This is a genomic window from Pseudomonas sp. NPDC089406 (assembly GCF_044900265.1).
Classification (GTDB): Bacteria; Pseudomonadota; Gammaproteobacteria; order Pseudomonadales; family Pseudomonadaceae; genus Aquipseudomonas; species Aquipseudomonas fakonensis.
This window is the reverse complement of sequence record NZ_JBJDNC010000013.1, coordinates 56131-110691: the sequence shown is the minus strand read 5'-3', so window position 1 is coordinate 110691 and position 54561 is coordinate 56131. Positions and strand designations below refer to the sequence as shown.

At 64.7% G+C, this 54561-nt stretch carries 57 protein-coding genes (2 of these 57 cut by a window edge); 20 read left to right on the top strand and 37 right to left on the bottom strand.

Going from position 1 to position 54561, the window contains the following annotated elements:
- From ACI2KK_RS11890 to ACI2KK_RS11865, 6 genes are all read right to left on the bottom strand, one after another.
- Nucleotides 1-1169: the 5' portion of a nucleoside recognition domain-containing protein gene (locus ACI2KK_RS11890; RefSeq protein ID WP_404669049.1), read on the bottom strand. It extends 61 nt beyond the left edge of the window; only the first 1169 of its 1230 coding nucleotides appear in the window; it begins with the start codon at nucleotides 1167-1169; the stop codon falls past the left edge of the window.
- 242 nt (nucleotides 1170-1411) lie between these two features.
- Complete coding sequence (gene gltP, locus ACI2KK_RS11885; protein ID WP_217841165.1) at nucleotides 1412-2746, bottom strand: glutamate/aspartate:proton symporter GltP; 1335 nt, start codon at nucleotides 2744-2746, stop codon at nucleotides 1412-1414.
- Nucleotides 2747-3471: 725 nt separating this feature from the next.
- Complete coding sequence (locus ACI2KK_RS11880; protein ID WP_404669048.1) at nucleotides 3472-3930, bottom strand: inhibitor of vertebrate lysozyme family protein; 459 nt, start codon at nucleotides 3928-3930, stop codon at nucleotides 3472-3474.
- 3 nt (nucleotides 3931-3933) lie between these two features.
- Nucleotides 3934-4095 (bottom strand): DUF1328 domain-containing protein, encoded by a 162-nt coding sequence (locus ACI2KK_RS11875; protein WP_003252966.1) that lies wholly within the window; start codon nucleotides 4093-4095, stop codon nucleotides 3934-3936.
- Nucleotides 4096-4142: 47 nt separating this feature from the next.
- A complete protein-coding gene (locus ACI2KK_RS11870) occupies nucleotides 4143-4433 on the bottom strand; it encodes a hypothetical protein (RefSeq protein WP_217841163.1) in 291 nt (96 codons plus the stop codon).
- 174 nt (nucleotides 4434-4607) lie between these two features.
- Nucleotides 4608-5423 (bottom strand): BON domain-containing protein, encoded by an 816-nt coding sequence (locus ACI2KK_RS11865; protein ID WP_404669047.1) that lies wholly within the window; start codon nucleotides 5421-5423, stop codon nucleotides 4608-4610.
- 210 nt (nucleotides 5424-5633) lie between these two features.
- On the opposite strand from ACI2KK_RS11865, the gene algB reads away from it, so the two are divergent.
- Nucleotides 5634-6980 carry a sigma-54-dependent response regulator transcription factor AlgB gene (gene algB / locus ACI2KK_RS11860; protein ID WP_404669046.1) on the top strand — a complete coding sequence of 449 codons (1347 nt, stop codon included), beginning with the start codon at nucleotides 5634-5636 and terminating at the stop codon, nucleotides 6978-6980.
- A gap of 8 nt (nucleotides 6981-6988) precedes the next feature.
- On the top strand, nucleotides 6989-8755 hold the full coding sequence (locus ACI2KK_RS11855) for a KinB sensor domain-containing domain (protein ID WP_404669045.1): 1767 nt from the start codon (nucleotides 6989-6991) through the stop codon (nucleotides 8753-8755).
- Nucleotides 8756-9003: 248 nt separating this feature from the next.
- On the opposite strand, the gene ACI2KK_RS11850 is transcribed toward ACI2KK_RS11855, so the two are convergent.
- The 8 genes from ACI2KK_RS11850 to ACI2KK_RS11815 form a co-directional block, all read right to left on the bottom strand.
- Nucleotides 9004-10620 (bottom strand): EAL domain-containing protein, encoded by a 1617-nt coding sequence (locus tag ACI2KK_RS11850; RefSeq protein WP_404669044.1) that lies wholly within the window; start codon nucleotides 10618-10620, stop codon nucleotides 9004-9006.
- 192 nt (nucleotides 10621-10812) lie between these two features.
- Nucleotides 10813-11589, bottom strand: a complete 777-nt coding sequence (locus ACI2KK_RS11845; protein ID WP_404669043.1) for an N-acetylmuramoyl-L-alanine amidase — start codon at nucleotides 11587-11589, stop codon at nucleotides 10813-10815.
- Between the two features lie 81 nt (nucleotides 11590-11670).
- A complete protein-coding gene (locus tag ACI2KK_RS11840) occupies nucleotides 11671-12066 on the bottom strand; it encodes a hypothetical protein (protein ID WP_404669042.1) in 396 nt (131 codons plus the stop codon).
- Nucleotides 12067-12167: 101 nt separating this feature from the next.
- Complete coding sequence (locus ACI2KK_RS11835; protein WP_404669041.1) at nucleotides 12168-14246, bottom strand: diguanylate cyclase; 2079 nt, start codon at nucleotides 14244-14246, stop codon at nucleotides 12168-12170.
- Nucleotides 14247-14330: 84 nt separating this feature from the next.
- On the bottom strand, nucleotides 14331-15185 hold the full coding sequence (locus ACI2KK_RS11830; protein ID WP_404669040.1) for an endonuclease/exonuclease/phosphatase family protein: 855 nt from the start codon (nucleotides 15183-15185) through the stop codon (nucleotides 14331-14333).
- 11 nt (nucleotides 15186-15196) lie between these two features.
- Nucleotides 15197-15832: a thiol:disulfide interchange protein DsbA gene (gene dsbA / locus ACI2KK_RS11825; RefSeq protein WP_404669039.1), complete on the bottom strand. Its 636-nt coding sequence runs from the start codon at nucleotides 15830-15832 to the stop codon at nucleotides 15197-15199.
- Nucleotides 15833-16081: 249 nt separating this feature from the next.
- Nucleotides 16082-16699, bottom strand: a complete 618-nt coding sequence (locus ACI2KK_RS11820; RefSeq protein ID WP_404669038.1) for a c-type cytochrome — start codon at nucleotides 16697-16699, stop codon at nucleotides 16082-16084.
- 31 nt (nucleotides 16700-16730) lie between these two features.
- Nucleotides 16731-17033 carry a cytochrome c5 family protein gene (locus tag ACI2KK_RS11815; protein ID WP_217841153.1) on the bottom strand — a complete coding sequence of 101 codons (303 nt, stop codon included), beginning with the start codon at nucleotides 17031-17033 and terminating at the stop codon, nucleotides 16731-16733.
- Nucleotides 17034-17226: 193 nt separating this feature from the next.
- Between ACI2KK_RS11815 and yihA the strand changes: the two genes are divergently transcribed.
- On the top strand, nucleotides 17227-17859 hold the full coding sequence (gene yihA, locus ACI2KK_RS11810) for a ribosome biogenesis GTP-binding protein YihA/YsxC (protein ID WP_404669037.1): 633 nt from the start codon (nucleotides 17227-17229) through the stop codon (nucleotides 17857-17859).
- Nucleotides 17860-18263: 404 nt separating this feature from the next.
- Here yihA and polA read toward each other — a convergent pair whose 3' ends face one another.
- Nucleotides 18264-21035 carry a DNA polymerase I gene (gene polA / locus ACI2KK_RS11805; protein WP_404669036.1) on the bottom strand — a complete coding sequence of 924 codons (2772 nt, stop codon included), beginning with the start codon at nucleotides 21033-21035 and terminating at the stop codon, nucleotides 18264-18266.
- Between the two features lie 74 nt (nucleotides 21036-21109).
- Here polA and ACI2KK_RS11800 point away from each other — a divergent pair, with 74 nt between their 5' ends.
- Entirely contained in the window at nucleotides 21110-21400 is a 291-nt protein-coding gene (locus tag ACI2KK_RS11800; protein WP_217841150.1) for a DUF2782 domain-containing protein, read from the top strand.
- Nucleotides 21401-21467: 67 nt separating this feature from the next.
- Nucleotides 21468-22418: a homoserine kinase gene (locus ACI2KK_RS11795; protein WP_404669035.1), complete on the top strand. Its 951-nt coding sequence runs from the start codon at nucleotides 21468-21470 to the stop codon at nucleotides 22416-22418.
- 93 nt (nucleotides 22419-22511) lie between these two features.
- Here the strand turns inward: ACI2KK_RS11795 and ACI2KK_RS11790 are convergent, their stop codons facing one another.
- Entirely contained in the window at nucleotides 22512-23471 is a 960-nt protein-coding gene (locus ACI2KK_RS11790; protein WP_404669034.1) for a zinc ABC transporter substrate-binding protein, read from the bottom strand.
- An 18-nt stretch (nucleotides 23472-23489) separates the two neighbouring features.
- Between ACI2KK_RS11790 and zur the strand changes: the two genes are divergently transcribed.
- The 4 genes from zur to ACI2KK_RS11770 all read left to right on the top strand — a co-directional run bounded on the left by zur (nucleotide 23490) and on the right by ACI2KK_RS11770 (nucleotide 26343).
- On the top strand, nucleotides 23490-23975 hold the full coding sequence (gene zur / locus ACI2KK_RS11785) for a zinc uptake transcriptional repressor Zur (protein ID WP_369988964.1): 486 nt from the start codon (nucleotides 23490-23492) through the stop codon (nucleotides 23973-23975).
- Nucleotides 23972-24745 carry a zinc ABC transporter ATP-binding protein ZnuC gene (gene znuC, locus ACI2KK_RS11780; RefSeq protein ID WP_217886881.1) on the top strand — a complete coding sequence of 258 codons (774 nt, stop codon included), beginning with the start codon at nucleotides 23972-23974 and terminating at the stop codon, nucleotides 24743-24745. Before zur ends, znuC begins: the two co-directional genes overlap by 4 nt.
- The gene (znuB, locus tag ACI2KK_RS11775; RefSeq protein ID WP_217841145.1) at nucleotides 24738-25520 is read left to right on the top strand and encodes a zinc ABC transporter permease subunit ZnuB; all 783 of its coding nucleotides are present in this window, start codon (nucleotides 24738-24740) and stop codon (nucleotides 25518-25520) included. The genes znuC and znuB overlap by 8 nt, the downstream gene beginning before the upstream one ends.
- A gap of 115 nt (nucleotides 25521-25635) precedes the next feature.
- Nucleotides 25636-26343 carry a PA5502 family lipoprotein gene (locus ACI2KK_RS11770; RefSeq protein ID WP_404669033.1) on the top strand — a complete coding sequence of 236 codons (708 nt, stop codon included), beginning with the start codon at nucleotides 25636-25638 and terminating at the stop codon, nucleotides 26341-26343.
- Nucleotides 26344-26425: 82 nt separating this feature from the next.
- Here ACI2KK_RS11770 and katE read toward each other — a convergent pair whose 3' ends face one another.
- Complete coding sequence (gene katE / locus ACI2KK_RS11765) at nucleotides 26426-28570, bottom strand: catalase HPII (RefSeq protein ID WP_404669032.1); 2145 nt, start codon at nucleotides 28568-28570, stop codon at nucleotides 26426-26428.
- Nucleotides 28571-28796: 226 nt separating this feature from the next.
- Between katE and ACI2KK_RS11760 the strand changes: the two genes are divergently transcribed.
- The 3 genes from ACI2KK_RS11760 (at nucleotide 28797) to ACI2KK_RS11750 (ending at nucleotide 31310) form a co-directional block, all read left to right on the top strand.
- Complete coding sequence (locus ACI2KK_RS11760; protein ID WP_404669031.1) at nucleotides 28797-29804, top strand: methionine ABC transporter ATP-binding protein; 1008 nt, start codon at nucleotides 28797-28799, stop codon at nucleotides 29802-29804.
- Entirely contained in the window at nucleotides 29804-30475 is a 672-nt protein-coding gene (locus ACI2KK_RS11755; protein WP_217886885.1) for a methionine ABC transporter permease, read from the top strand. Before ACI2KK_RS11760 ends, ACI2KK_RS11755 begins: the two co-directional genes overlap by 1 nt.
- Nucleotides 30476-30539: 64 nt before the next feature.
- Nucleotides 30540-31310: a MetQ/NlpA family ABC transporter substrate-binding protein gene (locus tag ACI2KK_RS11750; protein ID WP_404669030.1), complete on the top strand. Its 771-nt coding sequence runs from the start codon at nucleotides 30540-30542 to the stop codon at nucleotides 31308-31310.
- A gap of 101 nt (nucleotides 31311-31411) precedes the next feature.
- Here the strand turns inward: ACI2KK_RS11750 and ACI2KK_RS11745 are convergent, their stop codons facing one another.
- From ACI2KK_RS11745 to ACI2KK_RS11725, 5 genes are all read right to left on the bottom strand, one after another.
- The gene (locus tag ACI2KK_RS11745; RefSeq protein ID WP_404669029.1) at nucleotides 31412-32044 is read right to left on the bottom strand and encodes an SCO family protein; all 633 of its coding nucleotides are present in this window, start codon (nucleotides 32042-32044) and stop codon (nucleotides 31412-31414) included.
- Complete coding sequence (cyoE, locus tag ACI2KK_RS11740) at nucleotides 32041-32940, bottom strand: heme o synthase (protein WP_404669028.1); 900 nt, start codon at nucleotides 32938-32940, stop codon at nucleotides 32041-32043. Before cyoE ends, ACI2KK_RS11745 begins: the two co-directional genes overlap by 4 nt.
- Nucleotides 32925-33998 carry a heme A synthase gene (locus ACI2KK_RS11735; protein ID WP_404669027.1) on the bottom strand — a complete coding sequence of 358 codons (1074 nt, stop codon included), beginning with the start codon at nucleotides 33996-33998 and terminating at the stop codon, nucleotides 32925-32927. The genes cyoE and ACI2KK_RS11735 overlap by 16 nt, the downstream gene beginning before the upstream one ends.
- Before the next feature lie 98 nt (nucleotides 33999-34096).
- Complete coding sequence (locus ACI2KK_RS11730; RefSeq protein ID WP_404669026.1) at nucleotides 34097-34675, bottom strand: hypothetical protein; 579 nt, start codon at nucleotides 34673-34675, stop codon at nucleotides 34097-34099.
- The gene (locus ACI2KK_RS11725; protein ID WP_404669025.1) at nucleotides 34641-35384 is read right to left on the bottom strand and encodes an SURF1 family protein; all 744 of its coding nucleotides are present in this window, start codon (nucleotides 35382-35384) and stop codon (nucleotides 34641-34643) included. Before ACI2KK_RS11725 ends, ACI2KK_RS11730 begins: the two co-directional genes overlap by 35 nt.
- Nucleotides 35385-35435: 51 nt before the next feature.
- Between ACI2KK_RS11725 and ACI2KK_RS11720 the strand changes: the two genes are divergently transcribed.
- Entirely contained in the window at nucleotides 35436-35639 is a 204-nt protein-coding gene (locus ACI2KK_RS11720; protein WP_019098091.1) for a twin transmembrane helix small protein, read from the top strand.
- 165 nt (nucleotides 35640-35804) lie between these two features.
- On the opposite strand, the gene ACI2KK_RS11715 is transcribed toward ACI2KK_RS11720, so the two are convergent.
- The 4 genes from ACI2KK_RS11715 to coxB are packed head-to-tail and all read right to left on the bottom strand — an operon-like array spanning nucleotide 35805 to nucleotide 40007.
- Complete coding sequence (locus ACI2KK_RS11715; RefSeq protein ID WP_404669024.1) at nucleotides 35805-36692, bottom strand: cytochrome c oxidase subunit 3; 888 nt, start codon at nucleotides 36690-36692, stop codon at nucleotides 35805-35807.
- A gap of 16 nt (nucleotides 36693-36708) precedes the next feature.
- On the bottom strand, nucleotides 36709-37257 hold the full coding sequence (locus tag ACI2KK_RS11710) for a cytochrome c oxidase assembly protein (RefSeq protein WP_404669023.1): 549 nt from the start codon (nucleotides 37255-37257) through the stop codon (nucleotides 36709-36711).
- A 10-nt stretch (nucleotides 37258-37267) separates the two neighbouring features.
- Nucleotides 37268-38851: a cytochrome c oxidase subunit I gene (gene ctaD / locus ACI2KK_RS11705; RefSeq protein ID WP_404669022.1), complete on the bottom strand. Its 1584-nt coding sequence runs from the start codon at nucleotides 38849-38851 to the stop codon at nucleotides 37268-37270.
- 28 nt (nucleotides 38852-38879) lie between these two features.
- Complete coding sequence (gene coxB / locus ACI2KK_RS11700; RefSeq protein ID WP_369988946.1) at nucleotides 38880-40007, bottom strand: cytochrome c oxidase subunit II; 1128 nt, start codon at nucleotides 40005-40007, stop codon at nucleotides 38880-38882.
- A gap of 381 nt (nucleotides 40008-40388) precedes the next feature.
- Here coxB and ACI2KK_RS11695 point away from each other — a divergent pair, with 381 nt between their 5' ends.
- A complete protein-coding gene (locus ACI2KK_RS11695; protein WP_404669021.1) occupies nucleotides 40389-41030 on the top strand; it encodes a hypothetical protein in 642 nt (213 codons plus the stop codon).
- 50 nt (nucleotides 41031-41080) lie between these two features.
- Here the strand turns inward: ACI2KK_RS11695 and ACI2KK_RS11690 are convergent, their stop codons facing one another.
- The 5 genes from ACI2KK_RS11690 to prlC form a co-directional block, all read right to left on the bottom strand.
- Entirely contained in the window at nucleotides 41081-42616 is a 1536-nt protein-coding gene (locus ACI2KK_RS11690) for a SulP family inorganic anion transporter (RefSeq protein WP_404669020.1), read from the bottom strand.
- Between the two features lie 188 nt (nucleotides 42617-42804).
- Nucleotides 42805-43524: a carbonic anhydrase gene (locus tag ACI2KK_RS11685; protein WP_217841127.1), complete on the bottom strand. Its 720-nt coding sequence runs from the start codon at nucleotides 43522-43524 to the stop codon at nucleotides 42805-42807.
- A 432-nt stretch (nucleotides 43525-43956) separates the two neighbouring features.
- On the bottom strand, nucleotides 43957-45006 hold the full coding sequence (locus ACI2KK_RS11680; protein ID WP_369988941.1) for a PA0069 family radical SAM protein: 1050 nt from the start codon (nucleotides 45004-45006) through the stop codon (nucleotides 43957-43959).
- Nucleotides 45007-45200: 194 nt separating this feature from the next.
- Nucleotides 45201-45470, bottom strand: a complete 270-nt coding sequence (locus tag ACI2KK_RS11675) for a YheV family putative zinc ribbon protein (RefSeq protein WP_404669019.1) — start codon at nucleotides 45468-45470, stop codon at nucleotides 45201-45203.
- A complete protein-coding gene (gene prlC / locus ACI2KK_RS11670) occupies nucleotides 45467-47554 on the bottom strand; it encodes an oligopeptidase A (RefSeq protein ID WP_404669018.1) in 2088 nt (695 codons plus the stop codon). The genes ACI2KK_RS11675 and prlC overlap by 4 nt, the downstream gene beginning before the upstream one ends.
- A 66-nt stretch (nucleotides 47555-47620) precedes the next feature.
- On the opposite strand from prlC, the gene ACI2KK_RS11665 reads away from it, so the two are divergent.
- On the top strand, nucleotides 47621-48169 hold the full coding sequence (locus ACI2KK_RS11665) for a gamma carbonic anhydrase family protein (RefSeq protein WP_217886902.1): 549 nt from the start codon (nucleotides 47621-47623) through the stop codon (nucleotides 48167-48169).
- Between the two features lie 103 nt (nucleotides 48170-48272).
- Nucleotides 48273-48920, top strand: a complete 648-nt coding sequence (locus tag ACI2KK_RS11660) for an HAD family hydrolase (protein WP_404669017.1) — start codon at nucleotides 48273-48275, stop codon at nucleotides 48918-48920.
- 130 nt (nucleotides 48921-49050) lie between these two features.
- Here ACI2KK_RS11660 and ACI2KK_RS11655 read toward each other — a convergent pair whose 3' ends face one another.
- Complete coding sequence (locus tag ACI2KK_RS11655; RefSeq protein WP_404669016.1) at nucleotides 49051-50142, bottom strand: aminopeptidase; 1092 nt, start codon at nucleotides 50140-50142, stop codon at nucleotides 49051-49053.
- Nucleotides 50143-50209: 67 nt separating this feature from the next.
- Between ACI2KK_RS11655 and ACI2KK_RS11650 the strand changes: the two genes are divergently transcribed.
- Both ACI2KK_RS11650 and ACI2KK_RS11645 read left to right on the top strand, forming a co-directional pair.
- Complete coding sequence (locus ACI2KK_RS11650; protein WP_217886905.1) at nucleotides 50210-50623, top strand: hypothetical protein; 414 nt, start codon at nucleotides 50210-50212, stop codon at nucleotides 50621-50623.
- A gap of 46 nt (nucleotides 50624-50669) precedes the next feature.
- Nucleotides 50670-51083 carry a hypothetical protein gene (locus ACI2KK_RS11645; protein WP_217841119.1) on the top strand — a complete coding sequence of 138 codons (414 nt, stop codon included), beginning with the start codon at nucleotides 50670-50672 and terminating at the stop codon, nucleotides 51081-51083.
- An 85-nt stretch (nucleotides 51084-51168) separates the two neighbouring features.
- Here ACI2KK_RS11645 and ACI2KK_RS11640 read toward each other — a convergent pair whose 3' ends face one another.
- Entirely contained in the window at nucleotides 51169-51402 is a 234-nt protein-coding gene (locus ACI2KK_RS11640) for a DUF1161 domain-containing protein (RefSeq protein WP_217841118.1), read from the bottom strand.
- 73 nt (nucleotides 51403-51475) lie between these two features.
- Entirely contained in the window at nucleotides 51476-51901 is a 426-nt protein-coding gene (locus ACI2KK_RS11635) for an OsmC family protein (RefSeq protein ID WP_404669015.1), read from the bottom strand.
- Between the two features lie 152 nt (nucleotides 51902-52053).
- On the opposite strand from ACI2KK_RS11635, the gene ACI2KK_RS11630 reads away from it, so the two are divergent.
- A complete protein-coding gene (locus ACI2KK_RS11630) occupies nucleotides 52054-53055 on the top strand; it encodes an LLM class flavin-dependent oxidoreductase (RefSeq protein WP_404669014.1) in 1002 nt (333 codons plus the stop codon).
- Between the two features lie 117 nt (nucleotides 53056-53172).
- Here ACI2KK_RS11630 and ACI2KK_RS11625 read toward each other — a convergent pair whose 3' ends face one another.
- On the bottom strand, nucleotides 53173-53394 hold the full coding sequence (locus ACI2KK_RS11625) for a DUF1161 domain-containing protein (RefSeq protein WP_404669013.1): 222 nt from the start codon (nucleotides 53392-53394) through the stop codon (nucleotides 53173-53175).
- Nucleotides 53395-53497: 103 nt separating this feature from the next.
- Nucleotides 53498-53713, bottom strand: coding sequence for a dodecin (locus ACI2KK_RS11620; protein ID WP_003253076.1), 216 nt, complete (start codon nucleotides 53711-53713; stop codon nucleotides 53498-53500).
- A 154-nt stretch (nucleotides 53714-53867) separates the two neighbouring features.
- Between ACI2KK_RS11620 and ACI2KK_RS11615 the strand changes: the two genes are divergently transcribed.
- Nucleotides 53868-54191, top strand: a complete 324-nt coding sequence (locus ACI2KK_RS11615) for a YqjD family protein (RefSeq protein ID WP_404669012.1) — start codon at nucleotides 53868-53870, stop codon at nucleotides 54189-54191.
- Here ACI2KK_RS11615 and ACI2KK_RS11610 read toward each other — a convergent pair.
- Nucleotides 54188-54561, bottom strand: the 3' portion of a protein-coding gene (locus tag ACI2KK_RS11610) for a LysR family transcriptional regulator (RefSeq protein WP_404669011.1). It continues 523 nt past the right edge of the window; only the last 374 of its 897 coding nucleotides appear in the window; its start codon lies beyond the right edge, outside the window — the gene reads right to left on this strand; its stop codon occupies nucleotides 54188-54190. The two genes, ACI2KK_RS11615 and ACI2KK_RS11610, sit on opposite strands and share 4 nt — an antisense overlap.

The following is a 54561-nucleotide window of genomic DNA, read 5'->3' as shown; positions in this document are numbered from 1 at the left end:
AGGGCGCAACCGACAGCGTGGCGCACCCGCTGGATACCCACAGCGCCGAAGTACACCGCCAGCACGTAGAAGGTGGTCTCGGTGCTGCCCTGGATGGTCGCCGCCACCAGCGCCGGGAAGCTGTCCACACCATGCACCTGCATGGTTTCGATCAGCATGGCCCGCGCGGCGCTGCCGGAGAACGGCTTGACCAGCGCGGTGGGCAGGCCCTCGACGAAGCGGGTATCCAGGCCCAGCCAGCTCACCGCATGGCGAATGCCGTCCAGGGCCAGCTCCAGGGCGCCCGAGGCGCGCAGCACGCCCACCGCCACCAGCATGGCCACAAGGTACGGCAGCAGCCCCTTGGCCACATCGAAGCCCTCTTTGGCGCCTTCGACGAAGGCTTCATACACCTTCACCCGCTTCAGCGCGCCAATCAGCAAAAACAGCATGATCACGCCGAACAGCGTCAGGTTGCCGAGGATCGACGACAGGCCGGACAGGGCCGCCGACGACAGGGTGCCGAGAAACGCCATGAAGCCACCCAGCAGCAAGGCGCCGGGGATCATGTAGGCCAGCACCACCGGGTCCCACAGGCGCAGGCGCTGCATCACCGCCACCGACAGCAGGCCCACCAGGGTCGACACGCTGGTGGCCAGCAGAATGGGCAGGAACACCAGGGTCGGGTCGGCGGCGCCCTGCTGGGCGCGGTACATGAAGATGGTCACCGGCAACAGGGTCAGCGACGAGGCGTTGAGCACCAGGAACAGGATTTGCGCGTTGCTCGCCGTGGTAGTGCTGGGGTTGAGCTCCTGCAGGGCGCGCATGGCTTTCAGGCCGATCGGCGTGGCGGCGTTGTCCAGGCCCAGGCCGTTGGCGGCAAAGTTCATGGTGATCAGGCCCAGGGCAGGGTGGCCGCGCGGCACTTCAGGCATCAGGCGGGCGAACAGAGGGCCGAGCACCTTGGCCAGCCATTCGACGATGCCGGCCTTCTCGGCGATTTTGAGAAAGCCCAGCCACAGGGTCAGGGTGCCGAACAGCAGCACCATGACCTCCACCGACAGCTTGGCCATGGCAAAGATGCTCACGACCATAGCGGCGAAGATCTCGGCGTTGCCGCCCACCAGCCATTGCGCCAAGGCAGAGATGGCCGCCACCACGAAAAAGCCGAGCCAGAGGGCGTTGAGCATCCTGAATTCCCCTGTGAAAAATGCCCGAATGATAGCGCATGCCGGTGTCTGGCTGCTGTAGGAGCGGCCTTGTGTCGCGAATGGGCTGCGCAGCAGCCCCAGCGATTTTGCATGATGCCGAGATCGTGGGGCCGCTACGCGCCCCTTTCGCGACACAAGGCCGCTCCTACAGGGGGGAGTGTGGCGGCACGGAAAACAAAAAAGCCCCGACAAGTCGGGGCTTTCTGGTTCAGCTCAAGGCCTTACTGGCTGACGGTCTTGCCCGCCACCACTGCCTCGGTCTTGCCTTTGTCCAGCACCAGCGACTTGTAGTACGCCTCGCCTTTTTCGGCGTCGTACATACCCTGCCACTTGGCGATGACCACCGCGGCCAGGGCGTTGCCCACCACGTTCAGCGCGGTACGGGCCATGTCCATGATGCGGTCGACACCGGCGATGAAGGCCAGGCCTTCCAGCGGAATGCCGACGCTGCCCAGGGTGGCCAGCAGTACCACGAACGACACGCCCGGCACGCCAGCGATGCCCTTGGAGGTGACCATCAGGGTCAGCACCAGCATCAGCTGCTGGCCGATCGACAGGTCGATGCCGTACAGCTGGGCGATGAAGATCGCCGCGATGCTCTGGTACAGGGTCGAACCGTCAAGGTTGAACGAGTAGCCGGTCGGCACCACGAACGAGCAGATCGACTTCGGCGCGCCGTACTTTTCCATCTTCTCGATCACGCGCGGCAGCACGGTCTCGGAGCTGGAGGTGGAGTAGGCGAGGATCAGCTCGTCCTTCATGATGCGCATGATCTTGATGATCGAGAAGCCGAACACGCGCGCCACCAGGCCCAGCACCATGAAGGCGAAGAAGGCGATGGCGAAGTACACCAGCAGCACCAGCTTGGCCAGCGGCAGCAGCGAGGCGAAGCCGAAGTTGGCGACGGTGGCGGCGATCAGGGCGAACACGCCGATCGGGGCGTAGTTCATGATCATGTGGGTGACCTTGAACATGGTCTCCGACACGCCCTGGAAGGTACGCACCAGCGGCTCGCGCAGCTCGGCGTTGAGGCTCGACAGGCCCATGCCGAACATCACCGAGAAGAAGATGATCGGCAGCATCTCGCCACGCATCAGCGCCGCGAAGATGTTCGACGGGATCAGGTTGAGCAGGGTCTCGATGAACGCGTGCTCATGCTGTACCTCGGCCGCAGTGGCCTGGTACTTAGAGATATCGACAGTGCCCAAGGTGCTCATGTCGATGCCGGCGCCCGGGTGGAACACGTTGGCCAGCACCAGGCCGACGACGATGGCGATGGTGGTCACCACCTCGAAGTAGAGGATGGTCTTCAGGCCAATGCTGCCCAGTTTCTTCGCGTCGCCTACCCCGGCGATACCCACGATCAGCGACGAAATCACGATCGGGACAACGATCATCTTGATCAGGCGAATGAAGATGTCGCCAGCGGGCTGGAGGACGTTGCTGATCCACCATGCCTTTTCTGCACTGAAATGATTCAGTAGCGCGCCGACTGCAACGCCCAGCAACAGACCGATGACGATCTGCCAGGCGAGGCTCAGTTTTGCCTTCTTCATGTCATTACCCTTTGTTGTAGTGGTCACGGGCATCAACCGGAAAACCGCGTCCCAGAGCTGTTCACAGCCTGCCGGTAACGCATCGTTTCCACTCGACGACCCCATGGAAGGTCACCGCGAGCGCACCTTGAGGGGGCTCGGGCCAGGGAAAAAGGCGGCAACTATTGCGATGGGGAAGGGGCCAGTCTAATGCCGGAAACGACTACCCCATGCCGAATCGGCATGAGACTCCGCACTGAAATCGGGCATCGCCAAGTGCTTGATTTTAAACGTTCGGTTTTCCGAACAAGACCAAACCGCCATGTTTCGGCAGATTTGACGGTATGCATGCGGGGGTTTTGATGGCGTGTTCGACAATCCGAATGGCTGAAATGCCACTTGTCCTGACCGGCCGGACAATCGAAAAAAAAACGATATACGGTCACTACAAAATGTGTCTTTAGGAAAATTCACGCACATATATAGGAAGGGGATGCTTGATCAGGCGCTTCGGAAGCCAGACCGACCCCTGGCCGACCTGCAACTTCCGATGCCACCCTCTCCTGACCCGGCCCACGAAGGAGGTACTCCCTGTACCCCTAGGCCACTCCGATCCTGCAACAATCAGAACAGCCCGGCCCCCTGGTCATGTGCTGCCTCTCCTCGAGGCGGCGCATCATAGAAGCCAGAACGATAGAAAGGTTCAGCTTCCATTTCATTACAGTGCGTGCCCGCCCGGTAAAAACTCAGTACCAGTTGGGGTCACGCTTGAGCTGCTCCTGCAGCAATGCCTTCATGCCGTCGTCGGGCTTGCCCAGCCAGCGGTAGTCCGCGTGGCGGGTGGGGGACTTGTCCGAGGGCAGGCCCTCGGGCACTTCGACCAGCATCCCGTAGGCATCGTCCTTGTTCCAGCTGAACGCCACGATCAGGCGCTTGTGGGTGCAGTTGCCCTGCGACTCGCACAGCGGGCCGACCAGGTACTTGTCGCCGTCCTCGGTGACCGCCGACATCTGCAGCGGCGCGCTGCCGGTGAGGTTGATCACCCACTCCGGCAGGCGCTCCTCGCCCTTGATCGTGTCTTGCCAGGTTTCCCGGTATTCGGGGTCCGTGCCGAGCAGCTGGTTGGCACGGACCTGGCCGTCATTGGCCGCCATGGCCGTGGTAACGGCGCCCAGCAGCAGGGCGCCGGCCAGGATCCTGTTCATGGGTCAGCCCCTGCCGCGTCCGAAGAAGAAAGAAGCCACGAACAGCACCAGGAAGACGATGAACAGAATCTTCGCGATACCGGTTGCGGCGCCGGCGATACCACCGAAGCCCAGTACGGCTGCGACGATGGCGATGATCAGGAAGGTGATAGCCCAGCTCAGCATGGTGTTACTCCTTTCTTGTACGTAATCGGTGGTCGGCGCAGGAGGGATCAGAACACCCAACGCTCCTGCGGCGTGACGGTTTCCAGTACGGCAGGGGTGGTGGCATTGGCCTGGGTCGGCAGTGGCTCGGCCGCGCGCACCAGAGTGCTGGCACGGCTGGCCTTCATCTGCGTCAACAGCGCCGTTTGCGCCGCCACCTGTTGGGCCAGCTTGGCGGTCTGCAAGCTGTAGTAGAACTGCCCGGCTGCCAGCGTGAGCAGCACCGCCATGCCCAGGAACAACACCTGGCGAAGCGGCAAAACGGCGGACTGCATGCGGTTGACGGTTGGGCGGTTCATGCCGGTGGCTCCTGCTGTACTTGTTATCTAGACCTGAACAAGACATTGCAGCCTGCATGCCAGCCTTTGAATTGAAATAAAATCCTTTTAAATCAATAAGTTGCTAACCGTACGAAATTAAGCGAGGTCGTATCCTGCACGATGCCCCCTGCGGGCACCGTGCGTTTTGCACGATCAGCCTTCCACCTTGCTGGCCACCTTGAGCAGGTCGGCATCCACGCCGCGCACCCCGACGATCTGCCGGGCCACGTCGATGGCGATGGTGCGCTGCTCGCTGCTGACCACCTCACCCGACAACCGCACCATGCCTTGCTCGCTGGCGACCTTGATGTTCAGCCCGTCCAGGTTGCGGCTGAAGCGGTAGCTGGTCTGGATCTTGTCGATGATCCAGCTGTCACCGGGCTGCGGCCCGCTGGGTGCGTCCACCGGCTTTTCCCGGGCCTTGGCCAGGGCCGTGCTGTCGAGGCTGACCAGGTTGTTGACCAGGTGCACGCCCTCGGTGGTGCGCGCCAGCACGCCGGCCAGCTCCTTGGCCTCGGGGCTGTCGACCTTGCCGCGCAGGGTGACCACACCCTCGCTGCTCTGCACCTCGATGGGCGCTTTTTCGGTTACCCGGCTCCACAGCAAACGCGCGCGAATCACCGCGCCCAGGGTGGCGTCGTCCAGGCGCTGGGCGTAGGCGCGCGGCTCCAGCGGCCGCTCGATCAGCGCCGGGTTGACCCGCAGCTGGTTGTCGACCGTGTCGATGCCGCGGGTGGCCAGCGCCACCCGCTCGGCTAGGTCGCGCTCGACGGGGTTTTCCACTTCACCGCTGAGCCGAGCCGTGGCGCCGTCAACCTGCACCTTGATCGGGAAGGGGTTGAGAATGCGGTTGAGCGCCAACGCCGTCTGCAGCGAACCTTCCAGACGGGCATCCTGGGCCGGGTCGGCCGCTGCCAGCAGCGGCACCAGGCAACAGGCGAGCACAACCATTCGAGGGGAAAAGCGCATGGGTCTACCTCCTGACGAATACTTCAACCCTGGGTCTTCGCAACCTGCATGCCAGCTATCGACCAACAAACAACTTCATTGTTATCAGCCAGTTAGCCATCATGAAGGCATGCGGCTAGCATGCATGGCACAGAATCAATCAGAATCGACCATGCAACTTGCCCGATTTTTCCGACACTAATTGAGATCAATCCCAAAGGAGCGCAGGAAATGGAATCAGCCCAGGACAACCAAGGCCGCATTCTGCTGGTGGATGACGAGTCCGCGATCCTGCGCACTTTCCGCTACTGCCTGGAAGACGAAGGCTACAGCGTGGCCACCGCCAACAGCGCCGCCCAGGCTGAGACCCTGTTGCAGCGCCAGGTGTTCGACCTGTGCTTCCTGGATTTGCGCCTGGGTGAGGATAACGGCCTGGACGTGCTGGCACAGATGCGCATCCAGGCGCCGTGGATGCGCGTGGTGATCGTCACCGCCCACTCGGCCATCGACACCGCCGTAGACGCCATCCAGGCCGGCGCCGCCGACTACCTGGTCAAGCCCTGCAGCCCCGACCAGCTGCGCCTGGCCACCGCCAAGCAGCTCGAGGTACGCCAGCTGTCGGCACGCCTGGAAGCCCTCGAAGGCGAGGTGCGCAAGCCCAAGGACGGCCTCGATTCCCACAGCCCGGCCATGATGGTGGTGCTGGAAACCGCCCGGCAGGTGGCCACCACCGATGCCAACATCCTGATCCTCGGCGAATCCGGTACCGGCAAGGGCGAGCTGGCCCGCGCCATCCACGGCTGGAGCAAACGTGCGCGCAAGGCCTGCGTGACCATCAACTGCCCGTCGTTGAATGCCGAACTGATGGAAAGCGAGCTGTTTGGCCACACCCGTGGCGCCTTCACCGGGGCCAGCGAAAGCACCCTGGGACGGGTCAGCCAGGCCGACGGCGGTACGCTGTTTCTCGACGAGATCGGCGATTTTCCACTCACGTTGCAACCCAAGCTGCTGCGTTTTATCCAGGACAAGGAATACGAGCGGGTCGGCGACCCGGTGACCCGCCGCGCCGATGTGCGCATTCTGGCGGCCACCAACCTCAACCTCGAGGAGATGGTCCGCGAGAGCCGTTTCCGTGAAGACCTTTTGTACCGTTTGAACGTCATCACTTTGCACCTGCCGCCGCTGCGCGAGCGCAGCGAGGACATCCTCACCCTGGCCGACCGCTTCCTGGCGCGCTTCGTAAAAGACTACTCGCGCCCGGCCTGCGGCTTCAGCGACGAAGCCCGCGCCGCGCTGCTCAATTACCGCTGGCCGGGCAACATCCGCGAGCTGCGCAACGTGATCGAGCGCGCCAGCATCATCTGCCCGCAGGAGCGGGTCGAGGTCAGCCACCTGGGCATGGGCGAGCAGCCCGCCAGCAACGCCCCGCGGGTGGGTGCCGCGTTGAGCCTGGATGAGCTGGAGCGTGCCCATATCGGCGCGGTACTGGCCGCCAGCGATACCCTCGACCAGGCCGCCAAGACCCTCGGCATCGACGCCTCCACCCTGTACCGCAAACGCAAGCAGTACAACCTGTGAAATGGCCGATGAAGCTGCGCACGCGGCTGTTCCTCAGCATCTCGGCGCTGGTCACGGTGGCCCTGCTGGGGCTGCTGCTGGGGCTGGTCAGCGTGCTGCAGATGGCGACCATGCAGCAGCGCCTGGTGCAGGACACCACCCACACCCTGGCTCTGGGCCTGCAACTGCGGCAAAACCTGGGTGAGCAACTGAACCTGATCCTCGACGAGGACAGCGACCCGAACAACCTGATGACCCTGCAGAACCAGTTCCAGGGCCTGCTTAACCAGGGCCTGGAGCAGGGTGGCGAGCGCACCGGCTTCAGCAAGGCCAGCAGCAACTACCAGGCGTTTCTCCAGGCCTGGCGCGAAAGCAAGGCGCCGGCCCGCAGCATGGGCGTGGAGCAACCGCTGGGGGCTGCCTTCAACCAGGTGCGCACAGACCTGATCGACTCGCACAAGCAAACCCTCGAGCACATCACCCGCGCCGAGGAAAAATCCCGCGACCGCGCCCTCTTGATCAGCGGCCTGCTGGGCCTGATGGGCCTGACCGTGCTGGTGCTGGGCTTTATCACCGCGCACAACATCGCGCGGCGCTTCGGCCAGCCGATCGAGGCCCTGGCCAAGGCTGCCGACCAGGTTGGCCAGGGCAACTTCGACGTCACCCTGCCGGTCACCCAGGCCACCGAGCTGAACCAGCTGACCCGCCGCTTCGGCCTGATGGCCGATGCCCTGCGCAAGCACCAGGCCACCAATGTCGATGAACTGCTGGCCGGCCAGCAGCGCCTGCAGGCCGTGCTCGACAGCATCGACGATGGCCTGTTGATCATCGACCGCCAGGGCCGCCTGGAGCACCTCAACCCGGTGGCCCAGCGCCAACTGGGCTGGGACCCGAGCCGCCTGGGGGTGAGCCTGGCCGAAGCCTTGCAGCGCCCGGAGCTGGAGCAGCAGATGCGCCAGGTGCTGCGCGGCGGCAGCCTGGACCGCCCGCCCGAGGACCTCAGCCTTGAGGTGGACGACGAAAGCCGCCTGCTGACCTACAGCCTGACCCCGGTCAGCCACCCCCAGGGGCCGATCCTCGGCGCGGTGATGGTGTTGCACGACGTGACCGAGCAGCGTGCCTTCGAGCGGGTGCGCAGCGAGTTCGTGCTGCGCGCCTCCCACGAACTGCGCACCCCGGTCACCGGCATGCACATGGCCTTCGGCCTGTTGCGCGAGCGCCTGAAGTTCCCGCCCGAGGCCCGCGAGCATGACCTGCTGGAGACCATTGGCGAAGAAATGCAGCGCCTGACCCAACTGATCAACGACCTGCTCAACTTCTCCCGCTACCAGAGCGGCCTGCAGAAGCTGGAACTGGGCCCGTGCAACCTCGACGAGCTGTTCCAGCGCGCCGAACAGCGCGTTGCAGGGCTGGCGGCAGACAAGCACATCGAACTGGTGCGCGAGCTGGAGCCGCCACTGCCGCGCATCCAGGCCGACATCGCGCAACTCGACCGGGTGCTGGACAACCTGCTGCACAACGCCATTCGCCACACCGCCAGCGGCGGGCGCATCCGCCTGCATGCGCGCCGGCATGCCGAACGGGTGATCATCAGCGTCGAGGACAACGGCGAAGGTATTGCCTACGGCCAGCAGGGGCGGATTTTCGAGCCGTTCGTGCAGGTGGGCCGCAAGAAAGGCGGCGCCGGGCTGGGGCTGGCGCTGTGCAAGGAGATCGTGCAACTGCACGGCGGGCGCATGGGGGTGTTCTCACGCCCCGGGCAGGGCACGCAGTTCTATATGGCGTTGCCGGTGTGACAGCCTTTGCTGGCGTGGTCTTATGGCCGGCAACCGGCACCCATAACCCACTGGTTCAACACAGTCTCTGTAGGAGCGGCCTTGTGTCGCGATGGGCTGCGTAGCAGCCCCAAGTCCTCAGTGTCATGAACGATTGCTGGGGCTGCGATGCAGCCCATCGCGACACAAGGCCGCTCCTACACAGACCGCAAGACCTTCCGGCCAGTGCTGCCCCCTGCAGGTGCCGGCCCATGCAGGATCGCGTCAGCTCACAATTCATCATCGATACGCCGCCCCGCCACCCGCCGGCCGCGGGTGATCAGCTCGGCGAACTGCCGCGCACTGAGCGGGTGGGCGAACAGCCAGCCCTGGCCGTAGTTCACCCCCTCGCTGCTGAGCAGCCCGGCCTGGTCCTCGCTCTCGATACCCTCGGCGATCACCCGCAAGTTCAGGTCATGGGCCATGCGGATGATATGCGGCGCCACACCGCTGCTGGCGGCATCGTGGCCAAGGGCGTCGATGAACGCCTTGTCGATCTTCAGGCAGTCCACCGGCAGGGTCTGCAGGTAGGCCAGGCTGCAGTAGCCGGTGCCGAAATCGTCGATCAGCACCTGGTGCCCGGACGCGCGCAGCGCCTGCAGGTTGTCCCGCGCCACCACCACATCGATCAACCCGCGCTCGGTCACCTCGAAGGCGATCTGGCGGGCGGCAACCCGGTGCTGGGCCAACAACTTTGCGGCCACCTGGCCGATGCGCGGCGCAGTCACATCACAGGCCGCCAGGTTGACCGAGATGTACAGCTGCGGGTTGGCCCGCAGCAACTGGCCCAATTGCTCGAGTACCCGCTGCAGGACGAAATCGGTGATCGGGCGGATCTGCCCAGTGTTCTCCGCCAGCGGAATGAACAGGTCCGGGCTGGTCAGCGTACCGTCCGGGCGGCGCCAGCGCACCAGCGCCTCGGCACCGACACAGCGCCGGCTGTCCAGCTCGAAGATCGGTTGGTACAGCACCTGCAACTCGCCACGGCGCAGCGCCTGTTGCAGCTCGGAGCTCATCGAGCGGCGTTGCTGGATCATTTGCAACGCCAGCCAGCCGATGCAACAGGCCAGCAGCAGGCTGCCGGGGTACAGCAACCACAGCAGGCCATTCAGGCGCATCGGCAGGCTGGCCCGCGGGGCGATCAGCACCAGCTGGTAGTCCGGCGACTTGGTGGCCATGCGGTAGACCAGCTTGTCGCGCAGCTCGAGCAACGACTTGTGCGACGGTGGCGGCCAATCGTCGGTGGGCGGCCAGGCCTGGGCCGGGCCCAGCACCGGTATCGCCCGGGTGCCACGGTCGAGCACCACCAGCAGGCTGCCGCCTGGGGGCAGGTCGACCACATCGCTCAGGTGCCCGCGCGAGGTCGACACCAGGAAGTTGCCCCGCCCCAGCATCAGCGCCGCGAGGTTTTCGTTGGGTTCGGTGGTGGTGTTCAGCCAGTAGCTGTAGGTGGGGCCCTGGATATCCGGGCCGCGCAGCGGTGCAACGACCCGCTCGCCACGGTTGGAGCAGGCCACCTGGCTGTCGACGTAGGCCGCCTCGTAGATGAACCGCGAGGCCAGCGCCACTTGCTGCAACTGCGCCTGCATCGCCTGGCTGCAACCGCGCAGCGGCTGGGCCTGCAATTGGTCGACGCCTTCGCGCAGCTGGCCGAATACCTGCTCCAGGCGGTCAAGAAAGCGCTCGCCCCGGGCGTTCATCTGCGCGCTTTCGCTCTGCCTCATCTGCTGCAACGTCACCCCCACGCTGCCGGCCAGCAGCAGCGCGGCACTGCCCAGGGCCGCGAGCACAGCCAGCAGCCAGGGGTGGTGGAAAATTTGGCGCACTGTGGCGATGAGGGCGAGCATGCGCGGCATCCGGTTGAATACTCAAAGGTATAGCAACGGAACGGCCGCCCGGCGTCGCCGTTGGGCGGCGCGCCAGGCGTTGGCGCGAAACCTGTAGGAGCCGGCTTGCCGGCGATGAGGCCGGGCCTGCCAGCGCATCTTCCTGCGCAGGCCCTATCGCCGGCAAGCCGGCTCCTACAAGGGGTTGTGACTTTAGCGCATGCTGTTGAGCACCTGCAGCATGGCGGCGGTCTGCGCATCAGGCATGCCGTCGAAACGTTGCGGGCGGAAGCGCATCTGGAATGCGCCGATCACGTGGCGGGTGGCCACGTCCAGCTCGCCGGTCTGGTCGATGGCATAGCCAAAGCGCGCCAGTTGCTGCTGGTACCAGCCCACAGCCGGCGGGTTGGCCTCGAAGTACACCTGCTGGCGCGCCACCGCGCCGGCTTCTGGCCAGATGCTCAGGCCGGCGTCGGCCAGGCGCTTCCATGGGAACAGCGGGCCTGGGTCGAGCTTGCGCAACGGGGCGATGTCGCTGTGGCCGATGATGTGCCGCGGGGCGATGCCGTTACGCTTGACGATATCCTTCAGCAAAGCGATCAACGCCTGCACCTGGGCCTCGCTGTAGGGGTGCCAGACCCGCCCGCTCGGGGTATCGGTATAACCCGGGTTGACGATTTCGATGCCGATGGAGGTGGAGTTGAGCCAGGTGCGGCCCTCCCACTGGCTGTCGCCGGCGTGCCAGGCACGGCGGTTTTCGTCCACCAACTGGTAGACCGTGGCCGGCCCGTCGCCGATCAGGTAGTGACTGCTCACCTCGCCATGGGTGAGCAGCGCCAGCGAGCGCTCCAGGGAGGCGTTGGTGTAATGCACCACGACAAACTGGATGCGGTTGTCCTGGTTGGCCGAAGGGTGGCTGCGGTCGATGCGCAGGCCGCTGGAGCAGCCGGCCAGGGCGAGCAACAGCAGGGCAGTGAAGAATGTTTTCATTGAGAGGAGCACGTCATGAAGAGCCTACAACAGCGCTACAGTATAACGTGCTCGCAGGCCTGCGTTGCTAAGATATGGTCTTCAGCGTGTGCACAGGATGAGGAATTCGAGCGCGTTGTTGCCGCTCGCGCCTTTCAGGTCAACCAGTTGAGTCTGCACTGTCACGTACTCGGCCACAGGCTTGCCAACGACCTTGGCCTGCCCGTGAAGCTGGCGATCGTGGCTGCTCGCATCAATCGGTGAGACCGAGCAGAAACCTGGGTCCTGATGAACGATCCGGCCATTGAACGAGAGCTTGTACAGGTTGAAATAATTGTCCTGCGCTTGCCTGCTCACTTGGCTGATCCATTCGGGCCACTGGCGCAGAACTGTCCCATCGGCGGCAATATGCGCCGTGAAGACCTTATCCTGTGCCATGGCCATGTTCTGAACAGCCAGCGCAGAAATCAACAACAGGGGCCATCTGATCATTTTCATTCTCGACTCCGTCAATGGTGTTTGAATCGACGCTGAAAATTCGGCGTCAAACCATAATTTCGACGACATCGAGATCGTTCGGGCGGTAATTACTGCTTGCCCTACCCCAGCTCCACACGGTTGCGCCCCGTGTCCTTGGCACGGTACAGCGCTTCGTCGGCGCGCTTGAGTACCTGGTCACCGCGCTCGCCGGAACGGAACGCGCTGATCCCGATCGACGTGGTGATCACCACACGCTCGCCCTTGAAATGGAACGGGCAGGCCTCAATCGCCGCGCGCAGGGCTTCAGCCACCTGCACGGCAGCGGGCGGCGAGGTTTGCGGCAGCAGCAGCACGAATTCCTCACCGCCGAAGCGGGCGATGAAATCACGCCCGCGTAGGCGCTTACGCAACTGGTCGGCGACAATTTTCAGCACCTTGTCACCCGCCAGGTGACCGTAGCCGTCGTTGATACGCTTGAAGTGGTCGAGGTCGAGGATCGCCATGGCCAGGTGGCCGCCGCTCTCTTGCCATTCGAGCACTTCACGTTCGACCTGCTCGGACCAGGCGGCGCGGTTGGGCAGCCCGGTCAGCGGGTCGATCATGGCCTTCTGGCGTTGCTCCTCGAGGTGCTCGCGGTAGCCGAGGGCTTCCTGCTCCATGCTCGCCACACGCTCGGCCAGCCCTTGCAGGCGCCCGGCCAGCTCCTGCTCGCGGCGGTCGCGCTCGAGCTGGTGATCGTCCATGGTCACCAGCAGGCCTTCGAGGCGGTTCTCCAGAATGTGCTTGAGGCTGTCGACGTCGGCCGCGCCCTGCACGCTGCTCTGCAGGCCGTCGACCTGCTCGCGCAGCTGGCTGTCCAGCTGGCGGGCGGCAGAGCTGTTGTCGGCATGGCCGGTGCTGGCCTCGTGCAGGTGGCTCTGGAAGGTTTCCAGGCGCTCGTTGAGTTGCTGCAGGTAGGCCTCGAACTCGTGCTGGCCGCTGTCGGTGATCGCCAGCATGAGCACCGCCAGGTCATCCAGTACCGGGATCAGCTCGTACCAGTTCAGGCCACGGGCCACCCGCTCGCGCATCTCAAGGGCCTGGGCCTTGTGGCGCTCGGGCAGGCTGAGGTCGTCGAGCAGGCCGATCAGGGTTTGCTCGATGTGGGCGGCGACCTGGCTGTACGGCGGCTCGACCGCGTCGGGGAGGGCGTAAGGGCCGTCTTCGCCTTCGAGCAGTTCGGGGGGCTCGGCAGGTTCCTCAGCGGGGTCTTCTGCCGGCACCTCAAGCGCAGCTTCTACTACGGCCGGTTCGGTTACTGGCTCGGCGTCGGGTTGCTCCGGCGTATCGGCTACCGGTGCGGGCGCCGTTACGACATCGATCAAGGCTGGCCCAGGCACGTCCGCGTCGGGCTCGGGCGACAGGGCGTGAACAGGCTCCTGGGCTACGGGCTCCGGTTGTGGCTCAGGTTGAGCCACAACAGCGGGCAACGGGTGAAGCTCGTCGACGTCCTGCTGCTTGGGGGCAGGTTCCTGTGGGGTGGGTTTGGCGGCCTCATCGCGGGGCAAGCCCGCTCCCACAGGGGCCACAGGTTCAGGTTCGGGCGCTTCGTCGTGGGTATTTTGCGTTTTGGCCGGGGCCGCTGGGGCAGGTGCCATGGGCTCGTGGGCGGGGTGCGCATCGTCGTGGGCCTCGTCGCGGCCACCGAACAGCCGCTGCAGCAGGCCGGGGCGCGCTTCTTCGCCGGGCTTTTGTACGGCATTCAGGGCCTTGCCCTGCAGGCCGCTGAGCTCGCCCAGCAACGGCGGCAGGTCGCGGGACTGGGCGACGCCGCCGTCGAGCTTCTTCGCCAGCTTTTTCAGCGGGCGTGAGACTTCGCCGGGCAGGGGCAGGGCTTGCAACTGGGTCACCAACGCCGTCAGCGCATCGCCAACCTGGTTCATGCGGGTTTCGCGGCGCTGCTCGGAGTCGAGCACGGCCTTTTCCAGGCGCGGAATCAAACCGGCAAGGCCGGCGTCCATGTTGTCGCTGCGGATCACCTCGCGCATTTCTTTCATGCACTGGTCGACGATCTTGTCGCTACCCTCAGCCGCCAGGGTGCTGCGCACCAGGCCACGGCGCAGCAAGTCGAGGCGGGCTTCCCAGCGCCGCTCGAGCTTTTCCTGCTGCTCGATGCTCTTGAGGTATTTCTCTTTCCAGCGCTCGGCTTCTTCGGTCATGCCTGGATCCGCATCCGGTGATGGCATCTAGTTCTGTATGACTCGATTTCGGCGCATTCGCCGAACACTTGAGTGTTGCAGAGGCTAGGTCAGGACCGGCAGCGTATCTACAGTCAATGCATCAGGCAATCGGATCTCGACGGCAACCGGAAGGTGGTCGGAAATCGGCTGCGCCAGCACCTCGACGCGCTCAAGCGTAAGGCTGGGGCTGAGCAGGATATGGTCGAGGCAGCGCTGCGGCCGCCAGCTGGGGAAGGTGGCCTCGACTTGGGGCGCGATCAGGCCTAGGTCACGCAACGGCGAGTGCTCGATCAGGTCGGTGGCGTGGGTGTTCATGTCGCCCATCAGCACCTGGTGGCGGTAGCCGCCGATCAGTTCGCGGATGTACGCCAGTTGCCGGGCGCGGGTCTTGGCACCCAACGCCAGGTGCATCATCACCACGATCAACGCGTCCTCGCCCTCGCCAAAACGCACCAGGATCGCCCCGCGCCCGGCTGGGCCGGGCAGCGGATGGTCTTCAAGGTGCTGGGGTTTCAAGCGGCTGAGCACGCCATTGCTGTGCTGGGCGAAACGCCCGAGGTTGCGGTTGAGCTGCTGATACCAGTAAGGGAACGAACCCAGCTGGGCCAGGTGCTCCACCTGGTTGACGTAGCCCGAGCGCAAGCTGCCGCCATCGGCCTCTTGCAGGGCCACCAGGTCGAAGTCGCCGAGCAGCTCGCCGATTTTTTGCAGGTTGCCGGCCCGCCCGGTGTGCGGCAGCAGGTGCTGCCAGCTGCGGGTCAGGTAATGGCGGTAGCGCTCGGTGCTGATGCCGACCTGGATATTGAAACTGAGCAGCCGCAGGCGACCATCTTCTGGCAGGCCAGGGGCCTGCAGGTGATGTTCGTTGACCTGCGGCTGGTGCAGGCCGACGATGCGCGAGGTGCGAAAGCGGCCCATGCTGGCGCCGCTTACTTAGCGGCGCGCTCCTTGGCGATCAGCTGGTCGGCGACGTTGAGCACGCCTTCGGGCCCTTGGGCGGTGCCCAGGTCGAAGCGGTACTTGCCATTGACCACCATGCTCGGTACGCCGGTGATTTCGTACTTCTTCGCCAGTTCCTTGGCCTGGTTGACCTGGCCCTTGATGGCGAACGAGTTGAAGGTGGCAAGGAACTTCTCCTTGTCGACGCCCTGGGTGGCCAGGAAGTCGGCCATGTCCTGCGGGTCGGTCAGGCGCTTGCGCTGGTTCTGGATGGCATCGAACACCGCAGCGTGCACCTTGTGCTCAACACCCATGGCTTCGAGGGTCAGGAACATCTGGCCGTGGGCATCCCATGGGCCGCCGAACATGGCCGGTACGCGCTTGAAGTTGACGTCCTTGGGCAGCTTGTCGACCCACGGGTTGATCACCGGTTCGAAGTGGTAGCAATGCGGGCAGCCGTACCAGAACAGCTCGACGACTTCGATCTTGCCAGGCACCGACACCGGTACCGGGTTGCTCAGCTCGATATATTCCTTGCCGGCGGTGGCGGGCTCTGCGGCCTGCACGGCAGCCATACCGAAGGCGCTGGCGGCGACCAACGCAGCGCTGAGAATCAGTTTACGCATGCTTTACTCCTGAGCAGTCTTTGGTCGCCTCGACGCGGCCTGTTGTGTGACAGGCCGGGAAGGGCGTGAGTTCTGTAGTGTACGACCCTGAACGAAAAAAAGGGCAGCGCGGGCTGCCCTTTCATCTTTGTCGCGCAGTATTAACCGATTGTTAACGCACGGTCTGTGCCCGCGCCCACAGGCATCACATGCCCCTCAGGCCGGTGCGTACCTGTAGGAGCCGGCTTGCCGGCGATGAGGCCGTCGAACTCAGTGCAGCCCCTGGATATAACTGGCGATGGCCTCGATATCATGGTTGCTGAGCTTGCCGGCAATGGTGCGCATGGTCATCGCGTCGCCGTCGTTGGTGCGGTTGCCTTCGCGGAAGTCGGTCAGTTGCTTGCCGACGTACTGCGCATGCTGGCCGCCCAGGTGCGGGAAGCCGGCCAGGGCGATGCCTGCGCCGTTCGGCGAGTGGCAACCGGTGCAGGCCGGCATGCCTTTTTCAAGGTCGCCGCCGTTGAACAGCGCGCGGCCACGCTCGACCAGTTTCGGGTCGGCGGCGCCCACGCTGCCTTTTTGGCTTGAGAAGTAAGCCGCGATATCGGCCAGGTCCTGGTCATTGAAGTTGGCCAGCATGCCGGTCATCTCCAGCACGGTGCGCTTGCCGGACTTGATGTCGTGCAGTTGCTTTTCCAGGTAGCGCTGGCCTTGGCCGGCGAGTTTGGGGAAGTTCGGCGCCAGGCTGTTGCCGTCAGGGTTGTGGCAGGCCCCACACACCGCTGTTTTTGCCTGGCCCGCGGCGGCATCGCCTTTGATGGGGTCCGCAGCACTTGCCGCACCTGCGACCCCCATGGTCAACAGCAGACTCACGAATAGTTTGTTCATCAGCTAATCCAACACGGCTAAGGGTGAAATGTTATGTATCGGGACTGCCACTCATCCAAAGGATGACCAATCGGTAGTCCTCGGCACTGCAGTCCATGCACAATCCACGCGGCGGCATAGCCTTGAAACCCTGTGTAACATGCACCACCAGTTGCGCCATACCTTGCGCCAGCCTGGGCTCCCAGGCTGCCCGGTCACCCCGCATGGGGGCCTGTGGCAGCTGACCGGCGTGACAAGCCGCACACGTGCGGTTGTACAACGCCTCGGGATCCTGTGTAGCCTGTGCGCTGAAAATCGGCAGGAACACACCGACAGCTAGCAGCCATTTCGCCAAGCGGAACGACCTGACAGGGTTGGGGGACGCGCTGCGTTCTGATGCGCGAGCTATTGTTCGACACCCCATGCCCGTTCTCCTTCGCTGGGAGAATGAGCACACAAAAACTGGGGCATTATATACTTCCGCCATCCAAACGGAAACGACACCGCTTGCCGGCCCTGGCCTTGGCAACACCCACATCGGATATCCCATGCAAGTCAAGAACCCCATCCTCGGCCTCTGCCAGAAAGCCAAATTCGCCCTCAGCGCTGCCAAGGTCGAACAATGCCCGGACGACCAGGGTTACGAGGTGGCCTTCGCCGGCCGCTCCAACGCCGGCAAATCCAGCGCCCTCAACACCCTGACCCATGCCAGCCTGGCGCGGACTTCCAAGACCCCGGGCCGCACCCAGCTGTTGAATTTCTTCAGTCTGGACGATGAACGGCGTTTGGTCGACCTGCCGGGTTACGGTTATGCAAAAGTGCCGATTCCGCTCAAGCAGCACTGGCAGAAGCACCTGGAGGCGTACCTGGGCGGGCGTGAGTGCCTGCGCGGGGTGATTTTGATGATGGACGTGCGCCATCCGATGACCGACTTCGACAAGATGATGCTCGACTGGGCCAAGGCCAGCGGCATGCCCATGCACATCCTGCTGACCAAGGCCGACAAACTCACCCACGGCGCCGGCAAGAACACCCTGCTCAAAGTGCAGGCCGAAATCCGCAAGGGCTGGGGCGATGCCGCGACCATCCAGCTGTTCTCGGCGCCCAAGCGCCAAGGCCTGGATGAGGCATACCGGGTGCTGGCCGACTGGATGGAGCTGGAAGACAAGCCGGTGGCCTGAGGCAAACAGAAGACCTGTGGGAGCGGGCTTGCCCGCGAAGAATCCAGCACGGTATTTGGCCCGGGCTTCGCCCGGGTTCGCGGGCAAGCCCGCTCCTACACAAGGATTACGCAGGGCCTGAAGGTCAAATTTCAGGCAAAAAAAACCCCGGACTTCATATGGGGAGGGGGAAGTTCGGGGTTCAAGTCCGGACCGCCAGAGGCAAGTCCAGGTATCTGCCAACACTTAACACAACATAGGAGCATCGAAAGGCTTCACCAGCCATTCAGTGCATCTGAGTGAGGCTTCACCGGTTTAGTTCCGAAGCCCTCGAAACTATTTGCGATAGTTTCATGAAACTTCGAATCTAACGGGGCGGATCCGCGACACCACGCCGCAGATCCTACACAGCCCAGCCCGCGAATTCAGTGAGCTTCGTCCCAATTCGAGCCGATTCCCACTTCCACCAGCAGCGGTACATCCAGCTGCGCAGCGCCGCTCATGTGGCCGCGAATTTCATCTTTTACCTGTTGAACCAGGTCTTCGCGCACCTCCAGCACCAGTTCGTCGTGCACCTGCAGGATCACCCGCGCATCCAGCCCACTGTCGGTCAGCCAGTTGTCCACCGCCACCATGGCGCGCTTGATGATGTCTGCTGCGGTGCCCTGCATCGGCGCGTTGATCGCCGTACGTTCGGCGCCCTTGCGCAGCGCTGGGTTCTTGGCGTTGATGTCGGGCAGGTACAGGCGCCGGCCGAACAGGGTTTCGACGAAGCCCTGCTCGGCGGCCTGGGCGCGGGTGCGCTCCATATAGGCCAGCACGCCGGGGTAACGGGCGAAGTAGCGGTCGATGTAGTCCTGGGACTGCTTGCGGTCGACGCCGATCTGCTTGGCCAGGCCGAACGCGCTCATGCCGTAGATCAAACCGAAGTTGATCGCCTTGGCGCTGCGCCGCTGGTCGGTGGTGACCGCCGCCAGGTCTACACCAAACACCTCGGCAGCAGTGGCGCGGTGCACGTCCAGGTCGTTACGGAATGCATGCAGCAGGCCTTCGTCCTTGGCCAGGTGGGCCATGATGCGCAGCTCGATCTGCGAGTAGTCCGCCGCCAGCAGCTTGTAGCCGGGGCTGGCGATGAAGGCCTGGCGAATGCGCCGGCCTTCGGCGGTGCGGATCGGGATGTTCTGCAGGTTCGGGTCGCTGGACGACAGGCGCCCGGTGGCGGCCACGGCCTGCTGGTAAGAGGTGTGCACGCGCCCGGTGCGCGGGTTGATCTGCCCCGGCAGCTTGTCGGTGTAGGTGCTCTTGAGCTTGCTCAGGGTGCGGTACTGCATCAGCACCTTGGGCAGTGGGTAGCCCTGCTCGGCCAGCTCGTCGAGCACGGCTTCGGCGGTGGATGGCTGGCCCTTGGCGGTCTTGCTCAGCACCGGCATGCCCAGCTTGTCGTACAGGATCACCCCCAACTGCTTGGGCGAGCCAAGGTTGAACGGCTCGCCGGCCAGCTCGATCGCCTCGCGCTCGAGCTCGGCCATTTTCGCCCCCAGTTCACCGCTCTGCACGCCCAACAAATCGGCATCGACCAGCGCGCCCTGGCGCTCGATGCGCGCCAGTACCGGTACCAGCGGCATCTCGATGTCCATCAGCACCGGCTGCACGCTTGGCGTCTCGGCCAGGCGCGCCTGCAGCGCGTGGTGCAGGCGCAAGGTGATGTCGGCGTCTTCGGCGGCGTACGGGCCAGCCTTATCCAGGTGGATCTGGTTGAAGGTCAGTTGCTTGGCGCCCTTGCCGGCGATCTCTTCGAAGGTGATGGTGCTGTGGTCCAGGTAGCGCTGCGCCAGGCTGTCCATGTCGTGGCGGGTGGCGGTGGAGTTGAACACGTACGACTCGAGCATGGTGTCGTAGCGCACGCCGCGCAGGTCGATGGCCGGGCTGGCGTTGGCCAGGATGTTGATGTCGTACTTGGCATTCTGCCCGACCTTGCCCTTGGCCGGGTCTTCCAGCAGCGGCTTGAGCGCCAGCAGCACCGCCTCGCGGTCCAGCTGGGCCGGGGCGCCTTCGTAGTCATGGGCCAGCGGCACATAGGCGGCCTCGAAGGGGGTTACCGCGAACGACACACCTACCAACTGGGCTTTCTGCGCATCCAGGCCGGTGGTTTCGGTGTCGAAGGCGATCAGCGGGGCGTTGCGCAGTTTTTCCAGCCAAAGGTCGAAATCGGCCTGCTTGAGGATGGTCTGGTACTTCGGCTCAACCTTGGCAGCCGGGGCAAGCGCAACGCCTGCCGCTTCAGTTGCGCCAGCGGCCGCAGGCGCACTGGCGCGCGGCGCTTCACGCTGCACCTCGGCGACCCAGCTCTTGAACTCCATCTCGGTGTACAGCGCCAGCAGCGCTTCACGGTCCGGTTCACCGCACACCAGTGCATCGACCTCGACCTCCAGCGGCACATCGCACTTGATGGTGGCCAGCTCGTAGGACAAAAACGCCGAGTCACGGTGCTCTTCGAGCTTGGCCGGCAGGGTCTTGGCCCCGCGAATGGCCAGGCCCGGCACCTTGTCGAGATTGTCATACAGGTCGCGCAGGCCGCCACCGATACCGGTCAGCAGGCCCACGGCGGTTTTTTCGCCCACACCCGGCACGCCGGGAATGTTGTCGACCTTGTCGCCCATCAGCGCCAGGAAGTCGATGATGTGCTCGGGGCCCACGCCGAATTTTTCGTGTACGCCGGCAACGTCCATCACGCTGCCGGTCATGGTGTTGACCAGGGTGACGTGGCCGTCCACCAACTGGGCCATGTCCTTGTCGCCGGTCGAGATGATCACCGGGCGGCCAGCGGTGGCGCTGCTGCGCGCCAGGGTGCCGATCACGTCGTCTGCCTCGACCCCTTCGACGCACAAAAGCGGGTAGCCCAGCGCGCGTACGCTGGCGTGCAGCGGCTCGACCTGCACCCGCAAGTCGTCGGGCATGCTCGGGCGGTTGGCCTTGTATTCGGCGAACATGGCGTCGCGGAAAGTCCCGCCCTTGGCGTCGAAGACCACCGCGAACAGGCTGTCCGGGTACTGCCGGCGCAGGCTCTTGAGCATGTTCAGCACGCCCTTGACCGCACCGGTGGGCATGCCCTTGGAGGTGGTCAGCGGCGGCAGCGCGTGGAAGGCGCGGTAGAGGTAGGACGAACCGTCCACCAGGACGAGGGGCGCTTGGCTCATGAGGAGAATCAACCTTTTCGGCGGGTCCGGCGCTAGAATAGCCGGATCAATGACGACAAAAGGACTAGGTTATCATGCGTACACTCAATCGCCTGTTACTGCTCGGTCTGCTGGCCACCATGCCAGCCGTCACCCTGGCGGCGGACGACGCGCCATCGGCCGATCCCGATGTCACCATTCGCACGGAAGGCGATAAAACCATCCAGGAATACCGCCAGAACGGCTTCCTGTATGCGATCAAGGTCACGCCCAAGGGCGGCAAGCCTTATTTCCTGGTACGCGCCGATGGCACCGATGCCAACTTCATTCGCTCCGACCAGCCGGACATGTTGATTCCGTCCTGGAAAATCTTCGAGTGGAAGTAGCGGCGGGTACCGTTCATATCAACCAGGCACTTGCCGGCGCAAGTGCCCGTATGGGCAATTTTTCGACATGTCAGTTTTCACCCCTGTGACCCGGCCTGAGCTGGAAACCTTTCTGGCGCCCTACGGGCTGGGCCGCCTGCTCGACTTCCAGGGCATTGCCGCCGGTACCGAAAACAGCAACTTCTTCGTCAGCCTGGAACTGGGGGAATACGTCCTGACACTGGTCGAGCGCGGGCCGGTCGAGGACATGCCGTTCTTCATCGAACTGCTCGACGTGCTGCACGACGCCGACATGCCGGTGCCCTACGCCCTGCGCGGCAACGATGGCAAAGGCCTGCGCGAGCTGTGCGGCAAGCCGGCGCTGCTGCAGCCACGGCTGTCGGGCAAGCACATCAAGGCGCCGAACAACCAGCACTGCGCCCAGGTGGGTGAATTGCTCGCGCACATTCACCTGGCCACCCGCGAGCGCATCATCGAGCGGCGCACCGACCGCGGCATCGACTGGATGCTGCAGTCCGGTGCCGAGTTGCTGGCGGGCCTGAGCACCGAACAAGCCGCGCTGCTGACTCCGGCGCTGGACGAAATCGCCGCGTACAAGGCGCAGATCTTAGCCTTGCCCAAGGCCAACCTGCACGCCGACCTGTTCCGCGATAACGTGATGTTCGAAGGCACCCACCTGACCGGGGTGATCGACTTCTACAACGCCTGCTCCGGGCCGATGCTGTATGACATCGCCATCACCGTGAACGACTGGTGCCTGGACGAGCAGGGCGGCATCGACCTGCCCCGCGCCCAGGCGCTGCTGGGCGCTTATGCCGCGCTGCGCCCGTTCAGCGCTGCCGAAGCCGAGCTGTGGCCGGTGATGCTGCGGGTGGGTTGCGTGCGCTTCTGGCTGTCGCGCCTGATCGCCGCCCGCGAGTTTGCCGGCATGGACGTGACCATCCATGACCCGCGTGAGTTCGAGGTGCGCTTGGCGCAGCGTCAGCAGGTGGCCCTGAAACTGCCGTTCGCCCTGTAAAACGCGCCGGCCTCTTCGCGGGTGAACCCGCTCCCACAGGTTGTGCATAACCCTGTGGGAGCGGGTTCACCCGCGAAAGGGCCGTAACAGGCGTTACAGCTGTTCCAGGCACCCGGCCAGGTCACCACCCAGCTTCTCCAGCAAACGCTCATAGCCCTTGCCATCCACCGGGTCGGTACCGCCCAGGGCATCCAGCTCGGCCAGCCGCACCGGCAGCCCGGCGGTCAGCGTCTCGGCCAGGCGCGGGCGCAGGGGGGGCTCGCTGAACACGCAGGTCTTGCCCACTTCCTGCAGACGCTTGCGCATTGCGGCTACATGCTGGGCACCCGGCTGCACTTCCGACGCCACGCTGAACACCCCGGTGTGCTTCAGGCCATAGGCGGCCTCGAAGTAGTCGAACGCCTCGTGGAACACGAAGTACGGCTTGCCGGCAATGCCCGCCACGCGTTGCTTGATGCGCGCATCCAGGGCGTCCATGCGCTCGACGAAGGTCTTCAGGTTGGCCTGGTAGCGCGCGGCGTTGGCCGGGTCGGCGGCAGCCAGGTCGGCGGCCATCTTCGCCGCAATCACCCGCGCATTGACCGACGACAGCCACAGGTGGGCGTCAAGGCTGCCCGGGCGGTGGTCATGGTCGTGGTCGTCATGGTCGTCGGCCTCGTCATGGGAATGGCTATCCTCGCCAAAGTGACGCAACTGCATGCCCGAAAGCGACTGCACCGCCACCGTTGGCTTGCTGCGCGCAGCCAGCACGCGGGGCAGGAAGTTCTCCATGTCCGGGCCGATCCAGTACAGCAAATCCGCGTCGCCGACCTTGCGCACATCGGACGGGCGCAGCGCATAGTGGTGCGGCGAGGCGCCCGGCGGCAGCAGTACGTCGGGGCTGCCGACGCCGTCCTGCACCGCCGCGGCGATCTGCTGCAGGGGCTTGATGCTGGTCAGCACGCGCACCTCGGCCTGGGCCGAGAAGGCGATGAAAGCGACAAAGAGCGCAAGGAATCGGGACACGGTGGGTACTCGGCTGGTCAGAAACAGGTAACATAATAACGTCTCCATCCAGAACCGTCGCTGCCCATGTCCATCACGCCGCTGGCCCACCGTCCCCACGATCATTCCCATTGCGTGCACAGCGCGCTGGCCGAGGCCGACGCGCTGTGCAACCGGCAGGGCCTGCGCCTGACCGCCCTGCGCCGCCGCGTGCTGGAGCTGGTGTGGCAGAGCCACAAGCCGCTGGGCGCCTACGACATCCTCGCCGTACTCAGCGAGCAGGACGGCCGCCGCGCCGCGCCGCCCACCGTGTACCGCGCCCTGGACTTCCTGCTGGACAACGGCCTGGTGCATCGCATCGCCTCGCTCAACGCCTTCATCGGCTGCAGCCACCCCGAGCACGCGCACCAGGGCCAGTTCCTGATCTGCCGCGAGTGCCACGTGGCCATCGAGCTGGAACAGGACAGCATCAGCAACGCCATCGAAAACAGCGCCAAGGCCGTGGGCTTTGCCGTCGAGACGCAAACCGTCGAAGTGGTCGGCCTGTGCGGCAACTGCCGGGGCCAGGCATGAGCGACGCGCTGATCCGCCTGCAGCAGGTGGGCGTCAGCTTCCAGGGCGAAGCGGTGCTCGACAGCATCGACCTGGCCGTGGCGCCAGGCCAGATCGTCACCCTGATCGGCCCCAACGGTGCCGGCAAGACCACCCTGGTACGCGCCGTGCTGGGCCTGCTCAAGCCCCACCGCGGCACAGTGTGGCGCAAGCCGAAGCTGCGCATCGGCTACATGCCGCAAAAAATCCAGGTGGACGCCACGCTGCCGCTCTCGGTGCTGCGTTTCTTGCGCCTGGTGCCCGGGGTAGACCGCGCGGCAGCCTTGTCGGCGTTGCAGGAGGTGGGCGCCGAACAGGTGATCGACAACCCCATCCAGAGCATTTCCGGCGGTGAGATGCAGCGCGTGCTGCTGGCCCGGGCGCTGCTGCGCGAGCCCGAACTGCTGGTGCTCGACGAACCCGTGCAGGGCGTCGATGTGGTTGGCCAGACCGAGCTGTACAACCTGATCACCCGCCTGCGCGACCGCCATGGCTGCGGCGTGCTGATGGTCAGCCACGACCTGCACCTGGTGATGAGCGCCACCGACCAGGTGGTGTGCCTGAACCGCCACGTGTGCTGCTCGGGCCACCCCGAACAGGTCAGCAACGACCCGGCCTTCGTCGAGCTGTTCGGCCAGAACGCCCCGAGCCTGGCCGTCTACCACCACCATCACGACCACAGCCACGACCTGCATGGCTCGGTCGTCGCCCCCGGCACCCATGTTCACGGAGAGCACTGCAAGCATGGCTGATTTTCTTCTGTACGCCTTGCTTGCCGGCCTGTCGCTGGCGCTGGTCGCCGGCCCACTGGGCTCGTTCGTGGTGTGGCGGCGCATGGCCTATTTCGGCGACACCCTGTCCCACGCCGCGCTGCTGGGCGTGGCCCTGGGCTTTGCCCTGGACGTAAGCCCGGCGCTGGCGGTGACCATCGGCTGCCTGCTGCTGGCGATCCTGCTGGTCACCCTGCAGCAACGCCAGCCGCTGGCCTCGGACACCCTGCTCGGCATCCTCGCCCCCAGCACCCTGTCGCTGGGCCTGGTGGTGCTGAGCTTCATGCACGACGTGCGCATTGATCTGATGGCCTATTTGTTCGGCGACCTGCTGGCCATCAGCACCACCGACCTTGCCTGGATCCTCGGCGGCAGCGCGCTGGTGCTGGTGCTGCTGGCGGTGTTCTGGCGCCCGCTGCTGGCGGTCACCGTGCACGAGGAGCTGGCCCGGGTCGAAGGCCTGCCGGTGGCCGGCCTGCGCCTGGCGCTGATGCTGCTGATCGCGGTGGTGATCGCGGTGGCAATGAAGATCGTCGGCGTGCTGCTGATCACCTCGCTGCTGATCATCCCGGCAGCTGCGGCGCAGCGTCACGCCCGCTCGCCCGAGCAGATGGCCCTGGGCGCCAGCCTGCTGGGTATCACTGCGGTGTGCGCAGGGCTAGCCATGTCGTGGTTCAAGGACACACCGGCCGGGCCGTCGATCGTGGTCTGCGCGGCAGTGCTATTCTTGCTGAGCCTGGCGTTGCCCAAACGCTGAAAATCGGGACCGCACGCAACCTTTTAGCGGGTAAAGGGTCTGTAAGACCTGTTTTCGAGCGTGCGCACCTGGGTGTAGACTTGCTCGCTTTTTGCGCAAATAGAGAGTCGCAGGAATGAAGCTGTTCGCCTCCCGTTATCTGCTTGTTGCCGCATTTTCCCTGTTCCTGGCTGCGTGCTCCAGCACCCCGCCCGAGCAGGCCGTGGCGCCTGCCCAGCCGGATGCCTGGCAGCAGCTGGAGCAAAGCATCGCCAGCAACGAGCTGGCCACCGCCGAGGACCAGCTGGCCGCGCTGCAGGCCCAGGCACCGAATGACCCGCGCCTGGAACCCCACCAGCGCCAGCTGGCCGAAGCCTACCTGCAACGCAGCCAGATCGTGCTGCAGAAGGGCGACGTCAACGCTGCCGCCACCGCGCTGTCACGCGCCCGCGCACTCATGCCGCAAGCCCCGGCGGTAACCGGCGGTGACACCATGGCCCACGCGCGCAAGGCCGAGCTGGAAAAGGCCGAGGCTGCACTGAAGGCCGCCGAAGCCAAGCCCCAGGCCCGGTTGATCGACCCCAGCGCGCCCAGCACCGTGATCGCACTGAAGACCACCGACAGCCGCGCGCTGCGCCGCCAGCTCGATGACATTGCCGCCGATGTGGTGAATTACCGCTGCGAGGTGGTGTTCCAGGTGCCGCGTACGCAGGATGCGCCCTGGTTGAAGACGCTGCTGCACAAGCGCGTGCACAAGCTCGACAGCGGCTTTGAGCTCAAGCAAAAGCATCAGATCCAACGCTCGCTGCCGGCGCAGGTGGTGTTGGTACCTCATCAGCAATAAAGCCTGTCAGGGCCCTATCGCCGGCAAGCCGGCTCCTACACAGATCCCTGTAGGAGCCGGCTTGCCGGCGATGCTTTTGGGCTCAGGCCGGCACCGACTCGGCCACCTGCTCCCGCGCCCACACCCGATGCCCCTCGACCGCCTTGAAGAACCCATCGAAGGCCTTCTGCTCATCGCCCAGCAGCAAGCCCGCATCCTCCTTGAGCCCCAGCTTGTTCAGCAACAGCTTGCCCTCCAGGCTCAAGCCCATGGGCTTGAGGTGCTTGTAGGCCTCCAGCAGGAAGTGCTTGGCCACACCGCTAGCCTCCAGCGCCTCGAGCGACGCCTTGCCCGCCGGCACCCACACCCCGTCGAACATCACCGAAGGCATGCCTTCGAACGAGGCATCCACCGCCAGTGCCTTGCCGCCGGCCGCCTTCACCGGCGCCGATGTCGGCCCCAGCAGCATCGGCCGGGCGCTTTGCGCTTCCAGCGCCTTGACCAGCTTGTCGACGCTCGCCGCGTCCACGCCATCGGCCACCAGCACGGCGATCTTGCGCCCGCTGATGCCGATGTCGCCGGGGTGGTTCATTTGGCTCAAGGCCTTTGACTGCGCAGGCTTGCTGCCTTTTACCTTGACCGTTCCGGCCTTGGGTGCCGGCAAGCCCAGGTTGGCCGCCACCGCCGCTGCCAGCTTGAGGTCGATGTTGGCCAGGATCTCGTTCACCTGCCGCGCCCGGATCGCCTCGCGCTCCACCTTGCCCAGCTCGAAGCTGTAGGCCTTGATGATGTGCTGCTGCTCGTGCGCGCTCATGCTCTGGAAGAACAGCCGCGCCTGGGAGAAGTGCTCGCCGAACGACTCACTGCGCTGGCGGATCTTGTGCGCGTCGATGCGCTCCTGGTAGCTCTCGAAGCCGCCATCCTGCGCTGCCGGCGGGGTCTCCTGCGGCCAGCCGCCGTCGATGGAATTGGGCTCATACGAGGCGCGGCCCTTGTCGATGGTCATGCGGTGCATGGCATCGCGCTGGCTGCTGTGGTTGGGCGCCACCGGGCGGTTGATCGGGATCTCGTGGAAGTTCGGCCCGCCCAGGCGGCTGATTTGCGTGTCGGTGTAGGAGAACAGCCGGCCCTGCAGCAGCGGGTCATTGCTGAAATCGATGCCCGGCACGATATGCCCGGGGCAGAACGCCACCTGCTCAACCTCGGCGAAGAAGTTGTCCGGGTTGCGGTTGAGCACCATCTTGCCCAGCGGCGTCACCGGCACCAGCTCCTCGGGGATCAGCTTGGTGGGGTCGAGCAGGTCGAAGTCGAACCTGTGCTCGTCGGCCTCGGGTACCACCTGCACACCCAGCTCCCATTCCGGGTAATGCCCGGTCTCGATGGCGTCCCACAGGTCGCGGCGGTGGTAGTCGGTGTCCTTGCCGGCCAGTTTCTGCGCCTCGTCCCACAGCACCGAATGCACGCCCTGGCGCGGCTTCCAGTGGAACTTGACGAAGCTGGCCACCCCCTGGGCGTTGACCAGGCGGAAGGTATGCACGCCAAAGCCTTCCATCATGCGCAGGCTGCGCGGTATGGCACGGTCGGACATGGCCCAGATGACCATGTGCGCCGACTCCGGCACCAAGGAAACAAAGTCCCAGAAGGTGTCATGGGCCGAGCCGCCGGTGGGCATCTCGTTGTGCGGCTCGGGTTTCACCGCATGCACGAAGTCGGGGAACTTGATCGCATCCTGAATGAAAAACACCGGCATGTTGTTGCCCACCAGGTCGAAGTTGCCCTCGTCGGTGTAGAACTTCACCGCAAAACCGCGCACGTCACGTACCGTATCGCCCGAGCCACGCGGGCCCTGCACGGTGGAAAAGCGCACGAACACCGGGGTGATCTTCTCTGGATCTTGCAAAAAGCCGGCTTTGCTCAGCTCGGCGTGGCAGCCGTAGCTCTGGAAGTAGCCGTGGGCGCCGGTGCCGCGGGCATGGACGATGCGTTCAGGGATGCGCTCATGGTCGAAGTGGGTGATCTTCTCGCGCATGATGAAGTCTTCGAGCAGCGACGGGCCGCGGGCTCCAGCCTTGAGCGAGTTCTGGTTGTCGGCCACCTTCACGCCCTGATTGGTGCGCAGGGCCTGGCCGGTGGCGTCGCTGCGAAAGGGTTCCAGGCTTTGCAGCTTGGCGTTGCTGTTGGCCCGGTCGGGGGTGTCGCTGCCGGCGGCCTGGCTCTGGCGTGGCTCGGGCGCTTTCTTGCTGGCCATGTTCGGTTCTCCTCATCAGTCTTCAGGCTGCCCGTGGGCGGGCTTGTTCAAGTAGTGACTGGGAGGCCTTGGCGAGCGTTCAATCAGGATTACCGGTTGTCGCGTTATGCCCAACGGATTGGACGGTTACGAAATAAATGCTAAGAACAGCTATTGGAAAAGGCTAAAATGCGCGACCCCGGCTAACCGCTGGCCCACATTCCATGCGCCCCACAAGGTTCGCTCAGTGATCGAGTTTCAAAACGTCCACAAGACCTACCGCGTCGCCGGTAGGGACATTCCGGCCCTGAACCCGACCAGCCTCACCATCGAAGATGGCCAGGTGTTCGGCCTGATCGGCCACTCCGGCGCCGGCAAGAGCACCTTGCTGCGCCTGATCAACCGCCTCGAGAACCCCACCGGGGGCAAGATCATCGTCGACGGCGAAGACGTCACCGGCTTCGACGCCAATCAGCTGCGCAGCTTCCGCCAGCAGGTCGGGATGATCTTCCAGCACTTCAACCTGCTGGCCTCCAAGACCGTTGCCGATAACGTCGCGCTGCCGCTGGTGCTGGCCGGCGAGCTGTCCCGCGCGCAGATCGACGACCGCGTCATGCAGTTGCTCAAGCGTGTCGGCCTGCACGACCACGCCAAAAAATACCCGGCGCAGCTCTCGGGCGGGCAAAAACAGCGCGTGGGCATTGCCCGCGCCCTGGCCACCAACCCGAAGATCCTGCTGTGCGACGAAGCCACCAGCGCCCTCGACCCGCAAACCACCGCTTCGGTGCTGCAACTGCTGGCCGAGATCAACCGTGAGTTGAAGCTGACCATCGTGCTGATCACCCACGAGATGGACGTGATCCGCCGGGTCTGCGACCGCGTGGCGGTGATGGACGCAGGCCGCATCGTCGAGCAAGGCCCGGTGGCCGAGGTGTTCCTGCACCCGCAGCACCCCACCACCAAGCGCTTCGTGCAGGAAGACGAGCAGGTCGACGAAGGCGAGCAGCGTGACGACTTCGCCCACGTGCCAGGGCGCATCGTGCGCCTGACCTTCCAGGGCGACGCCACCTACGCGCCGCTGCTGGGCACCGTGGCCCGCGAAACCGGCGTCGACTACAGCATCCTCGCCGGGCGTATCGACCGCATCAAGGATGTCCCCTATGGCCAGCTCACCCTCGCCCTGATCGGCGGGGACATGGAAGCGGCGTTCGCCCGCTTCAAGGCAGCTGACGTACATATGGAGGTACTGCGTTGATGGACGCCCTGAATTTCTTCGCCAACGTCGACTGGGCCGAAATCTGGCTGGCCACCATCGACACCATGATCATGCTGTTCGGCTCGCTGTTCTTCACCGTGCTGCTGGGCCTGCCGCTGGGCGTGCTGCTGTTCCTCTGCGGGCCGCGGCAGATGTTCGAACAGAAGGGCGTGTACGCGCTGCTGTCGCTGGTGGTGAACATCCTGCGCTCGCTGCCGTTCATCATCCTGCTGATCGTGATGATCCCGGTCACCGTGCTGATCACCGGCACCTCGCTGGGCGTGGCCGGTGCCATCCCGCCGCTGGTGGTGGGTGCCACGCCGTTCTTCGCACGCCTGGTCGAAACCGCCCTGCGTGAAGTGGACCGCGGCATCATCGAAGCCACCCAGTCGATGGGTGCCACCACCCGCCAGATCATCACCAACGCGCTGCTGCCCGAGGCCCGCCCGGGCATCTTCGCCGCCATCACCGTCACCGCCATCACCCTGGTGTCCTACACCGCCATGGCCGGTGTGGTGGGCGCCGGCGGCCTGGGCGACCTGGCCATCCGCTTCGGTTACCAGCGTTTCCAGACCGACGTGATGGTGGTCACCGTGGTGCTGTTGCTGCTGCTGGTTCAAGTACTGCAAAGCGTCGGCGACAAACTGGTCGTGCACTATTCCCGTAAGTAACCCCAATGGGGTCGGCCCGGCCGACCCGTTCGGGGGCCGTCGCGGCCCTCACAAGGAGTGATCAATGAAGAAGCTGCTTGCTGTCGTCGCCGCTGTCGCGGCCTTCTCGGCCCACGCCGACACCCTGACCGTCGCCGCCACCCCGGTGCCGCACGCCGAAATCCTCAACTTCGTCAAACCGCAGTTGGCCAAACAAGGCGTGGAGCTGAAGGTCAAGGAATTCACCGACTACATCCAGCCCAACGTGCAGGTTGCCGAAAAGCGCCTGGACGCCAACTTCTTCCAGCACCAGCCGTACCTGGATGAGTTCAACAAGGCCAAGGGCACCAACCTGGTAAGCGTTGCCGGCGTGCACATCGAGCCGCTGGGCGTGTACTCGGCCAAGGTCAAGAAGCTCGACGAGCTGCCTTCCGGCGCCACCGTGGTCATCCCCAACGACGCCACCAACGGCGGCCGCGCGCTGCTGCTGCTGGACAAGGCCGGCGTGATCAAGCTCAAGGACAACAAGAACATCCTGTCCACCGTAAAGGATGTTGCCGAGAACCCCAAAGGCGTGAAGTTCCGTGAGCTGGAAGCGGCCACCATCCCGCGCGTGCTGACCCAGGTCGATGCCGCCCTGATCAACACCAACTACGCGCTGGAAGCCAAGCTCAACCCTGAAAAGGACGCCCTGGCCATCGAAGGCAGCGATTCGCCTTACGTGAACATCCTGGTTGCCCGCCCGGACAACAAGGACTCCGATGCCATGCAAAAGCTCGCCGCTGCGCTGCACTCGCCTGAGGTGAAGCAGTTCATCAACGAGAAGTACAAAGGCGCTGTAGTGCCGGCGTTCTAAGCCGCAACATCGCGCTGGATTCTTCGCGGGTAAACCCGCTCCCACAGGTTATGCGCATAACCTGTGGGAGCGGGTTTACCCGCGAAGCTTTTACGGCCTGCTCAATCGCGCTTGACCAGCCCCGGCAATTGCGCCACCAGCTTCTGGTTGTTGAACGGCGCACGGATGAACCCGCGCTGGCGCCCGTCCGGGCCGACGATGGCCAGGTTGCCGCTGTGGTCCACGGTGTAGCCCGGCTTGCTGGTGTCCGCCGGGATGAACGGAATGCTCAGGCCGTTGGCCAGCTTCTGGGTGTCTTCGATAGTCCCCGCCACCCCGACGAAATCCTTGTCGAAATAGCCCAGGTACTGCTTGAGCTGGTTCGGCGTGTCACGGTTCGGGTCCACGCTCACCAGCACCACCTGCAGGCGCTCGATGGCCTCCTTGGGCAGCTCGCTCTTCACCTGGCGCAGCTGGGCGAGGGTGGTCGGGCAGATGTCCGGGCAGTAGGTGTAACCGAAGAACAATAACGACCACTTGCCCTTGAGCTGGTCCAGCTCCAGCGGCTGGCCGTTCTGGTCGGTCATCTTCACATCCGGCACCGTGCGGCTTTGCGGCAGCAGGATGATGCCGGCGTCGATCAGCTCGGTAGGGTTGAGCTGGCCGCGGTCATTGAGCACCTTGTTGACGGTCAGGCCCATGATCAGCGCGACCAGGGCAACGAGGATGAATACGGTTTTCTGGGTTCGGGTCATAGGTTCAGCAACAGGTAGTGGTCAACGAGCAGGGCGATGAACAGGGCGAACAGGTAGCCGATAGAGTACTTGAACGTGCCGATCGCCGCGTGCGGCCGGCTGCCACGGTACAACACCCAGGCCCAGTGCAGGAAGCGCAGCCCCAACCCCAGGGCGCAGGCCAGGTACAGCGGGCCGCTCATGTGGATGGCGTACGGCAGCAGGCTCACCGCCAGCAATATCAGGGTGTACAGCAGAATGTGCAGGGCCGTGTAGCGCTCGCCGTGGGTCACCGGCAGCATCGGAATATCGGCCTTGGCGTACTCGGCCTTGCGGTGAATGGCCAGGGCCCAGAAGTGCGGTGGGGTCCAGGCGAAGATGATCAGCACCAGCAGCAAGGGCTCGGCACTCACATGCCCGCTCACCGCCACCCAACCCAGCAGCGGCGGCGCGGCGCCGGCCAGGCCGCCGATCACGATGTTCTGCGGCGTGGCCCGCTTGAGATAGCCGGTGTAGAGCACCGCATAACCCAGCAAGGACGCCAGGGTCAGCCAGGCCGCAAGGGGGTTGGTGAAGGCCAGCAGCAGAGCCATGCCGGCCAGCGCCAGCAGCAGGGCGAAAGCCAGCGCCGGCACGGGTGCCACCCGGCCCTGGGCCAACGGGCGCTTGTGGGTGCGGGCCATCAACGCATCGATGCGCCGGTCCACCACGTGGTTGACCGCCGCCGCCGCGCCGGCACACAGGCCAATGCCCAGGTTGCCGAACAGCAGCACGCTCCAGGCGACCCCCGCGCGGGTGGCGAGGAACATGCCCACCAGCGAGGTGATCAGCATCAACAGCACCACCTTGGGTTTGGTCAGCTCCACATAGTCGCGCCACCCGGCGCGCTGGCTCTGGGTGCTCAGAAGCGTCGCCACGAATCGTTCCTCATGTGATGGGAAATGCCCACGGGGGTGATCGGCCGCAACCGCCAGCCCAGGCCCACACGCACCTTGTCGACCACGCGGATGCGGTAGTTCACCAGCACCATGCTCAGCAGCAGCAAGGCGCCGCCGGCGTTGTGCGCCACCGCCACGGCCAGTGGCAGGTGCAGCAGCACATTGCTGACGCCCAGGCTCAGTTGCACGCCCAGCGCCAGCAGCACCAGCCGCCCCAGGCCAGGCAGGCCGTGGCGGTGCAGCTTGAAGCTGAGCAGCAGCAACACCGCCGTGACCGCCAGCGCGCCGAGCCGGTGGCTGATATGGATGGCCGTGCGCGCATCGCTGTCCAACTGCCCGCCCAGGTAGTTGGGGCCGACATGCTGGGTGAGATGGAAGCCATTGCTGAAGTCCGCTGCCGGCCACCATTGGCCGTGGCAGGTGGGCAGGTCGATACAGGCCACCGCCGCGTAGTTGGCACTCACCCAACCGCCCAGGGCGATCTGCCCGATCACCACCAGCAGTGCCAGCGCGGCGATCCGGCGCAGGCTCAACGGCAGCTTGGGCAGCGGCGCAAAGGCCCGGGATAGACGCAGTGATAGCAGGAACAGCAGGCTCAGCGTGGTGAACCCGCCGAGCAGGTGCGCGGTGACCACCTGCGGCCACAGCTTGAGGGTCACCGTCCACATGCCGAACGCCGCCTGGGCCAGCACAACAGCCAGCAGCAACAGCGGCAGGCGGTAGGGCTGGCCGTCACGGGCATGCCGGCGCAGCGCCTGCCAGGCCAGCAGGGCGATCACCAAGGCCAGGGTGCCGGCAAAATAGCGGTGGACCATTTCGGCCCAGCCCTTGGCGGCTTCCACCGGGTGCTCGGGGAAGTGCAGCTCGGCATGGGCCAGTTGTACCTCGGTCTTGGGCACGCTGATGAAGCCGTAGCAACCGGGCCAGTCGGGGCAACCGAGGCCGGCGTGGGTCAGGCGGGTGTAGGCGCCGAGCAGCACCACCACCAGCGCCAGCAGGGTGGCACACACAGCGAGTCGGTATCCAGGTCTGGGCATGGCAGGCTCCTTTGCAGCAACTCACAGCTCTTTGATTCAGCGAACACCGCGTCGCCTGATTCGCGGGCAAGCCCGCTCCCACAGGGATGAGTGATCAGCTAGCCGATGTTGGACAGTTTGAGCAGGTGGCGCAGGTCGTCCAGCACCTGCTTGCCGTTGACCTTGGCGTCGTAGCGCAGCACCAGGTTGCCGTGGGGGTCGACGATCCACAGCTGCGGGCCGGGCTCGCTGACGCCCTGGCGGTAGCGCTGGGCGTCCAGGCCGTAGCGCTGCAACTGCGGGTATTCGCGGCCCAACAGCGCCTGGTAGTCGGCATCCAGCGGCTGGGCGGCAGCCAGGGCATGGCTGGCACGGCTGGCATCACGGCCCAGGCCAACCTGGATCTGCCGGGCCAGGTACACCAGCTGCCGGCAGTCCGCGGCGCAGGCCTCGGGGGCGCTGACCAGCAGTTGCCAGCGCTGATCCTGGCCGTCGATGCCGATATCCGCGCGGCCCTGGCCGGTGCCGATCATCTCGCCGTGGTAGCTGCGCCCGTCGGGCACCCAGAAACCCAGCTTGTACATGCAGGTGGCGAGGACCATCGGCCCCAGCACCACCAGCAGAATCAGCAGCAGTTGCAGGCGCCCGCGGGCCCTGCGGCCCTCAGGCACGTTCAGCGGGGTGGTGGCGGCGGCCATGGCGGTTCTCCTTGTTGTGTCTGTGCCAACCGAAGTACAGGTAGAGCAGCACCAGCGTGGTGGCCAGGGCGAACCACTGGGTGGCGTAACCCAGGTGCTTTTCCGCGCCCATGGCAACCACCGGCCAGTCCAGCCGGTAGCTGGCCGGGCCTGCTTGCAGGCGCAGCTCAAAGGCAAAACCCTCGCGGCCCAGTTGCAGCCACAGGCCGGCCGGGTCGATGGCGGTCAGCAGGTGCGGCCACTGGCCGCCTTCGGGGTCGGGGTGCAGCTGGAAGGTCTTGCCGGGGGCGACGTACACCGTGGCATCCAGCGCCAGCGGCTGGGCCGGGGTGTCGAAGCGCACCGGAATGCGTCGGTCGGGCCAGGGCAGCCAGCCACGGTTGACCAGCAGCCACTGGCCGCTGGCCTGGTCATGGAAGGGTTGCAGCAGCTCTACACCGGCCTTGCCGTCGCGCATCTGGTTGTCCAGCAGCAGGCTGTGTTCAGCGTCGAAACGGCCGTACAAGTGCACGGGGTAAAAAGCAGGATCAGGCAATTGCCCAAGCTGCGCCGCCGCCACCGGCGCCTCCAGCTGGCGCTCGGTGTAGGCGTCCATCAGCGCGCGCTTTTCATCGGCGCGGCCGAGCTGCCAGCAGCCAAGGGCGATCAGCCCCGGCAGCAGCGCAAGCACCACCAGGGTCGGAACCCAGCCTGGGCGAAACGGCCTCACGGGCGCCTCGCTATACTTATCCACATCACCGCATCCCCCCGGAGTAGCGCCATGCTCAAGGCCGCGATTGTCCTGATGCTGTTGGCCACGATTGCCAGCCTGTTCAGTGGCCTGGTGTTTCTGGTCAAGGACGACGAAAACTCGACCCGGCTGCTCAAAGCCCTCACCGTGCGTGTAACCCTGGCTGCCCTGACCGTCGGGCTGGTGGCCTGGGGGTTCATCAGCGGGCAGCTGGTGTCCCACGCGCCGTTTTGAAGCATTACTGCCCCCCCTGTAGGAGCGGCCTTGTGTCACGATGGGGCGCGTAGCGGCCCCAAGGTCTCAGCTTCGCCGCAAAGATTGCCGGGGCTGCTGCGCAGCCCATCTCGACCGGACGGCGCCCCGGCAAGGCCGCTCCTACACAAAGGGCCGTGTTGACCTTCAAAGCACGTACACGAAGATAAAGAGCCCCACCCACACCACATCGACGAAGTGCCAATACCAGGTGGCTGCTTCAAAACCAAAGTGCTTGTCCGGCTCGAAATGCCCGCGCAGCACCCGGCACAGCATCACGAACAGGATTATCGTACCTAGGGTCACGTGCGCCCCATGGAAGCCCGTGAGCATGAAGAAGGTCGCGCCATAGATGCCCGACCCCAGGGTCAGCCCCAGCTGGGTGTAGGCCTCGTGGTACTCGTAGGCCTGCAGCGCCAAAAAGCCCAGCGCCAGCAGAATGGTCAGCCCCAGCCACAGCTTCAGCGCGCCGCGATGGCCCTTGCGCAGGGCATGGTGGGCGATGGTCACGGTGACGCTGGAGCTCACCAGCAGGATGGTGTTGATCAGCGGCAGGTGCCACGGGTTGATCACCTCCTTGGGCGGCGGGAAGAGTTTCGGGTCGGGGGTGTGCAGCAGCGGCCAGACGAACTCGAAGTTCGGCCACAGCATGTGTGCCACGCCCTTGTGCCCTTCACCGCCCAACCACGGCCCGGCCAGCACCCGCACGTAGAACAGCGCGCCGAAGAAGGCCATGAAGAACATCACCTCGGAGAAGATGAACCAGCTCATGCCCCAGCGGAACGAGCGGTCCATCTGCGCGCTGTACAGCCCGGCGTGGCTCTCCTTGATCACCGCACCGAACCAGCCGAACAGCATGTACGCCAAAAACAGCCCGCCGACGAAGAAGATCAGCGGCCCGTGGGATTCGGGGTGGCCGGCCTTGAGGTCGTTGAACCAGGTGCCCAGGCCGAACACGGTGATGAACAGGCCGATCGTGGCAATGATCGGCCACTTGCTCTGCGCCGGGACGTAGTAGTGCTCGTGGCTTGCCATGGCGGTTCTCCTTCCCTCAACGGGCGGCCTGGGTCGCGGCAGGGGCGACTGGCGGGTGGCGAGCGGTGATGTCGAACAGGGTGTAGGCCAGGGTCAGGTGTTTCACCGAGGCCGGCAGGTCGCGGTCGACGATGAAGCGCACCGGCATCTCGATGCGCTCGCCGGGCTGCAGCACCTGCTGGGTGAAGCAGAAGCATTCGGTCTTGTGAAAATACGCCGCCGCCTCAGCCGGGGTAATGCTGGGGATGGCCTGGGCGCTCATGGGGTGTTTGGTCGGGTTGCGGGCGATGAAGATCATCTGGTTCACCGCCCCCGGGTTGACCTCGATCTGGTCGGCGGTGGAGTGGAACTCCCAGCTCATGTCACCGGCGTTGGTCGACATGAACTGCACCCGCACCGCGCGGCTCGGGTCGCTGACCTGGCTGCCCTCGTACTGCCCACCGGTCTTGCCGTTGATGCCGAAGGCCCTGCACATCACGTCGTAGATCGGCACCAGGGCAAAGCCGAAGGCGAACATCACCACCGTCAGCATCAACAGCCGGGTGACCAGGCGGTTCAACGACATCTTCAGCCTCCTACTTCACGTCCGGCGGGGTCTGGAAGGTGTGGTAGGGCGCCGGCGACGGCACCGTCCACTCCAGCCCGTCGGCGCCATCCCAGGGCTTGGCCGGGGCCGGCGCGCCGCCGCGGATGCACTTGATGACGATGAACAGGAAGAACACCTGGGTGGCGCCGAACAGGAAGGCGCCGATCGAGGAAATCATGTTGAAGTCGGCAAACTGCAGGTTGTAGTCGGGGATGCGCCGCGGCATGCCGGCCAGGCCGACGAAGTGCATGGGGAAGAAGGCCATGTTCATGCCGATGAACGACAGCCAGAAGTGCAGTTTGGCCAGGGTTTCGTCGTACATGTGCCCGGTCCACTTGGGCAGCCAGTAGTAGGCCGAGGCAAAGATGCCGAAAATCGCCCCGGGCACCAGCACGTAGTGGAAGTGCGCCACCACGAAGTAGGTGTCGTGGTACTGGAAGTCGGCCGGGGCGATGGCCAGCATCAGCCCGGAGAAGCCGCCGATGGTGAACAGGATGACGAAGGCGATGGCGAACAGCATCGGCGCCTCGAAGGTCAGCGAGCCCTCCCACATGGTGCTGACCCAGTTGAACACCTTCACCCCGGTGGGCACGGCGATCAGCATGGTGGCGTACATGAAGAACAGCTCGCCCACCACCGGGATGCCGACCACGAACATGTGGTGGGCCCAGACGATGAACGACAAAAACGCGATGGCCCCGGTGGCGTACACCATCGAGGTGTAGCCGAACAGCGGCTTGCGCGAGAACGCCGGGATGATCGAGCTGACCGCACCAAAGGCCGGCAGGATCATGATGTACACCTCGGGGTGGCCGAAGAACCAGAACACGTGCTGGAACAACACCGGGTCACCGCCGCCTGCGGCACTGAAGAAGCTGGTGCCGAAGTGGATGTCCATCAGCATCATGGTCACCACGCCGGCCAGCACCGGCATCACTGCAATCAACAGGAACGCGGTGATCAGCCAGGTCCAGACGAACAGCGGCATTTTCATCAGGGTCATGCCCGGGGCGCGCAGGTTGAGAATGGTGGCGATCACGTTGATCGCGCCCATGATCGAGCTGATGCCCATCAGGTGGATGGCAAAGATGAAGAAGGTCACGCTGGCCGGCGCATAGGTGGTCGACAGCGGCGCGTAGAAGGTCCAGCCGAAGTTCGGCCCCCCGCCCGGGCTGAACAGGGTCGAGACCAGCAGCAGGAAGGCCGCCGGCAACAGCCAGAAGCTGAAGTTGTTCATTCGCGGCAGGGCCATGTCCGGCGCGCCGATCATCAGCGGGATCATCCAGTTGGCCAGCCCGACGAAGGCCGGCATCACCGCGCCGAACACCATGATCAGCCCGTGCATGGTGGTCATCTGGTTGAAGAACGCCGGCTCCACGATCTGCAGCCCCGGCTGGAACAATTCTGCGCGGATCACCATGGCGAACGAGCCGCCCAGCAGGAACATGCTGAAGGCAAACCACAGGTACAGGGTGCCGATGTCCTTGTGGTTGGTGGTCAGCACCCAGCGCATCAGGCCCTTGGCCGGGCCGTGGGCGTGGTCATGGCTGTGGTCGTCGATCACTGCACTCATGTCCTGTCTCCTGCACTCTGGCCGCGGTTCATTGCGCTTCTGCCTGTTTCAGCGCCAGCACGTCTTTCGGCGTGACCATGTCGCCCTTGTTGTTGCCCCAGGCGTTGCGCTCGTAGGTCACCACGGCGGCGATATCGACTTCCGAGAGCTGCTTGCCGAACGCGGCCATGGCGGTGCCGGGCTTGCCGTGGAAGACGATGCTCAAATGGCCTTCCTTCGGCCCGGTGGCGATCTTCGAGCCCTTGAGCGCCGGGAACATAGGCGGCAGGCCCTGGCCTTCGGCCTGGTGACAGGCCACGCAGGTGGTGTGGTAAACCTTGTCGCCGCGTTCCACCAGCTCTTCGAGGGTCCATTCCTTGCTGGTCAGCTCCTTGAGCTTGGCCGCTTCCGCCTTGCGCTCGGCCAGCCAGGTGTCGTAGTCGGCCTTGCTCTTGACCTCGACCACCACCGGCATGAAGCCGTGGTCCTTGCCGCACAGCTCGGTGCACTGGCCGCGGTAGATGCCGGGCTTCTCGATGCGGGTCCAGGCTTCGTTGACAAAGCCCGGGATGGCGTCGCGCTTGACCGCGAAGGCCGGCACCCACCAGGAATGGATCACGTCGGCTGCGGTCACCAGAAAGCGCACCTTGGCCCCCACCGGCAGCACCAGCGGCTGGTCGACTTCCAGCAGGTAGTGCTCATCCTTCGGCGCCTTGTTGTGGATCTGCTCGGCGGGGGTGGCCAGGTTGCTGAAGAACTCCACGTCCTGGCCCAGGTACTTGTAGTGCCACTTCCACTGGTAGCCGGTGACCTGGATATCGATGTCCGATTCGCTGGCGTCGTAGATGTCGATCAGGGTTTTCGTCGCCGGGATGGCCATGGCCACCAGGATCAGGAAGGGCACCACGGTCCAGAGGATTTCCACCCAGGTGTGCTCGTGGAAATGCGCAGGCTGCTGGCCGGTGGAGCGGCGATGGACCACCATCGACCAGAACATCGCGCCGAACACCACGACGCCGATGATCACGCAGATCCAGAAGATGGTCATGTGCAGGTCGAACACGGCGTGGGAGACGTCCGTCGCCCCGGGTGCCATGTTCACGGTCCATGCGGCGTGTGCCTGACCGAACACCGACCACAGCAGGAGGCCCATCCAGACATGTGGATGTCGCATCATTGCGGGTTCCCCTTATCGTTCTTGTTGTCCCGGAGGCGTGGACGACCTGCTACGACAAAGGGGGGAACGGTGGCCAAGACTGCCTGGCTTCGACGACCGAGCCCCCTGCTTAAGGCAGTCGGGCCTCATCAACGAATCACGTTTCAAGCGGAGTATAGACACCGACCAATGGCGCGCAACGCGGGGTATGAAATCATCTTAACCAAACCAAACGTTTGCTCTGGAACCCGCGTGCTAGCTGGGCTGCGGCGCAGTAATGGCACATTGATATAACCGATTTCCTACAGCTGTGACCGGGTTATAACAAATGCGTCTTAGGTATTCCGTATACCGAGCTAACTTAGTGTCTTCCGTTTGTAACGCCTTGTCCCTGGAGTTGTCATGAACATCGCTGCTGTACGCGAGCAGATTAGCCAAGCCCATCAACACGAGAGCCGCACAGGCCAACTGAAAACCCGCCTCGAACAACAAGTGCCGCACCTTCACCCCTCGATTCAACTCCCCCAGCAGGACGCCCAGGGAACCTTGGAGCGCTTCGTCAGCGCCTACATCAACGAAGTGCCCGAGCTGCTCGAAGCCGCACACAACGTTGCGCGGGAAGCCGGCATCGAATCGCAGATCAAGCCGGTGCTGAAAATCGCCGAAGCCTACTTCCTGCAGCCGCCCAGCGTGATGGCCGGGCATGTCGGCCTGGATTGCCTGCTGGACGAGGCCTACCTGGCGCACCGTCTGGTGGAGGAAGTCAACGACCTGTACATCCGTCACTTCCAGCAGCCGCTGATCCCGGTGGACACCACCGTGGCCAACCTGATCGCCCACCAGCTGATCGGCGAAACCTTCGCCAACCAGCTCGATGAAGTGGTGCACCACTCGGTGGACGAGATGCTCGATGACGAAAGCTTTGCCGTGGAGTCGGTGGAAACCTACCGCGACAAGCTCAGCAGCCCGCAAACCGGGGCCGCCTGGAAACGCTGGCCGTGCCTGTCGCGCCAGCTGGGGGTGGAGTTGGGCCAGTCGGCCTGAGTTCTATTCAAGATCGCCGGGGCCGCAAAGCGGCCCCAATGATCTGAAGCCTAAAACCCAACCCCGGCCGTCGTGCGCAACCTTCCCTCGACCCGGCGCTTCAACCGCCGCTGCTCGAGTACCAGCCGCGAGCCATTGGCCGCACCGCTGCGCCCCCAGTCCTCCAAGAGCTCCAGGCAGGAATGGTCGATGTAGCTCAGGTTGCTCAGCGGCACATGCAACGTGGTCCCGGCCGGCACAGTGCCCAGCACCTGGGTCAGCGCCGGTACCTTGAGGAAAGTCGCCGCGCCGCTCAGGCGCAGTTCCATGTGCCCCGGCTTGGCCAGTTCCACCAGGTTGATCTTCAACCGCGCCGCCTTCAGCGCAAGCTTCAGCAAGGTCAGGGCAAAGCCCAGCAGCACACCGGTCAACAGGTCGGTGAAGATGATCGCCAGGGCTGTCGCCGCATAGGTGAACATCGGCATGCGCCCGTAGCGGCCCAGGCCGCGGAACGCCTTGAAATCCACCAGCTTCACCCCGGTGTACACCAGCACCCCGGCCAGGCTCGCCACCGGAATCTGCTGCAGCACGCTGCTCAATACCACCACGAACGCCAGCAGCCACACACCGTGCAGAATCGCCGAGGCGCGGGTTTGCGCGCCGGCCTGCACATTGGCCGAGCTGCGTACGATCACCCCGGTCATGGGCAGAGCACCGAGCACGCCGCAAAGCATGTTGCCGATACCCTGGGCCGACAGCTCACGGTCGAAGTCCGAACGCTGGCCGCTGTGCATGCGGTCCACAGCAGCGGCCGACAGCAGGGTTTCGGCACTAGCGATGAAGGCCAGGGCGAAGGCCGCCACCAGCAGGGTCGGGTCGGCCAGCTTGAGCAGGTCGTCCGGGCGCAACCAGTCGATGGCTTCGGACAGGTCCGCCGGCACCTGCACCCGGTTCACCGGCAGCGCCAGCCACAGGCTGATGGCGGTCATCGCCGCCACCCCCAGCAAGGCGCCGGGGATGAACCTCAAGCGCTGCGGGCGCAAACGCTCCCAGCCCCACATGATGGCAATGGTCCCCAGCCCCAGGGCGCCAGCCTGCCAGCCAGCCCCCGGGCTCTCGATGGGCAGCGCCGCCGCCAGGGTGGCGGGGAAGCCCAGCAGGTTATCCACACCCGAAGGCTGCGGCGCGGTGTCGAACATCACATGCACCTGGGACAGCACGATCAGCACGCCAATACCGGCGAGCATGCCGTACACCACAGCCGGCGCAGTGACGCGGAACCAGCAGCCCAGGCGCAAGCGCCCGGCCAGCAGTTGCAGCAACCCCGCCAGCAGCAAAATCGGCCCGAGCATGGCCATGCCGTGCTGGCGCACCAGCTCGAACACCAGCACCGCAAGGCCTGCCGCCGGGCCGCTGACCTGCAGCGGCGAGCCAGCCATGAAACCCACCACCAGGCCGCCGATGATGCCGGTGATCAGGCCCTTGGCCGGCGGCATGCCCGAGGCGATGGCGATGCCCATGCACAAGGGCAGGGCAACGAGGAAAACCACCACCGAAGCCAGCAACTCACGCGGCAGTGCCGCTTTGATCTGTGTCTTGTTCACCATGACGCTCCATTTTTGATTGCGGCCGGTCCGCTGGCCGCCAGCACGGGGAACCCTGAATTGCGCCCACGGGCGGGCCGCCAGCAGGTTTGCCAGCAAGCCAATCAGGGAAATTCAAGGCAGGCGAAGGCCGCGCCGCACCCAGTGGGTGCAGCCGGCTATCAAGGTTTTGCTAAAGCAGAACGGGTCGCTTAGTAGCGGCCTCTCGGAGTGGCGCTGGGGATCGGCTGGCCTGCGACCAGCGGCATGAAGCTGTCGCTGGCGGCGTCGTAGGCTTCGATCTGGCTGGTTTCGATGTCGTACAGCCAGCCGTGGATGTGCAGTTGGCCTGCGGCCAGGCGCGAGGCCACCGACGGGTGGGTGCGCAGGTGGTGCAACTGGGCGATGACGTTTTCCTTGGTCACCAGCTGCATGCTTTCGTGCTCGCTGCCGCAGGAGCAGTTGTCCTCGACCACGGTACGGGCCACTTCGGCGTGGCGCAGCCAGGCGGAAACGGTCGGCATCTTGTCCAGCGAATGCGGGTTGAGCACCGCGCGCATGGCGCCGCAGTCGGAGTGGCCGCAGATGATGATGTGATGCACGCCCAGGGCCAGCACCGCGTATTCGATGGCGCTGGAAACACCGCCGTTCATCTGGCCGTAAGGCGGTACCACGTTACCCACGTTACGGGTAACGAACAGGTCGCCCGGCGAGCTTTGGGTGATCAGCTCGGGAACGATGCGCGAGTCGGCACAGGTGATGAACATCGCGCGGGGCTTTTGCGCGGTGGCCAGCTTCTTGAACAGCTCTTGCTGCTCGGGGAAGACTTCGGTGTGGAACCGCAGGAAGCCGTCGACGATATGCTTCATGGCAGCATCGGCGCTTTCGGCGGGTGCAGCCGGGACGGCCTTGGTAGGGTCCTTGACGGGCATGATTCATCCTCTTGGCGGTTTGTTGGTACGTTCCATGTTACCGGGGAAAGATTATGGCTATGCGAGAATTTAGATGACACGCACAGGTAATTAATCACAGCCGCGGTGGACTGATTGCCTACGCTAGCGAAGAAAACTTAACTGAAACTTAATTGCGCAGGCTCTAGAACGGGCGTTCTAGATGAATAAGGCGGGAATTGGATAATAGCAAAAAAGCATCAAGTGCCAATAGCCAGTAGTGGTTTTATTGGGTGGCATTAGTGGTATTCGGGGGTAACTGTTTTTGTGCTGTCTGGCAAACCGACACCTACAGGTACGCGATCCTGTAGGAGCGGCTTTAGCCGCGAAGCAGGCAACGCGGTGCATGGCACCGGCTGCGCCGGTGTTCGCGGCTAAAGCCGCTCCTACAGGTTTTTGCGCTGAGCTCAAACATCAGAACAACGCCATCTGCCCACCCGGCGGGCAGAACGCCGTGCAATCCAGCGCCAACGCTTCGCGCCCTTCGAACCCCAACTGCCGCGAGGCCTTGGCAAAACGTTGCGCCAGCAACTCGGCGAACACCCCTTCACCGCGCATGCGCGCGCCGAAGCGGCTGTCGTACAGCTCACCACCACGGCTCTGACGCACCAGGCTGAGCACATGGGCGGCGCGTTGCGGGTAGTGGTCGTGCAGCCATTGTTCGAACAGCGGCGCCACCTCCAGCGGCAGGCGCAGCATCATGTAGGCCGCGCTCTGCGCACCGGCGTCCTTGGCGGCCTGCAGCAGGCGCTCCAGCTCGCTGTCGTTGATCATCGGAATCATCGGCGAGCACAGCACGCCCACCGGCACCCCGGCCTCGCGCAGCACTCGTATCGCCCGCAAGCGCGCCTTGGGTGCCGCCGCCCGGGGCTCGAGCACGCGCTTGAGCTCGTCATCCAGGGTGGTCAGGCTGATCATCACCCGCACCAGGCGCTGGCTGGCGAGCTCGGCCAACAGGTCGAGGTCGCGCAGTATCAGCGAGCCCTTGGTGACGATGGTCACCGGGTGGCGAAAACGTAGCAGCACCTCCAGCAGGCGCCGGGTGAGTTGCTGCTCACGCTCGATGGGCTGGTAGGGATCGGTGTTCGAGCCCAGGTTGATCGGCGCGCACACGTAGCCGGGCTTGCTCAGTTGCTGGGCGAGCACTTCGGCGGCGTTGGTCTTGGCGATCAGCTTGGTTTCGAAATCCAGGCCGGGGGAGAGGTCCCAGTAGGCGTGGCTGGGGCGGGCGTAGCAGTAGATGCAGCCGTGCTCGCAGCCGCGGTAGGGGTTGATGGAGCGGTCGAAGGGGAGGTCGGGGGAGGTGTTGCGCGAGATGATGGTTTTCGCCGTCTCGATGCGCACCTCGGTGCCCTGGGTGAGCGGGACTTCCTGGTACCAGCCGTCGTCTTCGGCCACCGAGATGTTCGGGGCAAAGCGGTTGTGGGGGTTGTCGGCGGTGCCGCGGCCGCGGATAGGCGTCATGGTGGGAAACCCGGATTACTGTATGTGCATACAGTAATCCGGGTTTTGCCTTAAGGCCACAACCGTTTGGCAGGTCTGGCCTCATCGCCGGCAAGCCGGCTCCTACAGGATGGCGTAATCCCTGTAGGAGCCGGCTTGCCGGCGATAGGGCCCGTACAGGCAGTAACAGCTAACTGCTCCCGCTACAGGGCCCTTCAGTCCTGCGGCTTCTTCAGCTTCGGGTTGGGGAAAAACTGCACAGTCTGCACCTTGGCCGGCGCCGCCTTGGGCGCCAGCTGGTTGACCCGGGTGCCGATCTCCTTGGGTACCGACAGGCCCTGTTCGTTCAGCGTATCGGTGAACCCGCAGGCCACGCACTCGCGGTGCGGCACGCCGTCCTCGTTCCACATCATCAGCTTGTCCATCTCGCTGCAGGCCGGGCACACGGCCCCGGCAATGAAGCGCCGCTTGGTCTTGTCGCTCATGCCGCCGCGCCCTCGCTCAGGCCGCAGTGGCGCAACAGTGCATCGATGGACGGCTCACGGCCACGGAAGTCGACGAACAGCACCATCGGCTCGCGGGAACCGCCACGGGCCAGAATCGCCTCGCGGAACGCGCGGCCGGTCTCGGCATTGAGCACGCCTTCTTCTTCGAAGCGCGAGAAGGCATCCGCCGACAGCACTTCGGCCCACTTGTAGCTGTAGTAACCCGCCGCATAACCGCCGGCGAAGATGTGCGCAAAGCTGTTGGGGAAGCGGTTGTACGCCGGCGGGCGCATCACCGACACCTCGTCGCGCACGCCTTCGAGCACCTGCAGCACGCCGCGGCCGTCGCCGTGGGTGGCGTGCAGTTCGAAGTCGAACAGCGAGAACTCCAGCTGGCGCACCATCATCATGCCGGACTGGAAGTTCTTCGCCGCCAGCATCTTGTCCAGCAGGTCCTGGGGCAGCGGCTCGCCGGTCTCAAAGTGGCCAGAGATCAGCGCCAGGCCCTCTGGCTCCCAGCACCAGTTCTCCATGAACTGGCTGGGCAACTCCACCGCATCCCAGGCCACGCCGTTGATGCCGGACACACCGGCATGCTCGATACGGGTCAGCAGGTGGTGCAGGCCATGGCCGAACTCGTGGAACAGCGTGGTGACTTCATCGTGGGTCAGCAGCGCCGGCTTGCCGGGTGCGGCCGGGGTGAAGTTGCACACCAGGTTGGCCACCGGGCTTTGCAGCGCGCCGGCCGCAGTGCGGCGACGGTCGCGGGCGCCGTCCATCCAGGCACCGCCACGCTTGTTGGCGCGGGCATACAGGTCGAAGAAGAAGCGCCCGACGTGCTGGCCGTGCTCTTTGATTTCGAACAGGCGCACGTCCGGGTGCCAGGCATCGAAGCCTTTCAGTTCGGTGATTTCGATGCCGTACAGGCGCTGCACGATGCTGAACAGCCCACCCAGTACCTTGTCGATCGGGAAGTAGGCGCGCAACGCCTCCTGCGACACGCTGTAGCGTTGCTCGCGCAGCTTCTCGCCGAAATAACCGGCGTCCCAGCTGGCAAGCTCGGGGGTGCCTTGCTCGGCGGCATAGGCCTTGAGCTGCTCCAGGTCCTGGGCGGCGAACGGCTTGCTGCGCTTGGCCAGGTCGCGCAGGAAGCTCAGCACCTGGTCGCTGGACTCGGCCATCTTGGTGGCCAGGCTCAGCTCGGCGAAGTTCGGGTAGCCCAGCAGGGCCGCCAGTTCCTGGCGCAGGTCGAGGATCTGCTCCATCACCGGGCCGTTGTCGAACTGGCCGGCATTCGGGCCCTGGTCGGAGGCGCGGGTGCAGTAGGCGGCGTACAGCTCTTCGCGCAGGGCGCGGTCGCTGGCGTAGGTCATCACCGCGTAGTAGCTGGGGAATTCCAGGGTGATCAGCCAGCCGTCGAGGCCCTTGGCCTGGGCGGCGGCGGCCATCTGCGCCTTGGCCGAGTCGGTCAGGCCGGCCAGCTGCGCTTCGTCGGTGACATGCTTGGTCCAGGCCTGGGTGGCATCCAGCAGCTGGTTGGAGAAACGGCTGCCCAGCTCGCTGAGGGTGCTCTGCACCTCGGCGTAGCGCTGCTGCTTGTCGGCCGGCAGGTCGATACCCGACAGGCGGAAGTCGCGCAGGGCGTGGTCGATGATGGTTTTTTGCGCCACGTCGAAGCCTGCGGCTTCGGGGCTCGCGGCCAGGGCTTCATAGGCTGCGAACAGCGCGCGGTTTTGCCCCATTTCGGTGGAGTAGGCGCTCAGGGCCGGCAGGCACGATTCGTAGGCCTCGCGCAGCTCTTTACTGTTGCACACCGCATTGAGGTGGCTGACCGGGCTCCAGGCAGCGCCCAGGCGGTCGTTGAGTTCGTCCATGGCCAGCACCAGGCCGGCCCAGGTGGGGTTGTTGCCCTGCTGTTCGAGGATGTCGGCGATGGCCTTGCGGTTGTCGGCAAGGATCTGCTCGATCGCCGGCAGCACGTGCTCGGCGCGGATCGCCGAGAAGGGCGGCAGATCATGGGGCTGCAGCAGCGGGTTGTTCGCACTCACGGTTCGGGTACCTTGGCAGGAGAAACACGGGACCATCTTAATTACAATCGACGCCGACCGCAGCAGGCAGCCTGCCTATCGGCATTGCAGAGGAACACTATCATGGCCCTTCGGACGTTCCGGGAACACACGCCGAAAGTTGGACCGCGCGCCTTCGTCGACCGTTCGGCGGTGGTCATCGGCGATGTCGAGATCGGCGAAGACAGCTCGATCTGGCCACTGACGGTGGTACGCGGCGACATGCACCGCATCCGTATCGGCGCACGCACCAGCGTGCAGGATGCCAGCGTGCTGCACATTACCCACGCCGGCCCCTTCAACCCCGACGGCTTCCCGCTGATCATCGGCGACGAGGTGACCATCGGCCACAAGGTGATGCTGCATGGCTGCACCCTGGGCAACCGCATTCTCGTCGGCATGGGCAGCACCATCATGGATGGCGCCATCGTCGAGGATGAGGTGATCATCGGCGCCGGCAGCCTGGTACCACCGGGCAAGCGCCTGGTCAGCGGCTACCTGTACATGGGCAGCCCGGTGAAGCAGATCCGCCCGCTGAGCGAACAGGAACACAAGTTCTTCCCCTACACCGCCGGCAACTACGTCAAGCTCAAGGACCAGCACCTGGCCGAAGGCTACGACCAACCGCAATGACCGCATTCGCGGGTAAACCCGCTCCCACAGGCTCCGCGAAACCCTGTGGGAGCGGGTTTACCCGCGAAGAAGGCAACACACGACTTCAAGTGGAACCCTTTACATGCACCAGCAAAACATCCTCTTCGACCTCGACGGCACCCTGACCGACCCGCGCCTGGGCATCACCCGTTCGATCCAGTACGCCCTGGCAAAGCTGGGCATCGACGAGCCGGACCTGACGCGCCTGGAGCACTTCATCGGCCCGCCCCTGTTGCAGGCGTTCATGCAGTTCTACGGCTTCGACGAAGCCAAGGCCTGGGAGGCGGTGAACTTCTACCGCGAGCGTTTCAAGGTCACCGGCCTCTACGAAAACCAGGTGTTCGACGGTGTGCCGGAGCTGCTGCAGGCCCTCAACGGCCAGGGCCGCACCTTGTACATCGCCACCTCCAAACCCTGGGAGTTCGCCCGCGAAATCGCCCGCCACTTCGCCTTCGACCACCACTTCAAGGTGATCTACGGCAGCGAGCTGGACGGCACCCGCACCAACAAGGTCGAACTGATTCGCCACCTGCTGGATGAACAAGGGCTGGACCCGGCGCAGACCCTGATGATCGGCGACCGCAAGCACGACCTGATCGGTGCTCGCAGCAATGGCTTGCAGGCGGTGGCGGTGGGCTATGGCTTCGGTAGTCGCGAAGAGCTGGAGGCAGAGGCGCCGGCGTTCCACTTCCAGACCCTGGCCGAGATGCACCGGGCGTTCCTGGGCTGAACATTCGGGGCCGCTTTACGGCCCTTCGCGGGCAAGCCCGCTCCCACAGGGTTGGTGGCGCTGCCGAAATCGGCGCAATACCTGTGGGAGCGGGCTTGCCCGCGAAGGGCTGCAACGCAGCCCCAACCTCTCATGGACCTGCCATCAGCTTGCCTAGCACGGCCTTCCTCTCTTCGATCGGCATTCCACCCAACGCCTCAACCCGCCGATAAAACCCCTCCCAATCCCCACCCACCTCAGCGAACAACCGCGAAAACGCCGGCACCCACTGGTCATACAGCCCAAACGGCAGCAACTTGGCGTTGTTCATCGGCGCATACACCCAGGCATCAAAACGCCGGTCGCCTTGCCAGTCGCGGTCGCGCACCTCACGGTATTCACTGCGCAGGCGCTCGAACTCGGCCTGCTTGGCCGCCCGCTTGCCGGCCTGATCCAGGGGCCCGGTGTAGATCGCCTGCAACCGCTCACGGCTGCCCAGCACCAGCCGGATGAACTGGTCACGCTGCGCCGCGCCGTCATCTACCGCCGCCGGCAGGCCACGCGCCGCGCGCCATTGGCGGGTGCCTTCCTGCTCGACGAACGAGGCGAACGACTCGTTGAACTCGGTATCGTCCTTCACATAAAAGCGCTGGTGCGCCAGCTCATGGAAAATCACCGTGGCCAGGCGCTCGTCCCCCCAGCCAACCATGCTCGAGAGGATCGGGTCGTCGAACCAGCCCAGGGTCGAGTACGCCTCCACGCCGCCCACATAGACATCCAGGCCCTGCTGGCGCATCAGCGCCGCCGCACCCCGGGCCGCACCTGGCTGGTAGTAGCCGCGATAGGCCACGCAGCCGGCGATGGGGAAGCAGTGGGTGACCGGCTGCAGCGACAGCTCCGGGGTGGCGAACACATTCCACACCACATAAGGGCGGCCCAGTTCGGCGTACACCCGGTAGCTGCCGTTATCCGGCAGTTTCAGGTGCTGGCTTGCAAATAGCCGCGCCTGCTCGGCGAACAGCAGGCGCTGGCGCAGTACCGGGGTGGTGGCGGGGTTGTCGATCACCTGCTGCACCGGCTGGCGGGCCCGCAACAGCTGCCATTGCCCGTCGGCCAGCTGGCCGTAGTAACCCAGGCTGGAACAACCGCTCAGCAGGGCGCCGAGGGCAACGGGAACCAAGCGGGTGAAAACGCGGTCGAGTGCCGGGCGGCCGGTGCGCCTGAAAAGAAAAAGTCCATGCATCGAGGCTATCTGTCTCGCTTGTCGGCCGAATGCCACCAAGACTATCTCGCCAAGGGGGAACTTCGCCATGCGTACCCGGTTTGCCGTGGGCACACTGATGCTGCTGTCCGGTTGTACCACCTTGCCCGACCCGGACCCGAACCAGGCCTGGGTCGACCTGGCCGCGCACGACAACACTTCGCTGCACGCGGTGCAGGTGGACGAGCGCGACTGGGCCGACAACCGCTATTTCCAGGTTCAGCCCGGCAGCCACGAGCTGACCGTGCGCTACCAGTTCGCCGTGGCGCCGGGCAACATCGGCCCGGTGGACGAGCCGCTGTGGCGCGACTGCCAGCTCAACCTCACCTTCAAGGGCTTCGACGCCGGCCAGCGTTACCAGATGCAGGCCGGCAGCATCGGCTTCAGGCCCTGGGTGAAGCTGTACGACCAGCAGCGCAAGCTGATCGGCCAGGGCGAGCCGGCAGGCTGCCAGCGCACCTGATCGGCGCTATGCTTATGGCCTGTGAACCGCGAGCGGGAGTTTCACCATGCGCCAGCCAATGATGCTGATCGCCCTCAGTACCCTGGGGGCTTGCGCAAGCCCCTTGCCCCCCGTCGACCCCGGCAAGGCCTGGGTCGACCTCTACACCATCACCCCCGGCCGCACCATCATGGCCGACCGCCTGGACGGCAAGCGCCTCAACGACGGCCGCTACTTCCAGGTGACCCCGGGCAAGCACGAGCTGGTGGTGCGCTTCGATTTCGAGGTGTATTCCGGTGGTTTCACCACCGACCCCACCGAGCGCATCTGCTACCTCACCGTGCGCTACAACGACTTCAAGGCCGGCGAACGCTACCGCCTCGAAGCCCGCGCCCCGGTGATGCAGCCGCAGCTGCTGATGTACGACGCCAGCCGCAAGGTGGTGGTGGACGAGCCGAGCGAGGTGTTCTGCATTCCCTGAAACGCAATCGCCGGCAAGCCGGCTCCTACAGGCTGGCACAACCTCTGTAGGAGCCGGCTTGCCGGCGATGAGGCCCGCGAACGCTTTACCGATCGTTCTTCTGGTAAACGATCTTCTTGGTCCCACCCTCACAGCTGCCGACGATCATGTTCGGGTCGCTGACCTCGGCGTTGGGCACGATCTCCAGCGTGTAGGAGGTCACCCCGCGCGCCTGGATCTTCGCTTCGATCTCGGCCTTGAGTTCCTCGCACGGCTTGGGTGCAGCCAGTGCAGCCGTGGCCAGCAACGAGGCCAGCACGGCAAATGCTACGCGAATCATGGGACGCTTCCTCAAAGGGCAGGCGGCGCTGCCGACGCTGTTTAGACTACCGCACAGCGCCGCCGTTGCGCCGCTACTGCAGCAAGCTGGCATCCAGGCTGATGGTTGCATTCAGCACCTTGGACACCGGGCAGCCGGCCTTGGCCTGGTTGGCGATCTCCTGGAACTGCGCCTCGCTGGCCCCTGGCACCTTGGCCTTGAGGGTCAGGTGCACCGCGGTGATGGCAAAACCGTCGGCCTGCTTGTCCAGGCTGACTTCGGCGTGGGTATCGATACGCTCGGGGGTGAGCCCGGCCTCGCCCAGCATCATCGACAGCGCCATGGAGAAACACCCGGCATGGGCAGCGCCTATCAGCTCTTCCGGGTTGGTGCCCGGGGTGCCCTCAAAACGGGTGTTGAAGCCGTAGGGCGCGTCATTGAGCGCGCCGCTTTCGGTAGAGATATGGCCCTTGCCGTCCTTCAGGCCGCCTTGCCAGACTGCCGATGCTGTCTTCTTCATGTTGCCTCCTGATCGCAGGTTGAATACCTCAAGTTGTGAGGCCAGCGCCTACGCCAAGTTCAGATCAATCTGCCAGCAGGCATTGAATAAGCCGAATGTGCCCATACAGAGTCCGTAGGGCCTGCGGGCCACCACTCACTGCGGAGGCTCCGATGACGCACCTGCGAGACCTGAAAATTTCCACCCTCGACCTGGTGCCCGTGCGCGCCGACAGCGGCCCGGCGCAGTCGCTGCGCAACTCGCTGGACCTGGCGCAACATGCCGAGCGCTTCGGCTACCACCGCTTCTGGGTGGCCGAGCACCACAACATGGACGGTATCGCCAGCTCCGCCACTGCGGTGCTGATCGGCTACCTGGCCGGCGGCACCTCGACCATCCGCGTCGGCTCCGGCGGGGTAATGCTGCCCAACCATGCGCCGCTGGTGGTCGCCGAGCAGTTCGGTACCCTGGCCAGCCTGTACCCGGGCCGCATCGACCTGGGCCTGGGCCGCGCCCCGGGCTCCGACCAGATGACCGCCCACGCCCTGCGCCGCGAGCGTTCCGGCAGCGCCGACGACTTCCCCGACGACGTCGAGGAGCTGTCGCGCTACCTGGGCCCGCGCACCGATGATCAAAAAGTGATCGCCGTGCCCGGCCACGACACCGAGGTGCCCATGTGGCTGCTCGGCTCCAGCCTGTTCAGCGCCCAGCTGGCCGGCATGCGCGGCATGCCCTACGCCTTTGCCTCGCACTTTGCGCCGCGCTACATGCACGAGGCCATTCGCATCTACCGCGACCACTTCAAACCGTCCACCACCCTGGCCAAACCCTACGTGATGCTCGGCGTGCCGATGGTGGTGGCCGACACCGACGAGAAGGCCGAGTACCTGGCCACCTCGGTGTACCAGCGCATTCTCGCGCTGATGCGCGGCCAGAGCCTGATGCAGCGCCCGCCGGTCGAGAGCATGAACGGCCTGTGGCTGCCCCATGAGCGTCAGGCAGTGGGTGATTTTCTGGGCCTTGCGATGATTGGCAGCCCGGCGAAGGTGCGGGCCAAGGTGGAGGTGCTGCTGGAGCAGACCGGCGCCGATGAACTGATCTTCACCAGCGACCTGTACGAGCATGCGGACCGGGTGCGGTCCTATGAACTGATGGCGCAGGCCTTGAAGGCCTGATGGACATCCCCCTGTAGGAGCTGGCTTGCCAGCGATCACCGGCGCAGCCGGTGCCACCATGCACCGGGTCGCCTGCAATCGCCGGCAAGCCGGCTCCTACAAGGGGCACAGCTTCACTTAGCCACGGCGGTAGACAATCTCTTTGGTCCCGGCCTCACAAGTGCCGATCACCTTGCCCGCCGGCGAGCCCTTGTCGACGACCTCCAGGGTGTAACCCTGCACGCCCTTGGCATCCAGCTTGGCGGCGATCTCCGCCTTGAGCTCTTCACAGGGCTTGCCTGCCGCCATCGCCCCACCGGCCAGCAGCATCAGGCCCATCGCAACGATCAACTTCTTCATCTATCGCATTCCTTGTACAGATCAAAGTCGAAAAGGGCGCAACCGTAGCGCCCTGTGCATCTATCTACCCCATCACAACGGGCAAAGCCAGCCCAGGCGGGTATCAGCTGTTGGCGATGCGGAAGCCCACCTTCAGCGTCACCTGAAAATGCGCGGCCTTGTTGTCGCGGATATGCCCGCGGGTATCGACCACTTCGAACCATTCCAGATGCTTGATGCTCTTGCCGGCCTCGGCCAGGGCATTGTTGATCGCCTCTTCGATGCTGGTCGGCGAGGACCCCACCAGCTCGATCTTCTTGTAGGTGTGATGGTCAGTCATGAGCGCTCTCCTTACCGTGAAGTGTCCGTTGAGCCTAGCAGCGCAGGCCTGGTTTACCTGCGAGCCAGGCCCGCGCATGAAAGTTCGATCGCACTTTCGCCGCACCGCGCAGTCGCACACTTTACAGCCCAACCCACTGCGAAGGAGAGTCACCATGGCCCACAACTCGCTGCGCAAAGCGTCGCTTGAAAGCATGGAAGCCGAGATCGAGAGCCTGCTCAAGACCCTCGAACACCTCAAACACGATGCCTCGGAAGAAACCCACAAGACCATGAAGGCGCTGCGCGGCAATGCCGAAAACGCCCTCAAGCACTCGCGCAGCCTGCTCAGCGATGCCTACGAGGAAGTGAAGACCCGCACCCGCGAAACCGGCATCGCCACCCGCGACTATGCCCAGGAGCACCCATGGGCCACTGCCGGCGTCGCCGTTGGCGCGCTGGGCTTGTTGGCCGCCTACCTGATGTGCCGTCGCAACTAACCTGCCTGCTGCTGCAGCGCCTGGCGCAGCCACTGCGCCAGCTGCTCGGCACGCCCGTCTGCGGCGCGCCGGGGCACCCACAAGGCCAAAGCCGCGCGGGTGGGGGAAAAGCCCCACGGCGCGGCCAGCCGCCCGGCCTTGAGGTCATCCGCCACCAAAGGCTGTGGCGCGATGGCGACCCCCAAACCTGCCACCGCCGCTTCCAGCAAGTAGTACAGGTGCTCGAACGCCTGCCCGTACTGCAGTGCTTGCGGCGCCAGCCCATGCTGCTGTGCCCAGGTCGGCCAGGCCTGTGGCCGCGAGGTGGTATGAAGCACGGCCTCTCGTAGCAAAGCCACGGCTGGCGCGGCTTTCAAACGATCGTACCCTT

Coding starts and splice junctions, on each gene's coding strand:
- ACI2KK_RS11835 (WP_404669041.1), bottom strand. CDS start 14,246: ATGACCGAAGAAGCCGAGCGCTGGAAAGAGAAATACCTCAAGAGCATC.
- dsbA (WP_404669039.1), bottom strand. CDS start 15,832: ATGCGTAAACTGATTCTCAGCGCTGCGTTGGTCGCCGCCAGCGCCTTC.
- ACI2KK_RS11735 (WP_404669027.1), bottom strand. CDS start 33,998: ATGCCCAGACCTGGATACCGACTCGCTGTGTGTGCCACCCTGCTGGCG.
- ACI2KK_RS11800 (WP_217841150.1), top strand. CDS start 21,110: ATGCGTACACTCAATCGCCTGTTACTGCTCGGTCTGCTGGCCACCATG.
- katE (WP_404669032.1), bottom strand. CDS start 28,570: ATGGCCAGCAAGAAAGCGCCCGAGCCACGCCAGAGCCAGGCCGCCGGC.
- ACI2KK_RS11635 (WP_404669015.1), bottom strand. CDS start 51,901: ATGAAGAAGACAGCATCGGCAGTCTGGCAAGGCGGCCTGAAGGACGGC.
- znuB (WP_217841145.1), top strand. CDS start 24,738: ATGGCTGATTTTCTTCTGTACGCCTTGCTTGCCGGCCTGTCGCTGGCG.
- ACI2KK_RS11870 (WP_217841163.1), bottom strand. CDS start 4,433: ATGAACCGCCCAACCGTCAACCGCATGCAGTCCGCCGTTTTGCCGCTT.
- ACI2KK_RS11840 (WP_404669042.1), bottom strand. CDS start 12,066: ATGAAAATGATCAGATGGCCCCTGTTGTTGATTTCTGCGCTGGCTGTT.
- ACI2KK_RS11650 (WP_217886905.1), top strand. CDS start 50,210: ATGCGTACCCGGTTTGCCGTGGGCACACTGATGCTGCTGTCCGGTTGT.
- ACI2KK_RS11680 (WP_369988941.1), bottom strand. CDS start 45,006: ATGACGCCTATCCGCGGCCGCGGCACCGCCGACAACCCCCACAACCGC.
- ACI2KK_RS11875 (WP_003252966.1), bottom strand. CDS start 4,095: ATGCTGAGCTGGGCTATCACCTTCCTGATCATCGCCATCGTCGCAGCC.
- ACI2KK_RS11620 (WP_003253076.1), bottom strand. CDS start 53,713: ATGACTGACCATCACACCTACAAGAAGATCGAGCTGGTGGGGTCCTCG.
- yihA (WP_404669037.1), top strand. CDS start 17,227: ATGCAAGTCAAGAACCCCATCCTCGGCCTCTGCCAGAAAGCCAAATTC.
- coxB (WP_369988946.1), bottom strand. CDS start 40,007: ATGATGCGACATCCACATGTCTGGATGGGCCTCCTGCTGTGGTCGGTG.
- ACI2KK_RS11755 (WP_217886885.1), top strand. CDS start 29,804: ATGGACGCCCTGAATTTCTTCGCCAACGTCGACTGGGCCGAAATCTGG.
- gltP (WP_217841165.1), bottom strand. CDS start 2,746: ATGAAGAAGGCAAAACTGAGCCTCGCCTGGCAGATCGTCATCGGTCTG.
- ACI2KK_RS11770 (WP_404669033.1), top strand. CDS start 25,636: ATGAAGCTGTTCGCCTCCCGTTATCTGCTTGTTGCCGCATTTTCCCTG.
- zur (WP_369988964.1), top strand. CDS start 23,490: ATGTCCATCACGCCGCTGGCCCACCGTCCCCACGATCATTCCCATTGC.
- ACI2KK_RS11720 (WP_019098091.1), top strand. CDS start 35,436: ATGCTCAAGGCCGCGATTGTCCTGATGCTGTTGGCCACGATTGCCAGC.
- ACI2KK_RS11685 (WP_217841127.1), bottom strand. CDS start 43,524: ATGCCCGTCAAGGACCCTACCAAGGCCGTCCCGGCTGCACCCGCCGAA.
- znuC (WP_217886881.1), top strand. CDS start 23,972: ATGAGCGACGCGCTGATCCGCCTGCAGCAGGTGGGCGTCAGCTTCCAG.
- ACI2KK_RS11715 (WP_404669024.1), bottom strand. CDS start 36,692: ATGGCAAGCCACGAGCACTACTACGTCCCGGCGCAGAGCAAGTGGCCG.
- ACI2KK_RS11790 (WP_404669034.1), bottom strand. CDS start 23,471: ATGGAGACGTTATTATGTTACCTGTTTCTGACCAGCCGAGTACCCACC.
- ACI2KK_RS11645 (WP_217841119.1), top strand. CDS start 50,670: ATGCGCCAGCCAATGATGCTGATCGCCCTCAGTACCCTGGGGGCTTGC.
- ACI2KK_RS11820 (WP_404669038.1), bottom strand. CDS start 16,699: ATGAACAAACTATTCGTGAGTCTGCTGTTGACCATGGGGGTCGCAGGT.
- ACI2KK_RS11865 (WP_404669047.1), bottom strand. CDS start 5,423: ATGCGCTTTTCCCCTCGAATGGTTGTGCTCGCCTGTTGCCTGGTGCCG.
- ACI2KK_RS11795 (WP_404669035.1), top strand. CDS start 21,468: ATGTCAGTTTTCACCCCTGTGACCCGGCCTGAGCTGGAAACCTTTCTG.
- ACI2KK_RS11640 (WP_217841118.1), bottom strand. CDS start 51,402: ATGATTCGCGTAGCATTTGCCGTGCTGGCCTCGTTGCTGGCCACGGCT.
- algB (WP_404669046.1), top strand. CDS start 5,634: ATGGAATCAGCCCAGGACAACCAAGGCCGCATTCTGCTGGTGGATGAC.
- ACI2KK_RS11745 (WP_404669029.1), bottom strand. CDS start 32,044: ATGACCCGAACCCAGAAAACCGTATTCATCCTCGTTGCCCTGGTCGCG.
- ACI2KK_RS11695 (WP_404669021.1), top strand. CDS start 40,389: ATGAACATCGCTGCTGTACGCGAGCAGATTAGCCAAGCCCATCAACAC.
- ACI2KK_RS11660 (WP_404669017.1), top strand. CDS start 48,273: ATGCACCAGCAAAACATCCTCTTCGACCTCGACGGCACCCTGACCGAC.
- ACI2KK_RS11615 (WP_404669012.1), top strand. CDS start 53,868: ATGGCCCACAACTCGCTGCGCAAAGCGTCGCTTGAAAGCATGGAAGCC.
- ACI2KK_RS11880 (WP_404669048.1), bottom strand. CDS start 3,930: ATGAACAGGATCCTGGCCGGCGCCCTGCTGCTGGGCGCCGTTACCACG.
- ACI2KK_RS11845 (WP_404669043.1), bottom strand. CDS start 11,589: ATGAAAACATTCTTCACTGCCCTGCTGTTGCTCGCCCTGGCCGGCTGC.
- ACI2KK_RS11850 (WP_404669044.1), bottom strand. CDS start 10,620: ATGCTCGCCCTCATCGCCACAGTGCGCCAAATTTTCCACCACCCCTGG.
- ACI2KK_RS11655 (WP_404669016.1), bottom strand. CDS start 50,142: ATGCATGGACTTTTTCTTTTCAGGCGCACCGGCCGCCCGGCACTCGAC.
- ACI2KK_RS11855 (WP_404669045.1), top strand. CDS start 6,989: ATGAAGCTGCGCACGCGGCTGTTCCTCAGCATCTCGGCGCTGGTCACG.
- ACI2KK_RS11625 (WP_404669013.1), bottom strand. CDS start 53,394: ATGAAGAAGTTGATCGTTGCGATGGGCCTGATGCTGCTGGCCGGTGGG.
- ACI2KK_RS11630 (WP_404669014.1), top strand. CDS start 52,054: ATGACGCACCTGCGAGACCTGAAAATTTCCACCCTCGACCTGGTGCCC.
- ACI2KK_RS11665 (WP_217886902.1), top strand. CDS start 47,621: ATGGCCCTTCGGACGTTCCGGGAACACACGCCGAAAGTTGGACCGCGC.
- ACI2KK_RS11830 (WP_404669040.1), bottom strand. CDS start 15,185: ATGGGCCGCTTTCGCACCTCGCGCATCGTCGGCCTGCACCAGCCGCAG.
- ctaD (WP_404669022.1), bottom strand. CDS start 38,851: ATGAGTGCAGTGATCGACGACCACAGCCATGACCACGCCCACGGCCCG.
- ACI2KK_RS11675 (WP_404669019.1), bottom strand. CDS start 45,470: ATGAGCGACAAGACCAAGCGGCGCTTCATTGCCGGGGCCGTGTGCCCG.
- ACI2KK_RS11690 (WP_404669020.1), bottom strand. CDS start 42,616: ATGGTGAACAAGACACAGATCAAAGCGGCACTGCCGCGTGAGTTGCTG.
- polA (WP_404669036.1), bottom strand. CDS start 21,035: ATGAGCCAAGCGCCCCTCGTCCTGGTGGACGGTTCGTCCTACCTCTAC.
- ACI2KK_RS11730 (WP_404669026.1), bottom strand. CDS start 34,675: ATGGCCGCCGCCACCACCCCGCTGAACGTGCCTGAGGGCCGCAGGGCC.
- ACI2KK_RS11750 (WP_404669030.1), top strand. CDS start 30,540: ATGAAGAAGCTGCTTGCTGTCGTCGCCGCTGTCGCGGCCTTCTCGGCC.
- prlC (WP_404669018.1), bottom strand. CDS start 47,554: ATGGTCCCGTGTTTCTCCTGCCAAGGTACCCGAACCGTGAGTGCGAAC.
- ACI2KK_RS11710 (WP_404669023.1), bottom strand. CDS start 37,257: ATGTCGTTGAACCGCCTGGTCACCCGGCTGTTGATGCTGACGGTGGTG.